A 45,754-nucleotide genomic window follows, 5' to 3' on the forward strand; every position below is an offset into this window, starting at 1 on the left:
GTGATCCGCCCGAAGTCCATCGCGACCGTGGTCGTGGTCTTCTCCGGGGTGGCGGTCAGATCGTCCGTGTCGGCGCTGGCCTGCGTCATCACCGCTTCGGTCTGGAGCGGGGTGATCTCCGAGACCGATCCGACGAACGTCGTCTTGCCGACGCCGAAGCCGCCCGCCACCACGATCTTGGTGGCGATCGGCGCCTGCGAACGGTCCGTCTGCCAGCTCTGTAGCCCCGCGTCGGCCGTGGCCGCCGGGTCGGCCTGACCCACGGAACCGGCGGTCGCCGTCGGCCCGGCCGATATCGTGTCAGAGCCTGTGAAGTCCACTCAGCACCCTTTCGAGCAGCGCGCGGTCGGGCCGGCCGGAGCCGTGCCCGGTGCCGTAGACGCGAATCTTTCCCTGGTCGGCGAGGTCACTGAGCAGTACCCGGACCACGCCCAGCGGCATCTTGAGGAGCGCGGAGATCTCCGCGACCGAGCGCATCCGGCGGCACAGTTCGACGATCGCCCGCATCTCCGGCATCACCCGGTCGCCCCAGCCGCCGGAGGTGAGCTCGCGGCGCTCCTCGGGCGCCTCCAGCGCCGCCACGAACGTCTCGACCAGCAGCACATGGCCGAAACGCGTACGGCCGCCGGTGAGCGAGTACGGCCGCACGCGCGCGGGTTTCCGGTCCCCGCGTACGGGGAGTTTGTGACTGCTCATGCCGAAACCTCGCTTCGTTCGGCCTCGCGTTCGCTCAGCGGTCGCCCCTTGACGGGCCGCTCACTACGTTCGCTCACTGGACGTTCTCCATCGACTTGCGCAATTCGCTGCGGAGTTCGGGGGTGAGGACGTGGCCGGCCCGGCCGACGAACAACGCCATGTGATAGGCGATGACGTTCATGTCGCAGTCCGGGGTGGCGTGCACACCGAGCAGCGAACCGTCGCTGATCGACATGACGAACACGCTGCCCTCGTCCATCGTGATCATCGTCTGCTTGACCGGCCCGCCGTCCATGAGCTTCGCGGCGCCGTTGGTGAGGCTGCCGAGTCCGGACACGATCGTGGCCAGGTCCGCGCTGGACCCCCGGGGACCGTCACCCCCGCCGGGCTCTGCCGCCGCCTCGTCGACCCGGTCCGGGTCGGACGACAACAGCAGCAGACCGTCGGAGGAGACCACCGCGACCGAGCGGATACCCGGTACCTCGTCCACCAGGTTGGTCAGCAGCCAGTGCAGGTTCTGTGCCTGGCTGCTCAGGCCCTGTCCGTAAGCAGTGGGCGCTTGCGCTTTCAATCGCGTGCCTCCTCGACAACATGGCTCTCTCCCGGGGCCCCCGCTCCGTCGGTGTCCGTCTGTGGGATGGTCTGCTCCGCTGTACGTTCCGCGATCTCGGCCTCGACATCACGCCGGCCGACTCGCGCCCCCGCCTGGAATCCGCCGAGCCGGCGCCGCAGCGCCTCGGCGTTGGCCGCTCCGCTCTTGCGCGGGGCGGCGGGCGCCTGTTGCTGCGCCACGACCTTGGGCGTGCGCTTGGGCAGCCCCATGGTCGTCCGCTGCTTCCCCTCGGACGGGGCGGCAGCGGTCTGTGGGTCGGCCGGTGTACCGGCCGGGGACGCGTCGGCGGGTGCCGCCGCGTCCGTGGGTGCCGCGTCCGTGGGGGCCGTGTCCGGCCCGGCATGCGTGTGCTGGTCGGGGCCGATGGCGTACGGGCCGGCCGCGGGCGCGTCGGACGTGGTGGGCCCGGCGGCCGGGGCCGCGTGCCGGCCGGTGCCCGCGGGCGCCTGGTTCGCGTCCGGGCGCGGCTCCTCCTCGGGCCGCACATGCTCGCCGCTGCCGCTGGTGGTGGCGCCGTACGGGCCGGGCGACTCGGGGCCGTACGGGCTCACTTCGGAGACGGCGTGGGTGGTCGGGCCGGACGGCTCCGGCGCGGCGGGCGCCGGGGCCGGTCCGTCCGGGGCGCCGAGCCCGGCGGCGTCGATCGCGCGCTCCGCGGCGGCGACGAACGGGTCGGCGGCGGGCGCCGGGTCCGCGGCCGGGGTGCCCTCCTGGCCGGGGGCCGGTGCGGCGTCCGGCCCGGCGGGCCGCTCGTCGGTGCGGGGGGCGTCCTGGGCCGGGGGCGCGGCGGGTCCGGTCCGCGCGGCCCGGGCCGGCAGCGCGTTGGAGTTCGCCTCGGCGACCGAGCCGGGCAGGCTCGGGGTGTGCGCCACGTCCTGGCGCGCGGTGGGCGAGGCGGCCGACGGGGCGGGGCGGGTGGGCAGGATCGAGCCGGGCAGCACGATGACGGCGGTGACGCCGCCCTGCTTGGCGTCCCGCAGCTGGACCCGGAGGCCGTGCCGGGCGGCCAGCCGCACCACGACGTACAGCCCGAGGCCCAGCGCCTCGTCGATGGTCTCCGAGGACGAGGCGGCGTCGACGTCCGCCAGCCGCTCGTTGAGCTCGGCCATCCGCTCCGAGGTCATCCCTATGCCCTCGTCCTGGACCGAGAGCATGACCTCGCCGCTCTCCAGCAGCCAGCCGGACAGCTCCACATGGGCGTTCGGCGGCGAGAACCCGGTGGCGTTCTCCAGGAGTTCGGCGACCAGGTGGCTGAGGTCGTCCGCGGCGAACCCGGCGACCTGCGAGTGCGGCGGCAGCGACTGGATGCGCACCCGGTCGTAGCGCTCGATCTCGCTGATCGCGGCGCGCAGCACGTCCAGCAGCGGCACCGGGCCCTGGTGGTTGGTGCTGTGCTGTTCCGCGCCCGCGAGGACGAGGAGGTTCTCGCTGTTGCGGCGCATCCGCGCGGCGAAGTGGTCCAGCTTGAAGAGGGTTTCCAGCCGCTCCGGGTCCTGCTCGCTCTCCTCCAGCGACTCGATGACGCCGAGCTGGCGCTCCACGAGCCCGAGGGTGCGCAGCGAGAGGTTGACGAACCGGCCGTGCACCCCGTTGTGCAGGGCCGCCAGCCGCTCGGTGAGATCGGCGATCTCCTCCTTGAGCGTCTCGCCCTGCTCCTGGAGCACCTCGCGCTCGGCGACCAGCCGCTGCCGGCCGCCGATCAGCCGCTTGCGCTCGCCCTCCAGCTCGGTGGTGCGCCGCGCCAGCTCGCCGACCTGGGCGTGCAGCGCGTTGACGGACCGTACGGCGGCGGCGAATTCGTCGTTGCGGCCCTTGTAGGTGATGGGCTCCTCGTGCGCGGGGTCCGCGGCCACCCGCCTGGCGCCGATCCGCAGCGCGGCGAGCGGCTGGGTCAGGGAGCGGGCGGCCCACACCCCGGCACCGACGGCCAGCAGCAGGCACAGCGCTTCGAGACCGATGCGGATCTCCAGCTCCGTCACCTCGTCGTCGCGCAGCGCGCCGAGCCGCTGGATGTCGGCGGTGGCCATGGCGGATTCGACGCCCCGCATCAGGCCGATGCGGGTGGTGAGGGTCTGCTGGACCCGCCGGTGGTTGAGCCGCAGATCGATGGCGTCCAGCCGGGGCTGGTCGGTCAGCCGGGTCAGATAGCGCTCGGCGGTGTTGACGTCCGCGCCGGTGACGGTGCGGTCGTAGCGGTCCCGGGCGGCCTGGCCCGCGGTCTGCCGGAAGTCGCCCAGCGCGCCCTGTTCACGGAGGTGGGCGACCTGGGCCAGGGCGGTCAGCCGGGGCTGGCTGCCGCCCGCGTCGAGCCCGGCGAGCAGCAGGGCGCGGGTGCCCGCGGCCTGTTCGGCGGCGCGGCCGAGGACGGGCAGCGCACGGGTGTCGGCGTCGGCGGAGTCCGCGCGGGCCGGCAGTCCGCGGGCGATGTCGTCGCTGATCGCCCCGAGTGCCTGGAGTGCCTCGGTATAGGCGCCGTAGATCTGTTCGGCCGATGCGGGCCCGGACAGCGCCTTTTGACGGGTTTGCGGCAGGGCGGCCAGCGCCTTGGCGGCGGCCCGGTACACGGCGGTGTCGCCGGTGGCGTCCTGGGCCTCGGAGCGCAGCTCGTCGATCTGCCGGTCCACACGGGCGCGCTGGGCCCGGGAGGCCGCGGCCGCGTCGGCGCCGGTGACGCCCGTCCTCGCGGCGGTCCGGCCGCCCCGCCCGGTGGCGGCGTACGCGGTCATCCCGTCGCGTTCATCGGCGAGGGAGTGCGCGAGCGCGATGGCGCGGGCGTTCAGTTCGGCGAGATCGACCAGTTGCTGGCCGGTGTTGGCCTCGTCGGCGGTCGCCGTCAGACCGGGGGCGCCGGCGCCGATGACAGCGGCTGCCACGACGGCCACCGCCCCGACGAGCCGATTGCGCACCCGCGCGGGACGCCGTCCCGTGGAGCTCTCGTCACGGCCCGTCGCGTCCGGACCGCCCTTCGCGTCGGGGCCCTTACCAGGAGCCGGTCCCTGGCCCGGGACCGAACCGGCCGGTGAACCCGGCTTCCCTGCGCCGCCTCGAAGCCGCATCTTCCGCACCGCTGCTCGCATTCCTGTCTCGCCTGCTCACGCCAAATGGCGTCGCGGACCCGGCTCGCTCTCCGCTCGCGGAGCGGACCTGCGCGAAGACCGCAGCAGCGCACACTTCCGCGAGGGAAACAGCCCGGCTCTGCGCGTCGCGACGAATGTCCTGACCTCACCCCATGATTCGGGCAACGACCATTCCACCGGCGCCGCGCAGTGGCTCGGCAACACATGCCCGGCCACTTGAACGAGTGAACATCACTCGGAGTTTGACCATCAACTTCCGTGCGCCGATGTTTTCTGCCGCAACCCCGCGCAACCCCCGAACGGGTTTGGAGATGCGTCCCGGTCCTGGAAAGATGCCCGCCCGCACGCCGCCGGACCGGCACCCCCTACCGTCGGTAAGCCCCCGCCCCGCCCGGACTCCGACGCCGCCGGCGGCGCCCGCCGGCCGGGCCGGAAGCACTCTCTCCGGCAGACTTCCGGCCATGCACATCGCACTCGCCACCGAGCCGGGCGACCCCCAACACCCAAACGAGGACTACGCATCGGTAGCTCTGCCGGCTTCCGGCCAGGGCGGAGCTCTGGTCCTGCTGGACGGCGTGACGCCACCGGAGGAGGACTACGGCTGCGTCCACGGCGTGCCGTGGTTCACCGCGCGGCTCGGTGGCGCAATGCTCGAACTGTCGGTTTCACACCGGGATATGACGCTGGCTGAGGCTCTCTCCGCGGCCATCTCCCGGACGGCCGACGGCCACCGGGACACCTGTGACCTTTCTCACGTCCGCACTCCGCAGGCAACCGTGATCGCCGCACGGTGGTCCGGGGCCACCGTCGAGCACCTCGTCCTGTCCGATTCCGTGCTGCTCCTGGAGCGGGCGGACGGCTCGGTGGATCCGGTGCTCGACACGCGGCTGGACGAACTGCCGCCCGCGGTCCGGGAGCTGCGGGCCGCCGTACGGGCGCTGCCCCTCGGCTCCGCGGAACGGGCCGCGGCGGGCCGGGAGTACGGCCGGGCGGTCGAGGCGCTGCGCAATGCGGAGGGCGGCTTCTTCACCGCGGCCGCCGATCCGTCGGTGGCCGCCCGCGCGGTGACCGGCCGTACCCCGCGCGCCGAGGTCCGCTCCCTGACCGCGCTCAGCGACGGTGCGAGCCGCTGGGTCGAGGTCTTCCGGGAGGGGTCCTGGGCGGACTGTGTGGCCCTGGTGGCCGGGCAGGGCCCGCAGGCGCTCATCGACCGGGTGCGGGCCGCGGAGGCGGCGGACCCGGCGCGCACGGCGTTTCCGCGCGGCAAGGCACGGGACGATGCGGCGGTGATTTTTGTGGCGCCGTGACAACCACGGACCTGTGGGGCATGTTTTCCCGCCGCGTGGGCACGGCCTCCCGGCGCGCCGTGTCGGACGGCCACCACGGCCGCGGCCAGGGGGGATGCGGCGAGGTGCCGGTGTCCGGGCGGGGTCACCCGGGACCCCGCCATGCCCTAGAGACGCGCCCTACACTTCGTCGCCCTCCTGCTCCGCGTTCAGCCGGTGCAGCAGACGGGCGAGTTCGGCGACCTCGCCGCGGTCCCAGGAGGCCAGGCGGCGGGCGTAGCGGGCGCGGCGGCCGGTGCGGACGCGGGTGAAGCGTTCGCGGCCCTCGTCGGTGAGGCGCACCAGGACCGCGCGGCCGTCCGCCGGGTCCGGTTCGCGGGCGACGAGTCCGAGCTTCTCCAGGGCGTGCAGCTGGCGGCTCATCGTGGCCTTGCCGACCCCGAAGTAGCCGGCGAGGTCGGTGGCGCGCTGGGCGCCGGCGTCCGCCAGCCGTACGAGGAGGCCGTACGCGGCGGGCTCCAGGTCGGGATGCACCTCTCGTGCCAGTTCGCCGGAAGAGGCCCGGGCGCGGCGGAGAAATACCGCCAATTCCCGTTCCAGGGCGAGAAATACGTGGTCCACACCAGTCGGCTCGCCGTCCGCCGTCGTTCCGTCGGCTCCGGTGTTGTGCACGTCAGCGCCCATTCCCGCGTTTCCTCACCTGAAAGTTTCTGCCGGCGGCGGTCGAAGCCGCAGCTCGGCCAGTATTTCGCAGGATTAGACCAACGGCAGCCCACGGACCCTCTTTTGTCACCCAGGTCTACGCGCGTACCGTCATTTCTGGCATGGCCATACCAAGCGGCCCGGGTGTCCCGCCGCGGCGTCATGCACCTCGCACATCCGTGTCAGCACGCCTGCGCCATGCCGTCAGCACCTCCCCCCTCAGGTCATCCACCGAGATCTTCGGAGGCACGTATGTCCGTGCTCAGATCCGGCTCCCCCCACCGCCCCGCACGCTCCCTCGCGACCGTGGCCGGGATCCTGCTCACCCTCCTCTCCCTCCTCCTCGGCCTGCCCGGCACCGCCGGCGCCGCGGCCGCGCGGCGCGCACCGGAACCCAGCCACCCCGGACAGGACTGGGCCGGTTCCCAGATCGCCCGGCACGAGGGCACGGCGGCCGGCGGCGCACCGCCGGCCGCCCCGCTCGCTTCCGTCGAAGGGGTGGACGTCAGCAGCCACAACGGCAATGTCGCCTGGTCGACCCTCTGGAACAGCGGTGTCCGCTTCGCCTATGTGAAGGCGACGGAGTCCACCAGCTACACCAACCCGTACTTCGCGCAGCAGTACAACGGCTCCTACAACACCGGGATGATCCGCGGCGCCTACCACTTCGCCACGCCCAACACCTCCAGCGGCGCCGCCCAGGCCAAGTACTTCGCCGACCACGGCGGCGGCTGGTCCAAGGACGGCAAGACGCTGCCCGGCGCGCTCGACATGGAGTACAACCCCTACGGCGCGACCTGTTACGGGCTGAGCGCGACCGGGCTGGTCAACTGGATGAAGGACTGGTTCGCCACCTACAAGGCGCGCACCGGCCGGGACGCCGTCCTCTACACCTCCACCAACTGGTGGAAACAGTGCACCGGCAACTCCGCCGCCTTCGGCGCCGTCAACCCCCTGTGGATTCCGCGCTACGGCTCCTCGGCCGGGGAACTCCCGGCCGGCTGGGGCTTCCACACCATCTGGCAGTACACCTCCACCGGCCCGACCGTCGGTGACCACAACCGCTTCAACGGCGCGCTGGACCGCCTCCGCGCACTGGCGAACGGCTGAGCGGGTTCTTTCGCGGGGAGCGGCCCGTGCTCGCATACGTGAGCACGGGCCGCTCCACCGCAACCCTCAACTGAGGACCCTCACGGCGCTCAGCCACCTCCGCGAGGACGGCGCCGGTTCAGGCGCTCAGCGGCTCCACCTCCGGTGCGGCCCCGTTCGACGCCGGTGTCAGCGCCAGCTCCAGCACCTGGCGGACATCGGCGACCGGGTGGACGTCCAGGGCGGCGAGGGTCTCGGCAGGTACGTCGTCCAGGTCCGGTTCGTTGCGCTGGGGGATGATGACGGTGCCGATGCCGGCCCGGTGCGCCGCCAGCAGCTTCTGCTTGACGCCGCCGATCGGCAGCACCCGCCCGGTCAGCGAGACCTCACCGGTCATCGCCACATCCGGCCGGACCTGCCGGCCCGACAGCAGCGAGGCCAGCGCCGTCGTCATCGTCACGCCCGCGCTCGGCCCGTCCTTGGGAACGGCGCCCGCCGGTACGTGCAGATGCACCCCGCGCTCCTTCAGGTCGGCGACCGGGAGCTCCAGTTCCGCACCGTGGGAGCGCAGGAAGGACAGCGCGATGTGCGCGGACTCCTTCATCACATCGCCCAGCTGGCCGGTCAGCTGGAGCCCGGACGCCCCGGTCTCCGGATCGGCGAGCGACGCCTCCACGTAGAGCACGTCGCCGCCGGCGCCGGTGACCGCGAGGCCGGTGACCACGCCGGGCACCGCGGTGCGCCGCTCGGCCGGGTCCTGGGCCGACTCGGGGGTGTGGTGCGGCCGCCCGATCAGCGGGCGCAACTGGTCCACGCCGACCGTGAACGGCAGCTCCCGCTCGCCCAGTTCGTGCTGTGCGGCGACCTTGCGCAGCAGCCTGGCGACCGCGCGCTCCAGATTCCGTACGCCCGCCTCGCGGGTGTATTCGCCCGCCAGCTTGCGCAGCGCCTCGTCCTCCAGGGTCACCTCGCCGGGCTCCATACCGGCCCGCTCCAGCTGGCGCGGCAGCAGATGGTCCCGGGCGATGACGACCTTCTCGTCCTCCGTGTAGCCGTCCAGCCGGACCAGCTCCATACGGTCGAGCAGCGGCTCGGGGATGGCTTCGAGGACATTGGCGGTGGCCAGGAAGACCACATCGCTGAGGTCGAGTTCGACCTCCAGGTAGTGATCGCGGAAGGTGTGGTTCTGCGCCGGGTCCAGGACCTCCAGGAGGGCGGCGGCCGGGTCGCCCCGGAAGTCGGAGCCCACCTTGTCGATCTCGTCGAGGAGGACGACCGGGTTCATGGAACCGGCCTCCTTGACGGCCCGGACGATGCGGCCCGGCAGCGCGCCGACATACGTACGGCGATGGCCGCGGATCTCCGCCTCGTCCCGGACGCCGCCGAGCGCGACCCGGACGAACTTCCGGCCCATGGCCCGTGCGACGGATTCCCCGAGCGAGGTCTTGCCGACACCGGGCGGGCCGACCAGCGCCAGCACCGCCCCGCCGGCCCGTCGCCCGCCACCGTCCTTGCCCGCTGCCCCCTTCGAGGGCCCGCCGACCAGGCCGAGACCGCGCTCGGCCCGCCGCTTGCGGACGGCCAGGTATTCGGTGATCCGCTCCTTGACGTCCTCCAGGCCGGAGTGGTCGGCGTCCAGGACCTCCTTGGCGCCGGCGATGTCGTAGGCGTCCTCGGTCCGTTCGTTCCACGGGAGTTCGAGGACGGTGTCCAGCCAGGTGCGGATCCAGGAGCCCTCGGGGCTCTGGTCGCTGGACCGCTCCAGCTTGTCGACCTCCTTGAGGGCGGCCTTGCGGACGTCCTCGGGCAGATCGGCGGCCTCGACGCGGGCGCGGTAGTCGTCGCCCTCGTCCTCCGGATCGCCGTTGAGCTCGGCGAGCTCCTTGCGGACCGCCTCCAGCTGCCGCCGCAGCAGGAACTCCCGCTGCTGCTTGTCGACGCCTTCCTGGACGTCCTTGGCGATGGACTCGGCGACATCCTGCTCGGCGAGGTGTTCCCGCAGCACCTCGGTGGCGTACTTCAGCCGCGCGACCGGGTCGGCGGTCTCCAGCAGCTGGACCTTCTGTTCGATGGTCAGGAACGGTGAGTAGCCGGAGTTGTCGGCGAGCGTCGGCACGTCCTCGATCTGCTGGACGCGGTCGACGACCTGCCAGGCGCCGCGCTTGCGCAGCCAGCTGGTGGCCAGCGCCTTGTATTCCGTGACGAGTTCGGTCACCGCACCGGGCAGGGGATCGGGGACCTGCTCCTCGACGGTGGTGCCCTCCACCCAGAGCGCGGCCCCGGGCCCGGTGGTGCCGGAACCGATCCGCACCCGGCCCAGGCCCCGGATCAGCGCGCCGGGATCGCCGTCGGACAGCCGCCCGACCTGCTCGATCCGCCCGAGCGTGCCGATCGCGGCGTACTTCCCGTCGATGCGGGGCACAAGCAGCACCCGCGGTTTGTTCCCCGAGGAGGCGGCCGCCTGGGCGGCCTCCACCGCTGCCCGTACGTCCGCGTCGGACAGGTCCAGGGGCACCACCATGCCGGGGAGCACGACCTCGTCATCGAGGGGCAGCACGGGCAGAGTGAGCGATGTGGACGTCGAAGCCATGATCTCCCCTTCGGCAAGCAAGTTGAGCTGTACTCACTCAATGCGGCCGGGCCCGGAGATGTTCCCCCGGGGGCGTTCGCTGTGAGCGATCAGGGGAGTTGCCGTTCCGGCGGGCCGGGCCCCCGGCGGTCGGGCGGGCGGGGCCGGGCTCCTGTGGGTCAACGGCGGGTACGGCCGGACGAGGCAGGCCGGGGTGCGGGGCAGTGGGGGCGCGGGGCCGCGCTACCAGTGGGCGGGCCGGCTCAGGTTCTGCGGCAGCTCGGTCGCGGCATCGCCCTCGGCCGCGTTCAGCTGCGCCTGGGTGAGGAAGAGCGCGCCGGTGAGATCGGCGCCGGCGAGGTCGGCGGCGCGCAGATCGGCGCCGATCAGGTCCGCCGTGCGCAGATCGGCGCCCTTGAGGTCGGCGGCGATCAGACAGGCCCCACGGAGGTTGGCGCCCCGGAGGTTGGCGCCCTTGAGGCGGGCCCCCATGAGGTCGGCGCCCCGCCGTTCCTTCTTACGGCCCGGGACCTGGGCCCGGACGAGTTCGCTGGTGCGCAGCAGCAGGGCGTTGACCTCGCCCCGGTGGGCCGCCACATCGAGCTCCAGCAGCTCCTCGGCGCCGCCGCGGGTGAGGCGCTCGGTCTCCTCCAGGGCGGCGCGCAGCTCGGCGTGGACCGGGCGGGCCGCCGGCCGGGTCAGCGCCTCGGACAGGTACCAGAGGAGTTCGTGCAGCTGCCGCATGACGGGGAAGACGTCGAACATCTGCCGGGCGGTCCCCGGGGCCCGTCGCCAGTCCTGTCCGTCGAAGGTGACCTGGGAGACCTTCTGCCCGGCGCCGAAGCAGTCGAAGACGGTGCAGCCGGTGAAGCCGCGCGGGCGCAGCTCGTGGTGGATGCCGCAGCGGAAGTCCTGCTGAAGGTTCGGGCAGGGCCGGCCGGCGTCCTTGTCGATGGCGAAGTCCGCCGAGGCCGCGAACGGCAGCGCGACACAGCACAGCCCGAAGCAGCTGCCGCAGTCGGACGTCAGGCCGAGGTCGCCGGCGACGGGAATCGAGGGCTCGCGCTCTGAGGTCAAGGTGGGTGCACTCCTGCGTCGGCGGGCACCGCACGAGGCCGTGCCGGGAAGGGGCCGCCATTCTCCCAGGCGCCGGCGGGGCGGCGACGACCCGGCCGCGCACCGGCGTTCGCCACGCCCGGCCCGTTCCGCCCGCCGCGGCCGGGCACCGCCCCGCCGCGCACCCGGCGTTGTCAGTGGCCGGCCCTAACGTCGGGTCCATGAGCATGATCGGAGAGTACGCACGTGTCACTCCTGCCGAACTCGACCGCGCCCTGGGCGATCCCGAGTGGGCGCTGAAGCTGGTCCGGGGGCGGATGGAAGCGGAAGCCGTCAGTTGCCCGGAGCCCGCGTCGGCGCGCTGCCTGGACATCGACAAGACCTGGGACGCCCTCGCCTTCCTGCTGCGCCGCGCGGCCTTCCCGGTGGACATCGTCCATGGCGAACAGGCCGTCCCGGACGCCGACGACTGGGGCTACGGCCCGCCCCGCTACCTCACCCCCGCGCAGGTGCGGGCCGCCGCCGAGGCGCTCGCGGAGATACCCCCCGAGCGTCTGACGGCCGGCGCCGGCCCGGCGGACCTGGCCGCGGCGCGGATCTACCCGGCGATCGTCTGGGAGCGGGGCGAGCCGCTGGACTATGTCCGCGAGCACTACGAACAGTTGCGGCCGTTCTTCCGCGCGGCGGCGGACGAGGGGGACGGCATGCTGCACTGGCTCGGATAGCGGCGCCCGGCCCGGCACGACCGTGCGGAAGGGCGCCGGGGCGTGTCCGCGACGTCCCGCCTCACACACCGTCATGACTGCTACCTTCACGGCATGTTGCAGCGGATGTCCGGAGTCTTCATCGGCGCACTCTTCGGGACGATCTTCGTGGTCGCCAACGCGCACGACCCGCTGAATCCGGCGATCGGTATCGCCCTCCGGGTGCTCGCGGTGCTCACCTTCGCCGGGCTGCTCACGCTCGCGCTGCGGGCGGGGCGCCGCGGGCAGCCCGCGGCGGACGACCCCGAGGCCCCTCAGGCGGACTGGTTCCGGGGGAAGTTCGCGTTCGTCGTGGGCGCCGAGGCGGTGCTGCTGATCGGCGGCAATCTCGCGCTGCGGGCGGCGGGCGCCCCCGGGCAGACCGCGGTGGCCTGGATCGCGCTGATCGTCGGCCTGCACTTCATCGCGCTGACGGCGGTCTGGAAGCGGCGCAGTATCGCGGTCCCCGGTGCCGCACTGACCGCGCTCGGCGCGATCGGCCTGGGCATGGCGGCCACTTCCGCCGTGGCATGGGTGCCGTTCGTCAGCGGGGTGCTCTCCGGTGTGGCGCTCCTGGGCGGCTGCGCCTACGCCATCACCCACACCTACCGGTCGACGGCGCGATCGTAGGCCGGTCCCCCCGGGCCGGACGGGCCGCGGGGCACGCTCAGTACATCCGCGCGCCGCGCAGGGCGGGATGGCCCAGGTCGCCGAGGAGCGGTGCGGGTGCGGCGCGCCGGGTGCGCCAGCGGCGCAGCAGCGGCCAGCTCGCCACCCCCAGGGCGAGCGAGAGCAGATGCCCCCAGTCGGACAGCGGGTCGACGTAGGCGAACAGATCCGTCAGCGCCAGATAGCCGACGCCGGCCAGCAGCAGCCGGCCCGGCCAGGCGGGCAGCAGCCCGGCGAGGGCTCCGGTGCAGGTCATCACGCCGAAGCTGATGCCGTAGTCGAGGCGGTGCAGCGAGCTCTCCGGCAGCCCGCCGGCGGCGACCGAGAAGGCGACCGGCAGTTCGGTGGCGAGGGTGGCGAGCACATGGCCGCCGAAGAAGACCGCGACGGCGGCCCGGGAGCCGATCCGCCGCTCCAGCGCCGTCAGCACGAAGACGAAGGCGAGGGCGTACCCGGAGGTCATCCCGCCGGCGATCCACAGGGCGCTGGCGATCAGCACCACCAGCGGGGCCTGGGCGAGATGGACGACATCGGTGCTGGAGCCGTGCAACAGGTCGGAGACCAGCCCCGGGTCGGCGTACTCGGCGAACAGCGAGGTGGCCACGAGGAGCACCGCGTAGCCGAAGGTGAAGGGGGTGCCGACGGGTGTGGGCAGCAGCCGCCAGGGCCGCCAACGCGCGGGCGCACCAAGGGCGTTCGGCTCCGCCTCGACGGCGGTGCGGGCGCCGGTCTCCCCGCCCCCGCGCTGCCGGGGGATGCCGGGCAGCAGACCCGGCGTACCGGCCGGGCCGGTGTCCGGTCCCGCGCCGGCCGCCGGCCCACGACCGGTCCGTATCCTCTCGGCGGATCCCAGCCAGCTCACAGTCCGAGGCCCCTTCCGTCCTGGCGCATCCGGTGAACCACGCCCGTGCCCCCCGGCCGTGAATCCCTGCCCTGTCCTACGTCCCGGACCACCCTGCACGCTCAACCCATGAAGAACCTGTGAGAGTGAGATCCATCACACGGGGCAACCTCCGGCGGGCGCCGCACGTCCGGGCAGACGGCGGGGGGACGTGTCCCCAAAGCGTTGGACCGGCGCACCCCGCATTGGCCACGATGGCGCCATGGCTCCCGTGACACCGCCGCAGGCAACGACCGGCGCCCCCGAGGCCCCGCGCACGCTCGACCGCCGTCAGGGCCCGTACGGCGAGGTGGTGCTGCGGCAGCGGGGTGGGCCCGCCGCGGCGCCCGGGACCGACGGCGCCGGCACCCCCGCGGCACCGGTGATCTACGAGATCATCGCCAACGGCTGCTTCCTGATGGACACCTCCGACGGCCGCTCCGAGCGGCTGCTGATCGATGCCGCGCTGGACGCGCTGCCGGCCGGCCGCGCCCACCCCTCCGTCCTCATCGGCGGCCTCGGCGTCGGCTTCTCCCTGGCCCGCGCCGCCCGGCAGCCGCGCTGGGGCCGGATCGTCGTCGTCGAGCGCGAGGAGGCGGTCATCGACTGGCACCGCACGGGCCCGCTGTCGGCCGTCTCGGCGGCCGCGCTGGCCGATCCGCGCAGCGAGATCCGGCACACCGACCTCGTCGCCCATCTGCGCACGGAAGCAGGTCAGGACACCTACGACGCGCTGTGCCTGGACATCGACAACGGCCCCGACTGGACCGTCACCGAGGACAACGACAGCCTCTACTCCCCCGACGGGCTCGCCGCCTGCCGGGACCGTCTGACCCCCGGCGGAGTGCTCGCCGTCTGGTCCGCGCAACCCTCGCCGCCCTTCGAGGACGCACTGCGAAATGCCGGTTTCAGCGGGGTACATACGGAAGAGATCCCCGTTGTCCGAGGCGTCCCCGACGTGGTCCATCTCGCGCGCAAGGGCGCGTAGCCGACAGTCACACCATGCCCGTACGCTGCTGCCCAGCAAGACGCGACCACGCAGGGACATGCAGGGGCGGGCGATGGACCAGACTCAGACAACGCAGGGCGGCGCCGCCGCGGCCACGCCGGGTGCCCAGCGCCGGGTGCTGGTCGTGGAGGACGACCCCACGATCGTCGAGGCCATCGCGGCCCGGCTGCGCGCCGAGGGCTTCCAGGTGCAGACGGCCACCGACGGCCCGGCCGCCGTGGACACCGCCGAGGCATGGCAGCCCGATCTCCTGGTCCTCGACGTGATGCTGCCGGGCTTCGACGGCCTGGAGGTGTGCCGCCGGGTCCAGGCCCAGCGTCCGGTGCCGGTGATGATGCTCACCGCCCGGGACGACGAGACCGACATGCTGGTGGGCCTCGGCGTCGGCGCCGACGACTACATGACCAAGCCGTTCTCGATGCGGGAGCTGGCCGCCCGGGTGCACGTCCTGCTGCGCCGGGTCGAGCGCGCCGCACTGGCCGCGCACACTCCCCGCAGCGGCATCCTGCGCCTCGGCGAGCTGGAGATCGACCACGCCCAGCGCCGGGTCCGGGTGCGCGGCGCGGACGTCCATCTGACGCCCACCGAGTTCGATCTGCTGGTCTGCCTGGCGAACACCCCGCGCGCGGTGCTCTCCCGTGAGCAGCTGCTGGCCGAGGTGTGGGACTGGGCCGACGCCTCCGGGACCCGTACGGTCGACAGCCACATCAAAGCGCTGCGCCGCAAGATCGGCGCCGAGCGCATCCGCACCGTCCACGGCGTCGGCTACGCCCTGGAGACCCCCGCCGCATGACGCGGTCGCCACGCACGCGCCTGACCGAGCTGTGGCAGCGGGTCTGGGAGGGTCTGCGCCCGCTGGACCCGTACCGCTCCGTCAAGGCCGCCCTCGGGGCGCTGGTCAGCGTCTCGGTGATCATCACCACCCTGCTGGTGTTCGTCGCGATGCACTCGGCGACCGAGCTGCGGGTGATCACGATCTTCTCGATCATCGCCTCGCTGCTGATCACCCAGTTCGTGGCCAACAGCCTGACCGCTCCGCTCGACGAGATGACGGATGTCACCCGGTCGATGGCGCACGGTAACTACAGCCGCCGGGTCCGCTCGGAGCGCCGCGACGAGTTCGGCGACCTGGCGAACGCCTTCAACCGGATGGCGGCCGATCTGGAAGCGGTGGACACCCACCGCAAGGAGCTGGTCGCCAATGTCTCGCACGAGCTGCGCACCCCCATCGCCGCGCTCCGGGCCGTCCTGGAGAACGTCGTCGACGGCGTCTGCGAGCCGGACCCGGAGACGATGCGCACGGCGCTGAAGCAGACCGAGCGGCTGGGCCGGCTGGTCGAGCACCTGCTGGACCTGTCCCGGCTGGACAACGGGGTGGTGCCGCTGCACTCCCGCCGCTTCGAGGTCTGGCCGTATCTGTCCGGGGTGCTCAAGGAGGCCAACATGAGCCGGGGCGCCGCCACCCTCTCGGGTCTCTCGGGGGTCGCCGGCTCCGGCACCCACACCCGTACGGACGTCCATCTGCACCTCGATGTCTCGCCGCCGGAGCTGACCGCGCACGCGGACGCCGAGCGGCTGCACCAGGTCGTGGCCAACCTCATCGACAACGCGATCAAGCACAGTCCCCGGCACGGCCGGGTCACGGTGCACGCACGGCGGGGCGAGGGGCCGCAGAGCCTGGTGCTGGAGGTGCAGGACGAGGGCCCCGGCATCCCCGAGGCGGAGCGCTACCGGGTCTTCGAGCGGTTCAACCGCGGCGGCCCGGCCCCCTCGGGCCCCGGCAGCGACGGCGGTACGGGCCTGGGCCTGGCGATCGCGCGCTGGGCGGTGGATCTGCACGGCGGACGCATCGGCGTCGCGGAATCGTCCCGCGGTTGCCGGATCCGGGTCACTCTTCCGGGGCTGGAGTCAGCTCGAAGCTGACGGCCGCTGACGTAGGGTCGGTGGTGGAAGCACTTCCTCCGGGTGTGGTGGCGATCACTCCTCACCCGCTCAGAGGCAAACTTCGTGTGTTTCCCGCCAAGTCATGCCCTGAAACCCGACCGGGAATGTGACGTACGCGACGAGTGCCCCTCCCGGCCTGCACCAAGGGTCACAACAGGCGTAGCCTTTATTCCCGCTGTCCACCACCTTAGGAAGCGGAAGAGGGCGGTTGCCGCCGTGTCGCTACAGTCCCCCAACAGCTCGAGCATCTCGACCGACCAAGAGGGGCAGGGTAAGAACCCTGCTGCCGCGTTCGGTCCCAATGAGTGGCTCGTCGACGAGATCTACCAGCAGTACCTCCAGGACCCGAACTCGGTAGACCGAGCCTGGTGGGACTTCTTCGCTGACTACAAGCCGGGCGGTGCCACCGCGCCGAGCCAGCCGGCGGAGGATGCTGCCCCCGCTCCGGCCGCCCCGGCGCAGTCGGCCGCGCCCGCGGCCGAGCCGAAGCCTGCTGCCGCCGCGCCGGCCGCCCCGGCGAAGCCCGCCGCGAGCGCTCCGGCACCGGCGAAGGCCGCTCCGGCGAAGGCCGAGCCCGCGAAGGCGGCTCCGGCCAAGCCCGCCGCGAAGCCGGCCGCCGAGGAGGGCTCGGCTCCGGCCGGTCCCGAGCTCGTCACCCTGCGCGGCCCCTCGGCCGCCGTTGCGAAGAACATGAACGCCTCCCTGGAGCTGCCGACGGCCACGTCCGTCCGCGCGGTCCCGGTGAAGCTGCTCTTCGACAACCGCATCGTGATCAACAACCACCTCAAGCGCGCCCGCGGTGGGAAGGTCTCCTTCACCCACCTGATCGGGTACGCGATGGTGCAGGCCCTCAAGGCCATGCCGTCGATGAACCACTCCTTCGCGGAGAAGAACGGCAAGCCGACGCTGGTCAAGCCCGAGCATGTGAACCTCGGTCTCGCCATCGACCTGGTGAAGCCGAACGGTGACCGCCAGCTCGTCGTCGCCGCCATCAAGAAGGCCGAGACGCTGACCTTCTTCGAGTTCTGGCAGGCATACGAGGACATCGTCCGCCGGGCCCGCGACAACAAGCTGACGATGGACGACTTCACCGGAGTCACCGCGTCGCTGACGAACCCGGGCGGCATCGGCACCGTGCACTCCGTGCCCCGCCTGATGCCCGGCCAGTCCATGATCATGGGCGTCGGCGCGATGGACTACCCCGCGGAGTTCCAGGGCACCTCCCAGGACGCCCTGAACAAGCTGGGTGTCTCCAAGGTCATGACGCTGACCAGCACCTATGACCACCGGGTGATCCAGGGCGCCGCCTCCGGCGAGTTCCTGCGGATCATGAGCCAGCTGCTGCTCGGCGAGAACGAGTTCTTCGACGACATCTTCAAGTCGCTGCGGATCCCCTACGAGCCGGTCCGCTGGCTCAAGGACATCGACGCCTCGCACGACGACGATGTCACCAAGGCCGCGCGGGTCTTCGAGCTGATCCACTCCTACCGGGTCCGCGGCCACGTCATGGCCGACACCGACCCGCTGGAGTACCACCAGCGCAAGCACCCCGACCTCGACATCACCGAGCACGGGCTCACCCTGTGGGACCTGGAGCGCGAGTTCGCGGTCGGCGGCTTCTCCGGCAAGTCCATGATGAAGCTGCGCGACATCCTGGGCGTGCTGCGTGACTCGTACTGCCGCACCACCGGCATCGAGTTCATGCACATCCAGGACCCCAAGCAGCGCAAGTGGATCCAGGACCGGGTCGAGCGCTCGCACAAGTCGCCCGAGCGCGAGGAGCAGCTGCGCATCCTGCGCCGGCTGAACTCCGCCGAGGCGTTCGAGACGTTCCTCCAGACGAAGTACGTCGGCCAGAAGCGCTTCTCGCTGGAGGGCGGCGAGTCCGTCATCCCGCTGCTGGACGCGGTCATCGACTCCGCGGCCGAGTCGCGCCTGGACGAGGTCGTCATCGGCATGGCCCACCGCGGCCGCCTCAACGTGCTGGCGAACATCGTCGGCAAGTCGTACGCGCAGATCTTCCGCGAGTTCGAGGGCAACCTCGACCCGAAGTCGATGCACGGCTCCGGCGATGTGAAGTACCACCTGGGCGCCGAGGGCACCTTCACCGGTCTGGACGGCGAGCAGATCAAGGTCTCGCTGACCGCCAACCCCTCCCACCTGGAGGCCGTGGACCCGGTCGTCGAGGGTGTCGCCCGCGCCAAGCAGGACATCATCAACAAGGGCGGCACGGACTTCACGGTCCTGCCGATCCAGCTGCACGGTGACGCGGCGTTCGCCGGCCAGGGCGTGGTCGCCGAGACGCTGAACATGTCCCAGCTGCGCGGCTACCGCACCGGCGGCACGGTGCACGTGGTCATCAACAACCAGGTCGGCTTCACCGCCGCCCCGGAGTCGTCGCGCTCGTCCATGTACGCCACCGACGTGGCCCGCATGATCGAGGCGCCGATCTTCCACGTGAACGGCGACGACCCCGAGGCCGTCGTCCGCGTTGCCCGTCTGGCCTTCGAGTTCCGCCAGGCGTTCAACAAGGACGTCGTCATCGACCTGATCTGCTACCGCCGCCGCGGCCACAACGAGTCGGACAACCCGGCCTTCACCCAGCCGCTGATGTACGACCTGATCGACAAGAAGCGCTCGGTGCGCAAGCTCTACACCGAGTCCCTCATCGGTCGTGGCGACATCACGCTGGAAGAGGCCGAGCAGGCGCTCCAGGACTTCCAGGGCCAGCTGGAGAAGGTCTTCACCGAGGTCCGCGACGCCACGACGGCCCCGGTGGCCCCCGAGGTGCCGCAGCCCAAGGCCGAGTTCCCGGTCTACGTGGACACCGCGATCTCCCAGGAGGTCGTCAAGCGGATCGCCGAGTCCCAGGTCAACATCCCCGAGCGGGTCACCGTCCACCCGCGGCTGATGCCGCAGCTCCAGCGCCGCGCGGCGCAGGTCGAGGACAACGCCATCGACTGGGGCATGGGCGAGACCCTGGCCGTCGGCTCGCTGCTGATGGAGGGCACCCCGGTCCGGCTCGCCGGCCAGGACTCCCGCCGTGGCACCTTCGGCCAGCGGCACGCGGTGCTCATCGACCGGGAGACCGGCGACGACTACACCCCGCTGCTCTACCTGTCCGAGGACCAGGCCCGCTTCAACGTCTACGACTCGCTGCTCAGCGAGTACGCGGCGATGGGCTTCGAGTACGGCTACTCCCTGGCCCGCCCGGAGGCGCTGGTCATGTGGGAGGCGCAGTTCGGTGACTTCGTCAACGGCGCCCAGACGGTCGTCGACGAGTTCATCTCCTCGGCGGAGCAGAAGTGGGGCCAGACGTCCGGTGTCACCCTGCTGCTCCCGCACGGCTACGAGGGCCAGGGCCCGGACCACTCCTCGGCCCGTATCGAGCGGTTCCTCCAGCTGTGCGCGCAGAACAACATGACGGTCGCCATGCCGACCCTGCCGTCGAACTACTTCCACCTGCTGCGCTGGCAGGTCCACAACCCGCACCACAAGCCGCTGGTCGTCTTCACCCCGAAGTCGATGCTGCGTCTGAAGGCCGCGGCGTCGCGGACGGATGAGTTCACGTCGGGCGGCTTCCGCCCCGTCATCGGCGACTCCACGGTCAAGCCCGAGGATGTCCGCAAGGTCATCTTCTGCTCCGGCAAGGTCTACTACGACCTGGAGGCCGAGCGGGAGAAGCGCGGTGCGCACGACACCGCGATCGTCCGTATCGAGCGGCTCTACCCGCTTCCCGGCAAGGAGCTCCAGGCGGAGATCGCCAAGTTCCCGAACGCCGCGAAGTACCTGTGGACCCAGGAAGAACCGGCGAACCAGGGTGCCTGGCCGTTCCTCGGCCTCAACCTGATCGACCACCTCGACCTGGCCGTCGGCGCCGATGTCCCGCACGGTGAGCGACTGCGCCGGATCTCCCGGCCGCACTCCTCGTCGCCGGCCGTCGGCTCCGCCAAGCGCCACCAGGCGGAGCAGGCACAGCTGGTCGCGGAAGCCTTCGACGCGTAGGCGTCCGGGCCGCCGGAGAACCGGCAGGCAGCAGCGGCAAGGGCCCGTCCCCGGTGGGGGCGGGCCCTTGCCGCTGGCGTGGAGCGCCTGCGCGGCTCGCTACACGGGCTGCGGTTCGAAGTCCCAGTACGGGCGGCGGCGACGCCGGGCGGACAGGGTGTGCGGATGCTCGGCGCCCAGGGTCTCGGAGAGCTGCTGAATCGCCTCCTGTTCGAGCTTCGCCGCCTCCTGGCCCCGGCGGAGCGCCCGCAGGTCCTCGGACAGCGCCGTCTTCGCGGAGAGGGTCAGCGGATGGGTGTCGCCCAGCCTCGCCTTGGCCCGCTCCAGGGTGTCGCGGCCCAGCTCCACCGCACCCTCCTCGTCGTCCACCCGGTTGCGGGCCGCGGCGGCGTTCAGCGCACAGCCCAGCGTCCAGGGGTGGCCGGGGCCCATGGCCTCGGCCATCCCGCTCAGCGCGCGTTCGGCGAGGTCCAGCGCGTCCGCCGGGTCGCCGAACTCGCCGCGGACCAGCCCGACGTTCCCCAGGGTGCCGACCGTGTACGGATGGCGCTCGCCGGCCAGTGCGCGATAGCGCTCGGCGACCTCCTCGGCAAGGTCGCGGGCGTGCCCCAGATCGCCGTGCTCCCGCAGGAAGGTGGCATGGTCCGCGCGCACCATCAGCGTCTCGGGGTGGCGGGGCCCCAGCACCCGGCGGGAGCGCTCGACGAGGTCGGCCAGCAGGCCGGCGGCCCGGGTGACCTCGCCGGAGCGGCGCAGACACAGCGCGAGATTGTGTTCGGCGCGCAGGGTCTGCGGGGTGTGCGCGCCCATCACCTGGAGATGCAGCCGGGCGTTGAGCTCCTGGCTGGAGGTGGCGTCGCGGTAGCGGCCGAGCAGGCGCAGGGTGCGGGCGTAGGCGGTGCCCGCGTTGAGCGTGAGGTGGTGGCGGGCGCGCAGCTCGCGCTCCCGGAAGGACAGCACCTCGCGATGGGTGACCAGCGCTTCCTCGTACCGGCCGAGCAGCGCCAGGACGCTGCCGAGGTTGTGCCGCGAGGAGAGGGTGCGGGGCGCCTCCGGGCCGAGCAGCTCGGTGTAGGCCCGCCAGACGGCGTCGAAGAGGTCGTAAGCCTGCTCGTAGGAGCCCAGCGCGATCAGGGTGCCGGCCAGCCCGTCCTGGGCCCGCAGCAGATCGGCGTCGGAGGGGTCCCGCTCGGCGGCGAGCTGGTCGACGACGGCGCTGCCGACCGCCTCGGCCTCGCGGTAGCGGCCGAGCCGGCGCAGCATGTTGGCGTGCTGGTGGGTGAGGACGAGCATGGTGCGCTGGGTGGCCGCGAGGCGGGTGCGCCAGCGGGACATGAACTGTTCGCACAGCCGCAGGCCCATGCGGTACTCGCCGCGGACCCGCAGATACTCCACGCAGTTCAGCAGCAGCTGCTGGACCGTGGGCTCGGGGCTGTCGAGGACGCCGGCCGGCTCCAGATGCGGGATGAGTTCGGCGTAGCGCTCCCAGTAGCGGGTGTCGGCGGGGTTCTGCGGGTCGGCGGTGACCAGCACCCGGCAGGCGCACGCCGACATCAGATCGCGCTCGTCCTCGGTCATGTCGCTGCGCAGGAACCGGTGGTAGAGCCGGTGCATCAGCGCGGTCTCCACGGCCGGTTCGGCGTCCTGGGAGACCTGGTAGTCGAGGCGTACGGCGGTGGACTCGGTCAGCCGGCGCAGCGCGGTGTTCCAGCTGATCGGCTCGGCGGCCAGGTCGGCGAGGTGCTCGGGCAGGTCACCGCGGCGGGCCCGGGCGAGCATCGGCACGGGGATGGTGTCCGGGGCGAAGAACGCGAACAGCTTGAGGAGTTCGACCGCGGCCGGGCTGCGTTCGCGCAGCGTGTTGAGAGTTATGGCCCAGCTCGTCTGGAAGGCCATGGGGTAGTCGGAGGAGATCCGGATGCCGACGAGGCTGGGCTCGCCGCGGCGGATCAGCTCGATGTACTCCTTGGGGGACATCGGGTTGGCGTCGAGCCAGGCGGCGGTCTGGGCGAGCAGCAGCGGCAGGTCCTGGACCGCCTCGGAGAGCAGATCGGCCTCCATCGGCGTCAGCCGTGGGGCGCGCCGCCGTGCGTAGGCGACGCTCTCGACGCGGTCGAAGGGCGGCACCTCGATCTCCTGGGCGCTGCCGGAGCCCGACCAGTCGCGGGTGAGGGTGGTGATCAGGACATGGCCGCGGCCGTCCGGGACCAGGTCCTCGATCTGCTCCATGTCGTCGGCGCTGTCGAAGATCAGCAGCCAGCGGCGGTAGGGGCGGCCGACCCGGAGCGCTTCGTGGACGGCGCGGATGCGGTCGCCCAGCTCACGGCCCACGGGCAGGCCGAGCCGGGTGGCGAGCTCGGCGAGCTGCTCGCGGGCGGCGCCGCGGTTGGTGGCGCTGATCCACCACACCACGTCGTAGTCGTTGCCGAAGCGGTGGGCGTATTCGGCGGCGATCTGGCTCTTGCCGACGCCGGAGGTGCCGTACAGCGCGATCCGGGTCTCCAGCGGCGGGCCGGCGCCCGCGCCGGAGCCGGCCAGCTTGCCGTGCAGCGCTTCGAGGACGTGGTCGCGGCCGGTGAAGCGGTTGTTGCGGCGCGGGATGTTCCACACCTCGGGCGGGTTGTTCGGGAAGCGGGGCGCGCCGGGCGCGTCCTCGTCCACGGCCCGGCCCGGCGCCGCGATGCCGAGCCGTTGGAGTACCCGGCGGTTGGCCTCGTGGGCGTCCAGGTCGCGCAGGTCGGCGGGGCGCAGCAGGGAGGCCGTGGCGGGCAGGCTCTGGGTGGCCACACTCACCGCGGCGAACCGGTCGGCGTGCGCGGGGACCACCTCGCGCAGTGCGGCCGTCCACTCCTCCTGCGTCTTGGGGCCCAGCCGGAAGTACCAGTCGTCCAGCACCATCAGCAGCCGGCCCTCGGCCGCCAGCAGTCCCGACAGCTCCTCCGCCAGGGCGGTGTCCACCTGGGGGTCCCAGCGCAGCATGGTCGTGCCGTGGCCCTGCTGCTCCAGCTGATGGGAGATCCAGGCGGCCCAGGGCCGGGTGAAGCCCGCGTAGCTGATGGTGATGTGTTCGTTGGAGCCGGTGGGACCGGGAAAACCGGAAAAGTGGGCCTGATCGACCATGCGACCGTCTCCCTGGGATGCGATGGTGCGCGCGCGGAGAGGCTGTCTCATCAGGCACGCCCTGGCTCTTTGGCACGATAGCCCAAGTGTCCCTCCATATGACGACAGAGCGTCAGGTCATCTCGGACGCAGGTCAGTTGAGGGCGACCGTGGCGTCCAGGCGGGCCGCGAGGTGCCGGATCAGGCGCTCCAGGTCGGCGCAGTAGACGGACGGGTTGGTGAAGCCGCCGGCGTCCGCGCGGTAGCGGTGGGCGTAGTTGCCGCCGCCGCACACCTCCACCAGGGCGCAGCCGCGGCACTGTGCGCCGAGGCCGTCCCGGCCGCTGCGGCGGGCGGCCATCCCGGGGTGTGCCAGGGCCTCGTCGAAGGTGTGGTGGAAGACGTCGAGGCCGGTGGCGGCGGCGCCCTCGTAGGTGGATTTGAGCGAGTCGACCTGTTCGATGGCGCCGTCGGTGTCGACGACCAGGGCGACGACCGGGGAGAGCCCGACCGCCTCGCTGGAGCTGGGGCGGCCCAGGAGGAGGCCGAGGATTTCGGTGAAGACCCGTATCCGCGGTCCGGGGCCGCCGTCCCACCACAGGTCGAAGACGGTGCACAGCCAGTCGCCGTACGGGGTGCGGCCGGCCGGGCCGAGGGGGGCGGGCGGTGGGCTGGACCAGTTGGCGTGCGGGAGGAGGAAGTCGACCATCGGGGGGTCCAGGGCGCGCAGCGAGTCGTAGACCTCGGCGGGGGCGGCGGTGATGTCGATGGTGCACAGGATGCCGGCGAAGACCTCGGGCCGGTCGTGGAGCAGGCGTACGGCGCGGGAGACCGCGGGCCAGGAGGGCCGCCCGGCGTGGTCGATACGGCGGCGGTTGAGGCCGGCGGTGCCGCCGTCGAGGCTGAGGCCGAGCCGGAACCCGGCGGCGCCGAGGGTGTCGATCATGTCCCGGGTGAGCAGCGTCCCGTTGGTCTGCACCCCGAATTCGGCGGTGCAGCCGGCGGGCAGCGCGGCGCGGACGGCGGCGGCCTGGGCCAGCAGTGGTCCGGGGCCGGTGAGCAGCGGCTCGCCGCCGTGCAGATCGATCCGGACCTCGCGCAGCCGGTGGGTGCGGGCGTGTTCGGCGATCCGCAGGGCGGTCTGCCGCATGGTGGCGGCCGGGACGGTCGGCGGGCGGGCGCGCCAGCTGCGGTCCGGCCCGGCGTAGATGTAGCAGTAGGTGCAGGCGAGGTTGCAGCGGCTGTGGACCTTGAGCACGAACTGCCGGAAGGGCACGACAGCGGTCGGGCCGGTCTTCTCCCCCGCCACGGGTCGCCCCCTGCTCTCGTCTGCCTGCGTCGAGGTACGGGCCCGGCGATTCCGGCCCGCTGCCTGGTACATGGCTCCGCCCTCGGGCGAAGAACCAATTCCCCCCAGCAACTGGCCGGTTTCCTTGCACGTTTGCCCAAAAACAACCGTTCTCGACCCTCAGTGCAAGACCTTCTCCGGACCGTCCTCGTAATAGGCGACGGCGTCCTCCGCCGACGGCCAGTTGCGCAGCAGCAGCGCCGCCACCTCGCCCAGCACCGCATGGTCGGTCCGTGCCGCCAGAACGCCCACGTCGACCCCGGCGAAGTCCGGCAGCCGCTCGGCCGACGGCCCCGGCGGGGCGGCCACAGCCGGTTCGGTGCGGGGGGTAGTCGCCACGCTGCTCTCCTCTGGCCGGCTGGACGGGTGTGTTCCCGAACTGCCGTCCACGGAAACACGTTCCGGTGCGGACGGCCAGGCAGCCGGACGGGGGGGCTAGGGGGTGTCAGGCGGTGGATTCGAGGGCGCGCATACGGGCGCGGGTGCGCTGGGCCTCGGGGCCGGTGTCCTCGCCGGCCCGCTGCCACTGCTCCCAGCTCTCGCGGTAGGCGTGCAGCGCGGGCCGGGGTCCCGCGGTGACCTCCAGGACCTCGCCGCGGCGGTGGTGGGCGCGGGCGGCGGGCAGGGCGCTGTCGGCCCGCCGGGCGGCCGCGGCGGCCCGGCGGTAGCAGGCGGCGGCCCGGTCATGGCGCTCACGGGAGTCGAAACGGCGGTCCAGCAGCAGCTGCACATCGCCCACTTCGAGCCATGCCTCGGCCGCCACCGCGTCCGGTACGTCCGCGCCGCGGGCGGCCAGCTCCAGGATCCAGTCGGCCTCGTGCAGATCGGCGAGCGAGGGCTGGCGTTCGTAGCGCAGCCGCAGGGCCCGGCCGAACAGCAGCCGGTGACTGCCCAGGTCGGGGTCCTGCGGCGCGACCCGGCCCAGCGCCTCGCGCAGCACGTGCACCGCTTCGTTGGCCAGCCGCTTGCCCGCTTCCCCGGGCGGCTCCAGCCGGGCGCGCAGCAGCAGCGCCGCACCGCGCTCGGCGAGCAGCGCGCTGTGCTCGGGCGAATCGGGGGTGGTCAGCCGGAGGGCGGCGGCCAGCGCGGCGATGGCGGCGTCCAGCGCGGTCAGCTCGCCGGTACGGGTGTGCACCGCGCGCTGGGCGGCGGCCGTACGGCGCAGGCTGTCCGCCTCCAGGGCCCGGTCGTCCAGTTCATGGGCCAGCGCACGGGCATGTTCGAGGGTGGGCAGCACGGACGGCAGGCCCGCGCCGCCGTTGAGCTGGCGGGCCGCCGCGAGATCGAGCAGGGTCTCGCAAACCAGCCGGTCGGCCGCGCCACCGCGGCGGCGCAGCAGGACCGCGGCGGTGTCGAGGTCGTCGGCGGCGCGGACGGCGAGCGCCTCGGCGGGACGCGGCCCTTCGGCGCCGCCACGGGCGGCCCGCCGGGCCTGGTCGAGCAGCACGCCGCCGCGGGCGGCATAGACCTCGCCGGGCACCTGCTCCCCGCTGGGCCACTGGTCGAGGAGCGTGGTCAGCGAGCGTTCCGCCTCGTCGAGAGGGTCCGGGTCGGTCGCGCCGTCGGTGCTCGGCACGGGCGGCAGGGCGGCCAGGCGGCGCAGGACCTCGGTGCGTAACACCATGCTCTCCAGGACGCGGGGGTCCAGCAGGCTCATCAGCCCGCAGGCGGCGTGCAGATGGCGGGCGGCGTCGGCGAGCGCGGTGCGCTCCTCGGCGGGGGTGCCGGCCGTGCGGCGCTCCCGGGCGCGGGCGTGGCCGACCCGGCCGAGCACGATCAGCGCCCGGGTGCGCTCGGCCTCCCGGCCGGCCGTGGCACCCTCCGGGTCGTCGGCGGCCGGCTCGCCCGCGGTGGCCCGTTCGGCGGCGCGGGCCGCGCGCTCGGCCTCCTCCAGGGCGTCCGGCTGGCGCCAGGTCGCCCAGGCGTGCAGCAGCGCGCGGGCGAGGTCGGTGCCGGCCACCGGCAGGCGCTCGGTGGCGGCGCGCAGCAACCGGACCGCCTCGATCAGATCCCGCCCTGCACGGTCCTGTTCGTAGCGCTCCAGGAGGGCCGCGCCTTCCGCGGCGGGTCCGTCGGTCGCGTACGGCCGCCGGGCGGGCGGGCGCAGCGCGGGTTCGAAGCGGCGCAGTACGCGTTCCGAGACCCGGGCGAAGGGTTCGGGGACGGCCCGCCGGCCGGTCTCGGGCTCCCGGCCGCTGCCGGAGAGCATGGCGACCGCGACGGCCGGGAAGTTGCGGGCGCCGCGGCCGAAGGTGCGCTCGACGTAGAGCGAGCAGTGCTTGAGCACCAGGGCCGCCTCCCCCGCGCTGAGCCGGGCGAGGAGTTCATCGCGTACCCCGGGCACGAAGTCGTACCAGGGGCCGCTCACCCCGGCCTGCTCCCCCGACGGCCGCTCGTCCGGCGGGAGTTGCGTGACCAGTCCGCTGAGCAGCACCTCGGCCAGCTCGGCCGGGCCGGTCTGCGGCAGCATCGCGCGCTGGACGAGCTGGATGACGGGCAGCGCGAGCGGCACGGCCGACAGATGCACGGCGAGCAGCCGGGCGGCCGGGGACGCCTGCTGGTCGAACTCGCGGACCATACGGGCCGGCGCGGCGGTCCCGGACGCGGGCGGTGGTCCGGCCGGGTGCTCGGTGCCGTGGTCGGCCCGGACGACGGAGGCCGCGCCGCGCAGCGAGAGACCGGCGTCGGCGGCGGCCAGCCGGGCCCAGGAGCCGAGGGCGGACGGCGTGGCGGACAGCACCGGAATGGCGCGCTCGCGGGGCGCTTCGGCGGCGCCCGGAGGCCCGGCGGGACGGCGGCGGCGCCGGGCCGGGCGGAAGCCGAGGGCCTGGTAGGGGCCCTGGCGGCGGACGAGGGTGCCGGCGACGGCGGGGAGCAGGGTGCGCGCCCACATCCGCTGCGGCAGCGGCTGGACGACGGCGAGCGGGGCATCGGCCGCCCAGCGGTAGAGCAGCCGCTGCATCCGGCCGTCCCGCCAGAGGGGGCCCGCGCAGTCGCTGATGACGAGGGTGAGGTGATGGCCCGTCGGGTCGTGCAGCTGGTCGGCGGGGCGCAGCGGGCGGCCGGGGCCGGGGGCCGCCGCGACGCCCACGTCCGGGCCGTGCGGATGGAGGTAGTGCACCGTGACATCGCGGAAGGCGCCGACCCGCTCGCAGACCTGGCGCAGGTCGTGCAGCATCTGTTCCCAGACGGCCATCGAGGACGAGCCGTCCATCAGGAGCCGCAGGCCGGCCGCCCGGCGGTGCACCCCGCGCAGCACCGGGATGATCATTTCGGCGTGGGCGGAGAGCTCGGCGGTGGCGGGCTCGTCCAGCCTCCGGGGGACCGGGGCGACCGGCGGGCGGTAGCGCTGAATGGGCCGCAGCGCGCGCTGGAGCGGCAGCAGGCCGGGGAACGCGGAGGCGATCGGGACCGCGACCTCGCCGAGGCGCTGCCGGTCCGGGTCGGGGAAGCGTGCGGGCGTCTCCCCCGGGTCACGGGTGGGCAGCAGCTCCGCGACCCGGCGCCGGGCGCCCTCTTGGAGCGCGGACGGAGCGGGGTCCCCGTCCGCCGGCTCCTCCCCGCTGCCGGCCAATGCCGTCCCACCCGTCCCCGCGGTCTCGGCGGATGCGGAGGGTCCCACCCGGAATGTGGCTGAATCCGTACGGTCCGGAGGGTCCCCGTCGGTGGGCCCGGCGTCCGCGGCGCCCTCGGCCCGCGCGGGGCCCGGGGTGATCCACTGGGCGAGCCAGAGGGCATCGGCCATCCCGCGGGCGTCGGCCGGCAGCCCCGCCGCGGTCAGCCGGGCGACGAGTTCGTCGAGGGGGCCCGGGCCGGGCTCCCCGGGGGGCACCGGACTCACCTCGTCCGGTCAAGAGGCCGCATCAGCTCCGCCGTCAGACGCCGCCGCGTCTCCTCCTCGTCCTCGTCCGTCCAGCCCGCTCTCTGGGTCAGGTGGATGGCGTTGAAGAGCTGGTCGACGGCGCGGACATCGCCGGGCTCACGGTCCAGGAAGCGGTCGATCACCGCTTCGTAGCGCTCCGCCGCCCCCTCGCCGAAGTGCGCCCGCACCATGGCGGCGAGCCGCTCCTTGTCGGGCACCGGGATGTGGAGGTGGATGCAGCGGCGCAACAGCGGCGCCGGGAAGTCCCGTTCGCCGTTGCTGGTGAGGACGATGAAGGGGAAGGCATGGCAGCGCACCCGGCCGTCGCGCACCGTGACCCGGGTGCCGTCGTCGCTGAGCACCTCCACCTCGGGGGCGGATCCGGCCAGCCGCTCCAGCTCCGGAATCCGGAACTCCCCTTCCTCCAGCACGTTGAGGAGGTCATTGGGCAGATCGATATCGCTCTTGTCGAGCTCGTCGACGAGCAGCACCCGGGGCCGGGCGGCCGGCAACAGGGCCGTGCCCAGCGGGCCGAGGCGGATGTAGCGGCCGATACCGCCGCCGGGTTCGTCGGCGGGGTCCGGGTCGGCCGTCGCCGCGCTCTCCTCGGTGGCCGGGGCGGCGCGGGCGATCTGGAGATCCTGGAGGCGGCCGATGGCGTCGTAGTCGTACAGACCGTCACGGAGCGTGCTGCGGCTGACGACCGGCCAGCCGAGCACCCGGCCGAGCCCGAGCTCGTAGGCCACCGAATGGGCCAGGGTGCTCTTGCCGCTGCCCGGTGCGCCGGTCACCAGCAGCGGCCGGCGCAGATAGAGGGCGGCGTTGACCAGCTCGCGCTCGGTCTCGCCGGGGCGGTGGTGGCTGGCCTCCCGGTGCTGCACGCCGAGCCTGCGCTCGGAGGAGGGGTCGAGGGCGGTCGGCGGCGCCACGAGGGGGCCGCCGTCGAAATCGCGCCAGGGGGGTGGCGGCGGAAGATGCTCAATTCCGTCGTGCGGTGCCCCCGCGCCACGGTAGATGAGCCAGTCGCTCACGTCGGAACTCCTCGTCGCCGGCCAGGACCTCGGTCAGGAGCGATGGCCATGGCGGACCGCCGGAAAGCCCGGCATCCGCTCGGCCTCCCCCCGCGTCCGCCACCCACAGTCACGCAGTCGCGTCCTCACGAACAAGTCTTCCACGACGCTATGACAGTACCCACCCGGACGGAAGCGCACGGGGCGGTTTCCGGTCTCCCGCGCGGGCATCGCGGGCGCCCAAGTGCCAGGTACGGGGCGTGACTTGCCGTGGGAGGGGCGGATGCCGCCCGGCCGGGCACCGGGCGCGTGCGAGGTGTACGGGGCGTACGCGGCGCCCGGCACGCCAGGGGGCGGCGCCCCGGACCACTCAGTGCGGCGACATCTGGGGGCGGTCCGTGAAGAGCGGCGGAATCGGGTCCTCCGGGTCGTCGTAGAGGAGCACCAGATCACGCGCCCAGTGCGTGCCCTCCTCCGCGGCCTCCGCGGCCTTGGCCCGCAACTGCCGGACCAGCTCGGGCAGCCGGGCCACCCCGCCCGACCCCTGGAGCAGTTCCCGCACCCCGCGGTGGAACTCCTCGCAGCCGGCGTCGCAGTCCCGTTCCTCGCCGTGCCCGTGGGCCGGCCACAGCCCGGCCGGGAAACCGGTGTCCAGGGCGACGCCGACCGCGTCCCGGCCGAACCCGTCGGCGACGGTGTGGCACAGCGCCGGCAGCGCGCCCTCGCCGGCCGTCTCCAGCAGCCGCCAGATCGCCTCCGCGGAACCGGACCGGGCATCGGCGCCCGGCCGCGGCGGGATGCGCAGGGCCTGGAGCTCACGGGCCGCGGCCAGGCCCTGCCAGCGGCGCAGCCAGGCGGGGTCGACCTGTTCGCGCCGCCCCTGGTCCCGCAGGATCACCGCGCGCCCGGGGCCCACCGGCCGCAGCCGGGCGGTGCGCCGGGTCGAGGCCGCCACCTCCCACTGGCCGGCGGCGGTGTCCCAGTGGCCTTCGGGGACGGCGACCTCCAGGCGTACCCGGGCATTCGGCCCGGCGTCCCCGTCGGCCCGCAGCAGCCGCCCGCCGAGCCGCCGCAGCACCTGCTCCCGCGCCTGCTCGAACGGCACCCCGCCGGCCGATTCCTGGACGTCCACCCGCAGCCACTGCCCCTGGCCGTAGCCCTCGCTGACCGACCAGTTGAACAGCTCCTGCCCGCCCTCGTCGTAGAAGAGCGGCTCGAACTCGACGAGCACGGAGCGCGGCCGGCGGCGTACCGGCCCTATCCTCCGGCGGTCCTGCGGCTGGAGCACCACCGCTTTGGCCTGCACGAACTCCGCGAGCCTGGCGGCCTGTTCGCGGACCGCGGCGGCCTCGTCGCCCGGGGCGTCGCGCACCTCGTCGGCGGTCAGCTGCGCCACGATCCGCAGATAGTGCACAAAGGCGCGCAGCTCCGTGTACGGGTCGCTGCCCTGGTAGAGGGCGCCGTGCCCGTCCCGCCACGTACGCAGCACCCAGGCTCCGGGCCGCTCGCCGCGCTCCAGCACCTCGCCGACCGCGGCCTCCACGACCAGCGGGTCGCGCGGTGCGGGCAGCCGGGCCAGCAGGTCCAGCGCCTGGAGCCGCTCCTGGACGCCCCACAGGCGGCCGCGGCCCGCCATGATCGTGTGCTGGGCGTCGAACCAGGTGGGCCCGGCGGCCCGGCCGAGGTCCTGACCGGCCCAGTGCCAGCGGTCGTGCAGGCTCATCAGCGCGTGGTACGGGTCGGGCCCCAGGCCCTCGGCACCCGCGACCAGGTGTTCCGGCCCCAGCCCGCGCAGCGCCGTGACCGGTACCGCCAGCCCGACGTGGTCCTGTTGGTGGCGGCCCTTGACGATGCCGACCACCTCGCCGCGGTCGCAGTCCAGCAGCGGTCCGCCGGAGGCCCCCGGTGTGACCCGGACATCGCTGCCGAACTGGAGGCCCCGGGCGTCGCGGGCGCCGAAACGGACCGCGATGAAGGGGTCGACGGGGGGTGCGGGGGCGCGCGGACCGGCGGGCGCCCCGTGCGAGGCGCGCCCCCGGGTGCCGGGTCCGTCGCCCGGCTCGGGCCCGGGGCGCCCGTCCCGCGGGCCACCCACGCCACCGGCGTCACCGACGGCGCGTTCCCCCCGGTGGCCGGTGCCCGCGTCGCCGTCCCCCTCGGTCACCGCGGGCGACGCGTCGTGCCCGCGGAAGATGTACGCGTCCTCCAGGAGCGTCGCCGGCTGATCGCTGAGCCAGGCGCAGGGGTGCTCGGTCTCCGGGTCGAGCAGCTGGACCAGGGCGAGGTCGGCGCGGGCGGCGGCGGGCCCGGCGGCCGGGTCGGGCCGGCTCAGGTCGTAGGCGAGCCGGGCGGGCACCACCCGGCCGTCTAAGGTGACGCCGAAGATCCCGTCCGGGCCCGTGTCGCGGCGCCGCCCGTCGCTCGCCGCGAGCACATGGGCGCAGGTCAGCACCCATCCCGGGGCGATCAGTACCCCGCTGCCCCACGGCCGGGCCGCGGCCCCGCCCGGTGCGGCGCGCAGGGCGACGGTGGTGCGTCCGGCGTGGTCGAGAAGCTGGGTGTAGTGGGCGCGGTCACCATGGCCGGCGGCGCGGCCCTCGGAGGTCGACATCAGCGGCTCGAATCGTCCGGCTCCCGGGGGTCGGCGGTATGCGGCCCGTGTGGCGTGTCCCCGGCCGGCGCCCGTTCCTCGCGCCGCCAGGTGAGGGTGACGGAGAGGTTGCTCTTCGCCTCGCCGTCCGCGAGCAGGGCGACGGCCTTGCCCGGCTTGGCCGACAGCTCCACGCCGAAGGTCACACTGGTCTCGTGCGGCGCGACCCGTTCGGTGGCCTGCCGGACACTGGCGGCGACCCCGCCGATCACCTCGCGGAGCCCCTCGACCCGGGCCCCGAGCGCGTCCCAGGCGCCGACGTCCTCGAATTCCCCGTCCGCGTCGTCCGTCCCGTCGGGCGCCGGGGTGTCCAGCCGGGAGACCCGGGCCCAGACTTCCGTACCGTCGGGAAGTTCGATGCGCTGTGCGCGATCTTGCATCACGGCCTCCTGCGCCCCGTGGGCGGCAATTTCCCAATTGCCGCAGGACCGTTGACAGGTGATCAGGCTAGCCGTCGGGCGTCTGTGGCGCGAGAGGTCCGTGAGCCTGCCTATCCTGGCCGGGAATGACCCATGACCCCTGGTGGAGAGCGCGTGTATTTCACTGACCGTGGCATCGAGGAGCTGGAGAACCGGCGCGGCGAGGAGGAGGTCACCCTGGCGTGGGTGGCCGACCAGCTGCGTACGTTCGTCGATCTCAATCCGGACTTCGAGGTACCGGTGGAGCGGCTGGCCACCTGGCTGGCCCGCCTGGACGACGAGGACGAGGACGAATAGGCCACCGGGGAGCGGGCCGGGGCCGGGGGCCCGGCGCTCCCGCTGCCCGGCGGCCGGGTCATCGGTGGACGGGCCGCTCCCGGAAGGGGAGACGGACCGCCCCGGCGGAATCCTGGATCAGGAGTAGTGGGCCGCGTCGCGCAGCCGGCGCTGCGCGTCGTACTCGTCGTTGAGGGCCGCCCGCCCGTACCGCCGGTCGTGCTCGATGTATGCCTTCTTGTTCTGGTGCTCGGCGCCCTGGATGTCGTTCCGGGCGGCGTCGAGGGCGTGCCGGATCTCCGCCCGGTGGCGCGCGTGCCGGCACGCCGCCAGGGCATTGACGATCTTCCCCTCGGTCGCGTGGTTGCGCTTCGCGGCCTTCTGGTAGCTGCCTGCCCGGCTCGCCGAAATGGCCTTGTTGTTCAGCGAGTAGGCATGCGTGATCAGCCCGTGGCAGGACGCCGCGGCGGCGGAGGCCGGAGCCTCGGCGGGAGCCGCATGGGCGGCGGTGGCCGGCAGGCCCAGAGCGGTGCCGAGCACCAGCGTCGAGATCAGCCCCGTGGAGGTACGCACAGTTCAACTCCTTTATGGCGGACGCCATGACATCGGTGGTCACTGGCCAGGACTCCCCTTCCACGGCTCGCGGTTGCACCCGGCGGCGACGCTCACCCCTGCGTGGTACCGGCACTTGACTTCCGCAATCCGCGATATATCGTGTTGCTACGAGACGCGATATGTTGCGTCGCCCGGCTATCAGGGGAGGCCCGGAATGTCAGCCCGGAGCGAGTGGTCGCAGCGACCGATGCAGGTGGCCGAGCCACGCACGCTGGAGATCTCCGACCCCCTCGACGCCCTGAACGTGCGCGTGGTCGGCGGCACCGTCAACGTCGTCGGCACCTTGGACGGCAGCCCGGCCCGCGTGGAGATCAGCGAGCTGCACGGCCCGCCGCTGACCGTCTCGTGCGAGCAGGGCACCCTCTCGGTCGCCTACGACGACCTCCCCTGGAAGGGCTTCCTGAAGTTCCTGGAACGCAAGGGATGGAACCGCAGCGCGGTCATCTCGGTGACGGTGCCGGCCGGCACCCGTGTCGAGGTCGGCGTGGTCGGGGCCGGTGCGGTGATCTCCGGCATCTCGGGGCGTACGGACGTCCGCGGGGTCTCGGGTGACGCCACGCTCGTCGGGCTGACCGGCAGGGTGCGGGCCGACACCGTCTCCGGCAATGTCGAGGTGCAGTCGGTCACCGGCGATCTGCGGTTCCACTCCGTCTCGGGGGATCTGACGGTCATCGACGGGGCGGGCGGCGCGGTGCGCGCGGACTCCGTCAGCGGCGACATGGTCCTGGACCTGGACCCCGCCCAGGGCGCGGACATCGCCCTGAACACGGTCTCCGGGGAGGTCGCCATCCGACTGCCCGACCCGGCCGACGCCACGGTGGAGGCCAACACCGCGAGCGGCACGGTCTCCAACGCCTTCGACGATCTGCGGGTCACCGGCCAGTGGGGCGCCAAGAAGATCACCGGCGCGCTCGGCGCGGGCACCGGCACCCTCAAGGTCACCACCGTCTCCGGCGGTCTGGCCCTGCTGCGCCGCCCCGCGTTCGAGGACGAGGACCGGCCGGGCGGCCCCGGCGGCCCGGCCCCCGGCCCGCAGGGGGACTCCCCCACCGACCCGCCCGCCGAGAAGAAGGTGCTCTGAGCATGCCCCCCGTCTTCGCCCACGGCCGCCTCCGCCTCTACCTCCTCAAGCTGCTGGACGAGGCCCCGCGGCACGGCTACGAGATCATCCGTCTCCTGGAGGAACGCTTCCAGGGCCTCTACGCCCCCTCCGCCGGCACGGTCTACCCCCGGCTGGCCAAGATGGCGGCCGAGGGCCTGGTGACCCACACGACCGAGGGCGGCCGCAAGGTCTACTCGCTCACCGACGCAGGACGGGCCGAACTCGCCGACCGCGGCGGCGAGTTGGCCGACCTCGAACTGGAGATCCGGGAGTCGGTCGCCGCGCTCGCCTCCGACATCCGGGAGGACGTGAGCGGTTCGGCGCGGGATCTGCGCCGCGAGATCCGGGAGGCCGCCCAGCAGGCCCGCCGGGACGCCCGGGGCTCCGGAAAGGCCGGGCGGAGCGGCGAGCGGACCGCGGACGCCGGGGACGACGCCGGCGGGCGGCCGTTCCCGGACGCCGCCGACTACTTCGACGGCGCGCTCGGCGACAAGGAGTCCTGGCAGCAGGCGAAGGAGGAGTTCCGGCGCGCCAAGGAGGAGTGGAAGGAGCAGGCCCGGCGGGCCAAGGAGGAGAGCCGGCGGGCCAAGCAGGACGCCCAGCGGGCCCGTAAGCAGGCCAGGGACGCCCAGGTGTTCGCGCGCGAGGAGGTCCAGCGGGTCCTCAAGCGCGTCCAGGAGCAGACCCAGGGCGCGATGCGGTCGGGCGACTGGTCGGGCGCGGTGCGCGAGGCGCTGTCCGAGGTGTCCCGCGAGGTCGGCCGCTTCACCGGCGGTCCGTCCGACGCCGGGCGGAGCGACGGCGGGCCGGGCACGGCCGGACGGGCCGGCCGGGACCACGGGACGAAGGTGACGGTCGAGCGCGTCGGTCGGGCCGGGGAAGAGCCCGGCCGGGACGCGGCGGCCGAGGCCCCGCCGGCCCCGGAGTGGGCGCGGGAACCGGCCGGCGACGACCCCGCCCGGGACTTCGACCGGCTGCTGGACCGCTTCCGCGACGATCTGCGGGACGCGGCGCGCGATCACGGGGTCACGGCCGCACAGCTCAGCGAGTCCCGCCGCCGGCTGTCGACGGCCGCCGCCCATATCGGCGCGCTGCTGCGCCACCCGGAGCGGTCCGCGTCCCACACCGACCCGGACGACTGAGCCGCCGGGCCCGCCGGGGCGGGACGACGGCTCGTGACACCCCGCCGCGAGGGTCCGGTCAGCTTCCGGCCGCGGCCTCCGCGGGCTCCGGTGCCCCGACGCAGGTCCGCACCGCGCCGATGAGCCGGTCGACCCGCGGGTCACCACCGGCGCCCATCAGGTTGGCGGTATAGGCGAAGCCGACGCCGAACTCGTCGTCACCGAAGGCGAATTGACCGCCCGCCCCGCTGTTGCCGAAGGAGCGCGCACCGAGCAGCCGGCGGAACGGCGAGTCGACGAGGAAGCCGCTGCCCCAGCGGGCGCCGAGGTCCGGGAACCCCGACCAGGACGCACCGCCCGACAGCTGCCGGACCGCATCGGCCACGGTGCCGGCGCCGAGCAGCCGCGGCGCGCCGTCCACTCCGGTCGCGACCGCCGCGTACAGCGCCGCCAGCCCGCGCGCCGTCGAGACCGCGCCCGCACCGGGGAATTCGGCGGTCAGCAGGGCGGGCGAGTTGTAGCCGTGCGGATCGTCGAGACCGGGAAAGGGCAGCACGCCGTTCATGGTCAGGGCCCGCATGGGCAGCAGGTCGGCGCTCGGCAGCGGGGAGCGCCCCGCGGCCTCGGCGAGCCGGGCCAGCCGCGGCAGCTCCGCCTGCGGCATCCCGATCCAGGTCCGCAGCCCCAGTGCGTCGCCGATGGCCTCGCGGAAGTATCTGCCGGGCGTACGGCCGGTCAGCCGCCGGATCAGCTCGCCGACGATGAAGCCGAAGGCGTGCGCGTGGTACTCGTACGCGGTGCCGGGCTCATACAGCGCCGGCTGCTCCTCCAGGGCACGGATCACCGGGGTCCATCGGGTCAGCTCCTCGAAGGTCAACTGCCGCTCGGCTAGCGGGATTCCGGCGGTATTGGCGAGCACCGTCCGGGTGGTGATCGCCTCTTTGCCCCGCTGGGCGAACTCCGGCCAGTAGTGGGCCACCGGGGCGTCGAGGTCCAACGTCCCCTGCTGGGCGAGCAGATGGGCGCAGATGGCGATCACGCCCTTGGCGACGGACATGACGGGAAGAATGGTGTCCTCGTCCCAGGCCCGCCCGGTCCGGTCGTCGGCGATCCCGCCCCACAGGTCGACGACCTTGCGTCCGTCGGCGAACACGGCCACGGCGGAGCCCAGTTCGCGGCCCTCGGCGAAGTTCCGGGCGAAGGCGTCCGCCACCGCCCCGAAGCCCTCGTCGGCCCATCCGTGCTGTGGCATCTGCCGCTCACTTCCTCGCGTCGTACGGCCCGGCCCCCCGTGGACCGCGGCCGGGTCACCGTACGTGCGCGGCCGTCCGGGTTCGACCGAATTTCCGGTGCGCAAGGGGAGGAGGGGCCAGGCACCCCACGGCGGCCGGAACCGGATCCCCCCAACCGGGCTTCTGTTACCCACAGTTGCCATCTGCGGTCTGGATTCACGCGGCGTAATCGGGGAAGTCACTACTTCGCACGGCTTTTCGTCCGGCACCGGGTTCCAGGGAGCCCCAGCTGCCCGATTCCGCGGGGCCGACGACCCTGTTCCGGACCACGGTCCACGTCTCCCGTCTGCGCACGCATCGTGAAGGCCATGAGGGAAAGCGATGTCGGAATACCTTGCGGTCGCCCGCCGGATGTGGCACCTGCTGGAGCCACTGCACGCCACCCTGTATTTCGCCCCCGAGGCACGCCAGGTCGCGGCCGGACTCGGCCATGAGGTCGCCTCCCGCTGGCCCAGCTATTTCGCCTGGCGTACGGCCCCGCTGGGCGCCGCCGGGCCCGAGCTGGTCGCCGCGACGTACTACACCTTCAGCCCGCGGATGATCACCCGGTACCTCCCGCGGATCTGGACCGTCGCGGAACCGGCCAAGGTGCTGGACGCCCGGCTGGTGGCGATGGACCGTGCGCTGACCGCCCTCGTCGACGGCCGGCTGACCACCGCCCAGCTCACCGAGGCGGCCGGACTCGCCCGCCAGGCCGCCGAGAACGCCGGTACCGCCGCCCGCCCGCTGGCCGCCGCCAACCGCGATCTGCCCTGGCCGGACGCGCCCCATCTGGTGCTCTGGCAGGCCGCGACCGTGCTGCGCGAGCACCGCGGCGACGGCCATCTGGCGGCCCTGCTGACCTGCGAACTCGATCCGTGTGAGGCCCTGGTGTCGTTCGCCGCGATCGGTGCCGCGCCGGCCGCCGAGTTCGTGGGGCGCGGCTGGAGCGCACAGGAGTGGAGCGATGCCCGGCACCGCCTCGCCGCCCGCGGCTGGATCGCCCCGGACGGCACCGCGACCGACCGCGCCCGCACGGAGCGCGAGGCGATCGAGCGGACGACCGACCGGCTGGCGGCCGGACCGTGGCGGGCGCTGGGCCACTCCCGCGCCGAACGGCTGGCGCAGCTGCTCACCCCGCTCCTCTGCGCGGTCTTCGAGGCGGGCTATCTGCCCCGGCACGGCACCCTGGGCATCGGGAGGGTGCGGGTCGGCCACCCGTAGGGGCGGGGCCGCAGGGGTGTCGCAGAGGCGTGCCGGACCGTGACGAGCCGGCCCCTTCGCCCACGGGCCCGCCCGCTCAACTCGCGCGCCGGCCCCGGGACTCGTCCAGCAGCCGCACCACCGCGTCATGCGTCGCCCCGTGGTCGGCGAGCACCGCCCCGGCCGGTCCGGGCCCGGCGGTCAGCGCGAGCAGCAGATGTTCATCGCCGAGCGACCGTTCCCCCCGGCCGACCGCGATCCGCAGTGCCCGCTCCAATACGGCCCTGGCCTCCGCGGTGAACGGCCGGCGCACCCGCTTCCGGCGCCCGGCCGTCCCGCCGTCGGCCAGCGCGCCGGCCCCGTGGGCCTCCTCCACCCGTGCCACGATCGCATCGATGTCGATCCCCATCCCGGCCAGCGCCGCCGCGTCGGCCGTCGACACCCCGCCGCGCCGGCGCACCTGCGCGAGGGCGTCCGCGACCGACTCCCGCCGCTCATGGACACCGAGGGCGGTGAGCACCCCGGCAGCCGGGGAATCCGTGCGCTCCAGCAGCGCGAGCAGCAGCTCCGGTTCCCCGATCGCCCCGCTTCCCGTACGGTCCGCCTGCTCCACCGCACCCCGCACCACCGCACGCGCCCCGGCCGTGAACTTCTCGAACATCAGCGCCTCCCGTGCTTCTTGTGCACCGCTTGTCGGCTGACACCCAGCTCTGCCGCGATCTCCTGCCACGACCAGCCCTGCGCACGGGCGCTGCGCACCTGCACGGCTTCGAGCTGCTCCAGCAGCCGGCGGAGCGCGGCCACGGCGCGGAGCCCGACCCTGGGGTCCCGGTCGCCGGCCCGCTCGGCGAGATCCGTTGCTTTGGTCATGGGTGTCAATGTACGTTGACACGCCAGGGGCGTCAACCATCATTGACACGTCGGGTACAACTCAGCCTGGGCGAAGCACACTTGAGAATTTTCCGGGCGGAGGATCAGCCCACGGGGCCGGGGCGCTCAGCCCACGAGGCCGGGAGGATCAGCCCTCGGGACGGGCCGGGTCAGCGGCGGACAGGGCGATCAGCGCCGCGCTGCCGTCCGTCCGCATCTCGACGGGCGCCGCGTCCGGCCCCGCGAGCAGCGCCGCGTCGAACCGCGCCAGCCGCGCCTCGGGCTCGCCGGCCGTCCGGAGCCGGGTCTCCCCCTCGACGGCCACGATCAGCACGGCCTCCGGGCCCTCCGCGCCGTCCTCGGCAGGCCGGCGGACCGGCCGCACCACCCGGCGCCCCCGCACCCTCTCCACCGTCGCGGCCGCCCGCCCCTCCCGCAGCATCACATTGAGATTGACGACGGGGCCGTCACTCAGCCGGGAGCCGGTCTCCGCGCCGCCGGGGAAGGCGAACGGGCGGCAGCGGTCCGTCAGGAGCCGGGTGGTGCCGTCCACCGTCAGCTCCAGCCCGGCCCCGTCGACCACGGTGAGGATCCGCCGGACGCCGGGCAGCGGCGAGTACGGCCCGTCCCGGGTGACGTCGGCCAGGCTGACCCGCCAGCCGAAGGTGTCCCAGCCGGCGCCCGGCGGATGGACGGCGACCTCCCGGGTCACCCCGCCGCCGTTGCTCCACGGCATGGCGGGGCGCCCGGCCGCCCGCAGGATCCGCACGTTGCGCAGCCTTCCGCTGAAGTGGTGACAGCCCGTCAGGCCGTCAGACGGTCAGCACGATCTTGCCGAACAGCTCGCCCTCGGCCATCTTGGTGAACCCCTCGCGCGCCCGGTCCAGCGGCAGCGTCGAGTCGATGACCGGCCGGATGCCCTTGGCCGCGCAGAAGCTGAGCAGCGAGGCCAGCTCCTCCTTGCTGCCCATCGTGGAGCCGACGACCTTCAGCTCCAGGAAGAAGATCCGGTTGAGCTCCCCGCTCTTCGGGGTGAAGCCGCTGGTGGCGCCCGAGATGACCAGGGTGCCGCCGGGGCGCAGCGACTTGACGGAGTGCGACCAGGTGGCGGCGCCGACCGTCTCGATCACCGCGTCCACCCGCTGCGGCAGCCGCTCACCGCTGGCGAACACCGCCTCGGCGCCCAGCTCCAGGGCGCGCTTGCGCTTGGCCTCGTCCCGGCTGGTGGCGAAGACCCGCAGGCCCGCGGCGGCACCGAGCACGATGGCCGCGGTCGCCACCCCACCGCCGGCGCCCTGCACCAGGACGCTGTCCCCGGGCCGTACGCCCCCGTTGGTGAACAGCATCCGGTACGCGGTCAGCCAGGCGGTCGGCAGGCAGGCGGCCTCCTCGAAGGACAACTCCTTCGGCTTGGGCAGCACGTTCCAGGAAGGAACGGTGACCTGCTCCGCGAACGTGCCCTGGTAGCGCTCGGTGAGGATGGAGGGCTTCTCCTTGGGGCCGACGCCGTGGCCGGTCTGCCCGATGACGGAGTGCAGGACGACCTCGTTGCCGTCCTCGTCGATACCGGCGGCGTCACAGCCGAGGATCATCGGCAGCGCCTCGTCCGTGATCCCCACCCCGCGCAGCGACCACAGGTCGTGGTGGTTCAGGGAGGCGGCCTTGACGTTGACGGTCGTCCAGCCGGGGCGTACGTCGGGGGCCGGGCGCTCCCCCAATTCGAGGCCGTTCAGCGGCTGGTCACGGTCGATGCGGGCGGCATAGGCAGCAAACATGATCCCAACGTAGGCCGCGGCCGGGCGCTGCGGTACCGCGTACGGGTGTGACACGCACCGCGTCGGCCCGGCCGCCCACCGCCCGCACGACGAAGCCGGGCCCGCACCCCTGAGAGGTGCGGGCCCGGCCCGTCGTCGTGCGCCCCGCGCGGGGGGCGCGGTCAGCGGCGTGCCACGCCCTCGGCGCGGGCGGCGGCCGCGACGGCGGCGGTGACGGCCGGGGCGACCCGCTCGTCGAACGGCGAGGGGATGACCCGCTCGGCGCTGAGCTCATCGGCGACCACGGCGGCCAGCGCCTCGGCGGCGGCGAGCTTCATGCCCTCGGTGATCTGCGAGGCCCGCACCTGCATGGCGCCGGCGAAGATGCCCGGGAAGGCCAGCACGTTGTTGATCTGGTTCGGGTAGTCGCTGCGCCCGGTGGCGACCACGGCCGCGTACTTGTGCGCGATGTCCGGGTGGATCTCCGGGGTCGGGTTGGCCATCGCGAAGATCAGCGAGTCCTTCGCCATCTTCGCCACGGCCTCCTCCGGCACCGTGCCGCCGGAGACCCCGATGAAGACATCGGCACCGTCCAGCGCGTCCTCCAGCGAACCGGTCAGCCGGCCCTTGTTCGTGAAGCCGGCCACCTCGCGCTTGACGTCCGTGAGGTCGGCGCGGTCGGCGGAGACGATGCCCTTGCGGTCGCACACCGCGACGTCTCCGATGCCCGCCTCGATGAGGATCTTGGCGATGGCGACACCGGCCGCACCGGCGCCCGAGATGACCGCCCGCAACTGACCGAGCGAACGGTCCGTGAGCTTGGCGGCGTTGCGCAGCGCGGCCAGGGTGACCACGGCGGTGCCGTGCTGGTCGTCGTGGAAGACCGGGATGTCCAGCGCCTCCTGGAGCCGGCGCTCGATCTCGAAGCACCGCGGCGCCGAGATGTCCTCCAGGTTGACACCGCCGAAGGACGGCGCCATCCGGACGACGGTCTCGATGATCTCGTCGGTGTCGGTGGTGCCGAGCGCGATCGGCACCGCGTCGACGCCGCCGAACTGCTTGAAGAGGATGGCCTTGCCCTCCATCACGGGGAGGGATGCCTCCGGGCCGATGTCGCCCAGGCCCAGCACCGCGGTGCCGTCCGTGACCACGGCCACGACCTGGGACTTCCAGGTGTAGTCGTGCACCAGCTCGGGCTGCTCGGCGATGGCGCTGCACACCTTGGCGACGCCCGGTGTGTAGGCGAGGGACAGGTCGTCCTTGTCCCGGACCGGCACGGTCGCCTGAATGGCCATCTTGCCGCCGCGATGCAGCGCGAACGCCGGATCGAAGGCGCCGTCGGACGCGCCGTCCGCGTCCGTACCGCTCTTGCTGTCGCTGCGAGGATTGACGATCTCCGCTGCCACTTGTCTTACCCCTTTTATTCGTAAATCTGCTGAGGGTGGCCACTCCCTGGTTGAGGGGTGGGCGGGCACCGCGTCCGCGCCCTGCTCGGCAGATACCTGCCGCGCGGGGGGAGGTACGGACGCCGGGCGCGCCGCACACGCGCCCTGAGCCCCGGATGAGGGGTGTAACGCACCTTTCTACCTGACGGGCGCGAGCCCCGACGAGTCAGATTCATTACTCTCGGGTTCAGAGCTCCGACAATAACCGTGAAATGCGCAAAAAACTCAGAAGAGCCCGCTCTGCACCGTCCGGATTCCGAGATGCCCGGAGCGGACCCGCCCGTCCCGGGCCGTTCACCGGAGGGAAAGCTCCCGTGCGGCATCTGGCCGCCGCCTCGGCCGCCCCGTCCGTTATCCGATTTTGACCTGAACGACAGTCCGAATACCGGAGTCCGGATGGCAGGATTCCGTCACCAACCGAGGTCGCGACGCCCGAAGGTGTGCGCCGGCCCTTTTGTCACGTCGGCTTCTCCATACGCAGGAGGCTCAGCATGACCGCAAGCACCACCCGTCGCACGGCCGCCGGCAGGTCTCGTACAGCCGTGGCCGCAGCGACCGCGGTCGCCGCCTCGCTGCTGTTGCTCAGCGCCTGCGGCGACCAGACGAATGAGGCCATCGCCAAGCGCGAGGCGAAGAAGAGCCGCAACGTCCATGCCCCGCTGTTCAAGACGCTGCCCAAGGACGTCCAGGAAAAGGGCTTCCTCCAGGTCGGCTCGGACATCACCTACAAGCCGGTGGAGTTCCGCTCCAACGGCAAGATCGAGGGCATCGACCCGGATCTCGCGGCGGCGATGAGCAAGGAGCTGGGCATCAAGCTCAACTTCAACAACGCCACCTTCGACACCCTCATGGGCGGTCTGAAGTCCAAGCGCTACGACATCGCGATGTCGGCGATGACGGACACCAAGGAGCGCCAGGAGGGCATCGACAGCAACACCGGCAAGAAGATCGGCAAGGGCGTCGACTTCATCGACTACCTCAACGTCGGTGTCTCGCTCTACACCCGCAAGGGCAAGACCAACGGCGTCGACGGCTGGGACACGCTGTGCGGCAAAAAGATCGCGGTGCAGCGCGGCACGGTCTCGCACGACCTGGCCAAGGACAAGTCGAAAGCCTGTGAGTCCAACGACTCGGAGCCGATCTCGATCGAGGCGTTCGACAACGACTCCGAGGCCCAGACCCGGCTGCGTACCGGCGGCGTGGACGCCGTCTCCAGCGACTACCCGGTCGCGGCGTACGCGGTGAAGGTCTCCGGGGGCGGCAAGGACTTCCAGATGGTCGGCGGCGCGCCGCTGAAGGCGGCCCCGTACGGCATCGCGGTCCCCAAGGGCCAGGAAAAGCTGCGTGACGCGCTGAAGGCCGCCGTGGAACACGCGATCAAGAACGGCTCGTACGCCAAGGTCCTGGACAAGTGGGACGTCAAGGACGCCGCGGTCAAGAAGGTGCAGCTCAATGGCGGCTGATCCGCCGCACGCCGCCCCGTCCGCTCCGCGCACCTCCCGCCGAACGCTGAAAGGCAACACCCGTGTCAGTTGACGTCGACAAGTCGGCCCAGCCGCCGGCCGATGCTCCGCCGCCCCAGTCCCTCAAAGCCATCCCGGTACGCCATTACGGACGCTGGGTGGCGGCGATCGTCGTCATCGGGCTGATCGCTCTGCTCGGCAGGGCCTTCGCCACCGCGGACGTCAACTGGGACGCCATTCCCCAGTACATGTTCAACGCGGACATCCTCAAGGGCCTGCGCAACACCCTGCTGATCACCGTGCTCTCGATGATCATCGGCATCGTGGGCGGCGTCATCCTGGCCGTGATGCGCCAGTCCAAGAACCCGGTCACCTCGACCGTCGCCTGGTTCTACGTCTGGTTCTTCCGCGGCACGCCGGTCTACGTCCAGCTGTTCCTCTGGTTCAACCTGGGCCTCGTCTTCCAGTACATCGACATCATGCCGATCTACAAGGACGAGTGGTCGGACTTCATGACCCCGTTCCTGTGCGCGCTGCTGGGCCTGGGCCTCAACGAGGCGGCGTACATGGCGGAGATCTGCCGGGCCGGCCTCAACGCCGTCGACGAGGGCCAGACCGAGGCGGCGCACGCGCTGGGCATGAGCCACGCCAAGACGCTGCGCCGGATCATCGTGCCGCAGGCGATGCGGGTGATCGTGCCGCCGACCGGCAACGAGGTCATCAACATGCTGAAGACCTCCTCGCTGGTCATCGCCGTCCAGTACTACGATTTGCTCCAGGCGGCACAGAACGTCGGGCGGGACTCCGGCGTCGTGGTCGAGATGCTGATCCTCGCGGCCGCCTGGTACCTCATCGCCACCACGGTGCTCAGCATCGGGCAGTACTACCTGGAGCGCTACTACGCCCGTGGCTCCAGCCGCCAGCTCCCGCTCACTCCGCTCCAGCGCGCCAAGGCAAAGCTGTCCGGCGGCTTCAACCGTGGAGGGGTCCAATGACCGCCAGCAAGCTCACGACGACCAAGGCCGCGGGCAGCAGCGGCGGCCCGATGGTCAAGGCCGAGGGCGTCCACAAGTCCTTCGGCGCGGCCCACATCCTCAAGGGCATCGACCTGGAGGTCGCGCCGCGGGAGGTCTTCTGCCTGATCGGCCCGTCCGGCTCCGGCAAGTCGACCTTCCTGCGCTGCATCAACCACCTGGAGAAGGTGAACGCCGGGCGACTGTCCGTCGACGGTGAACTGGTCGGCTACCGCGAGCACAACGGCAAGCTCTACGAGCTGCGCGACAGGGAGGTCGCCGCCCGCCGCCGGGACATCGGCATGGTCTTCCAGCGCTTCAACCTCTTCCCGCACATGACCGCGATCGAGAACGTCATGGAGGCGCCGATCCAGGTCAAGGGCGAGTCCAAGGCCGCGGCGCGGGAGCGGGCGGTCAAGCTCCTGGACCGGGTCGGCCTGGCCGACAAGGCGGGGAACTACCCCTCGCAGCTCTCCGGCGGCCAGCAGCAGCGCGTCGCCATCGCCCGTGCGCTGGCGATGGAGCCGAAGCTGATGCTCTTCGACGAGCCGACCTCGGCCCTCGACCCGGAGCTGGTCGGTGACGTCCTGGACGTCATGAAGGACCTGGCCGCGGACGGTATGACGATGATCGTCGTGACCCATGAGATGGGCTTCGCCCGGGAGGTCGGCGACTCGCTGGTCTTCATGGACGACGGTGTGGTGGTCGAATCCGGCCACCCGCGCGAGGTCCTCGGCAACCCGCAGCACGAGCGGACGAAGTCGTTCCTGTCGAAGGTGCTGTAGGGCGGCCGTTTCCGCGGACGCGGTGCCGTAAGGGTCGTGAGGGGTGGTCCGGCGGGTGTGACACGCACCGCCGGACGCCCCCGGCAACGGAGCGCGCCGTCCCGGTGGAG

General features: G+C 72.9%; 37 protein-coding genes (1 of these 37 only partly in view). 15 read left to right on the forward strand and 22 right to left on the reverse strand.

Going from position 1 to position 45,754, the window contains the following annotated elements; translation table 11 throughout:
* The 4 genes from ACFWJW_RS22635 to ACFWJW_RS22650 all read right to left on the reverse strand — a co-directional run.
* Nucleotides 1–263, reverse strand: partial view of an ATP/GTP-binding protein gene (locus ACFWJW_RS22635; RefSeq protein WP_387244186.1) — the 5' end (the start) only. 352 nt of this gene lie to the left of the window's left edge; 263 of the gene's 615 nt are visible here — the first part of the coding sequence; it begins with the start codon at nucleotides 261–263; its stop codon lies off the left edge, out of view.
* A gap of 37 nt (nucleotides 264–300) precedes the next feature.
* Nucleotides 301–696, reverse strand: coding sequence for a DUF742 domain-containing protein (locus ACFWJW_RS22640; protein ID WP_387244189.1), 396 nt, complete (start codon nucleotides 694–696; stop codon nucleotides 301–303).
* 73 nt (nucleotides 697–769) lie between these two features.
* Nucleotides 770–1,267 (reverse strand): roadblock/LC7 domain-containing protein, encoded by a 498-nt coding sequence (locus ACFWJW_RS22645; RefSeq protein WP_387244192.1) that lies wholly within the window; start codon nucleotides 1,265–1,267, stop codon nucleotides 770–772.
* A complete protein-coding gene (locus ACFWJW_RS22650; protein ID WP_387244194.1) occupies nucleotides 1,264–4,215 on the reverse strand; it encodes a nitrate- and nitrite sensing domain-containing protein in 2,952 nt (983 codons plus the stop codon). The genes ACFWJW_RS22645 and ACFWJW_RS22650 overlap by 4 nt, the downstream gene beginning before the upstream one ends.
* A gap of 632 nt (nucleotides 4,216–4,847) precedes the next feature.
* Between ACFWJW_RS22650 and ACFWJW_RS22655 the strand changes: the two genes are divergently transcribed.
* The gene (locus ACFWJW_RS22655) at nucleotides 4,848–5,693 is read left to right on the forward strand and encodes a hypothetical protein (protein WP_387244197.1); all 846 of its coding nucleotides are present in this window, start codon (nucleotides 4,848–4,850) and stop codon (nucleotides 5,691–5,693) included.
* A 159-nt stretch (nucleotides 5,694–5,852) separates the two neighbouring features.
* Here ACFWJW_RS22655 and ACFWJW_RS22660 read toward each other — a convergent pair whose 3' ends face one another.
* Nucleotides 5,853–6,356, reverse strand: coding sequence for a MarR family winged helix-turn-helix transcriptional regulator (locus ACFWJW_RS22660; protein WP_387244200.1), 504 nt, complete (start codon nucleotides 6,354–6,356; stop codon nucleotides 5,853–5,855).
* A 270-nt stretch (nucleotides 6,357–6,626) separates the two neighbouring features.
* Between ACFWJW_RS22660 and ACFWJW_RS22665 the strand changes: the two genes are divergently transcribed.
* A complete protein-coding gene (locus tag ACFWJW_RS22665; protein WP_387244203.1) occupies nucleotides 6,627–7,484 on the forward strand; it encodes a lysozyme in 858 nt (285 codons plus the stop codon).
* Nucleotides 7,485–7,602: 118 nt separating this feature from the next.
* On the opposite strand, the gene lon is transcribed toward ACFWJW_RS22665, so the two are convergent.
* Together lon and ACFWJW_RS22675 are read right to left on the reverse strand one after the other, a co-directional pair.
* Nucleotides 7,603–10,053 (reverse strand): endopeptidase La, encoded by a 2,451-nt coding sequence (gene lon, locus ACFWJW_RS22670; RefSeq protein ID WP_387244205.1) that lies wholly within the window; start codon nucleotides 10,051–10,053, stop codon nucleotides 7,603–7,605.
* 222 nt (nucleotides 10,054–10,275) lie between these two features.
* Nucleotides 10,276–11,109 carry a pentapeptide repeat-containing protein gene (locus ACFWJW_RS22675; RefSeq protein ID WP_387244208.1) on the reverse strand — a complete coding sequence of 278 codons (834 nt, stop codon included), beginning with the start codon at nucleotides 11,107–11,109 and terminating at the stop codon, nucleotides 10,276–10,278.
* A gap of 200 nt (nucleotides 11,110–11,309) precedes the next feature.
* Here ACFWJW_RS22675 and ACFWJW_RS22680 point away from each other — a divergent pair, with 200 nt between their 5' ends.
* Together ACFWJW_RS22680 and ACFWJW_RS22685 are read left to right on the forward strand one after the other, a co-directional pair.
* Nucleotides 11,310–11,813, forward strand: coding sequence for a YfbM family protein (locus tag ACFWJW_RS22680; protein ID WP_387244211.1), 504 nt, complete (start codon nucleotides 11,310–11,312; stop codon nucleotides 11,811–11,813).
* A gap of 93 nt (nucleotides 11,814–11,906) precedes the next feature.
* Complete coding sequence (locus ACFWJW_RS22685; protein WP_387244214.1) at nucleotides 11,907–12,461, forward strand: hypothetical protein; 555 nt, start codon at nucleotides 11,907–11,909, stop codon at nucleotides 12,459–12,461.
* Between the two features lie 37 nt (nucleotides 12,462–12,498).
* Here the strand turns inward: ACFWJW_RS22685 and ACFWJW_RS22690 are convergent, their stop codons facing one another.
* Nucleotides 12,499–13,362: a rhomboid-like protein gene (locus ACFWJW_RS22690; RefSeq protein WP_387244217.1), complete on the reverse strand. Its 864-nt coding sequence runs from the start codon at nucleotides 13,360–13,362 to the stop codon at nucleotides 12,499–12,501.
* Between the two features lie 241 nt (nucleotides 13,363–13,603).
* Here ACFWJW_RS22690 and ACFWJW_RS22695 point away from each other — a divergent pair, with 241 nt between their 5' ends.
* From ACFWJW_RS22695 to ACFWJW_RS22710, 4 genes are all read left to right on the forward strand, one after another.
* Complete coding sequence (locus ACFWJW_RS22695) at nucleotides 13,604–14,368, forward strand: spermidine synthase (protein WP_387244219.1); 765 nt, start codon at nucleotides 13,604–13,606, stop codon at nucleotides 14,366–14,368.
* 73 nt (nucleotides 14,369–14,441) lie between these two features.
* On the forward strand, nucleotides 14,442–15,182 hold the full coding sequence (locus ACFWJW_RS22700; RefSeq protein WP_042148648.1) for a response regulator transcription factor: 741 nt from the start codon (nucleotides 14,442–14,444) through the stop codon (nucleotides 15,180–15,182).
* Nucleotides 15,179–16,312 carry a sensor histidine kinase gene (locus ACFWJW_RS22705; RefSeq protein ID WP_387244221.1) on the forward strand — a complete coding sequence of 378 codons (1,134 nt, stop codon included), beginning with the start codon at nucleotides 15,179–15,181 and terminating at the stop codon, nucleotides 16,310–16,312. Before ACFWJW_RS22700 ends, ACFWJW_RS22705 begins: the two co-directional genes overlap by 4 nt.
* 237 nt (nucleotides 16,313–16,549) lie before the next feature.
* Nucleotides 16,550–20,338, forward strand: coding sequence for a multifunctional oxoglutarate decarboxylase/oxoglutarate dehydrogenase thiamine pyrophosphate-binding subunit/dihydrolipoyllysine-residue succinyltransferase subunit (locus ACFWJW_RS22710; RefSeq protein ID WP_387244223.1), 3,789 nt, complete (start codon nucleotides 16,550–16,552; stop codon nucleotides 20,336–20,338).
* A gap of 99 nt (nucleotides 20,339–20,437) precedes the next feature.
* Here ACFWJW_RS22710 and fxsT read toward each other — a convergent pair whose 3' ends face one another.
* From fxsT to ACFWJW_RS22745, 7 genes are all read right to left on the reverse strand, one after another.
* Nucleotides 20,438–23,458, reverse strand: coding sequence for an FxSxx-COOH system tetratricopeptide repeat protein (gene fxsT, locus ACFWJW_RS22715; protein ID WP_387244225.1), 3,021 nt, complete (start codon nucleotides 23,456–23,458; stop codon nucleotides 20,438–20,440).
* Nucleotides 23,459–23,591: 133 nt separating this feature from the next.
* Nucleotides 23,592–24,746 carry an FxsB family cyclophane-forming radical SAM/SPASM peptide maturase gene (locus tag ACFWJW_RS22720; RefSeq protein ID WP_387244227.1) on the reverse strand — a complete coding sequence of 385 codons (1,155 nt, stop codon included), beginning with the start codon at nucleotides 24,744–24,746 and terminating at the stop codon, nucleotides 23,592–23,594.
* 159 nt (nucleotides 24,747–24,905) lie between these two features.
* The gene (locus tag ACFWJW_RS22725) at nucleotides 24,906–25,124 is read right to left on the reverse strand and encodes a YxD-tail cyclophane-containing RiPP peptide (RefSeq protein WP_042148635.1); all 219 of its coding nucleotides are present in this window, start codon (nucleotides 25,122–25,124) and stop codon (nucleotides 24,906–24,908) included.
* 106 nt (nucleotides 25,125–25,230) lie between these two features.
* The gene (locus ACFWJW_RS22730) at nucleotides 25,231–28,617 is read right to left on the reverse strand and encodes an SAV_2336 N-terminal domain-related protein (RefSeq protein WP_387244230.1); all 3,387 of its coding nucleotides are present in this window, start codon (nucleotides 28,615–28,617) and stop codon (nucleotides 25,231–25,233) included.
* A gap of 5 nt (nucleotides 28,618–28,622) precedes the next feature.
* Complete coding sequence (locus tag ACFWJW_RS22735; protein ID WP_387244233.1) at nucleotides 28,623–29,678, reverse strand: AAA family ATPase; 1,056 nt, start codon at nucleotides 29,676–29,678, stop codon at nucleotides 28,623–28,625.
* A 349-nt stretch (nucleotides 29,679–30,027) separates the two neighbouring features.
* Nucleotides 30,028–32,268, reverse strand: a complete 2,241-nt coding sequence (locus ACFWJW_RS22740) for a trypsin-like peptidase domain-containing protein (RefSeq protein WP_387244236.1) — start codon at nucleotides 32,266–32,268, stop codon at nucleotides 30,028–30,030.
* Complete coding sequence (locus ACFWJW_RS22745) at nucleotides 32,268–32,687, reverse strand: CU044_2847 family protein (RefSeq protein WP_387244239.1); 420 nt, start codon at nucleotides 32,685–32,687, stop codon at nucleotides 32,268–32,270. The genes ACFWJW_RS22740 and ACFWJW_RS22745 overlap by 1 nt, the downstream gene beginning before the upstream one ends.
* Before the next feature lie 153 nt (nucleotides 32,688–32,840).
* Here ACFWJW_RS22745 and ACFWJW_RS22750 point away from each other — a divergent pair, with 153 nt between their 5' ends.
* Nucleotides 32,841–33,023, forward strand: a complete 183-nt coding sequence (locus ACFWJW_RS22750) for a DUF6104 family protein (RefSeq protein WP_018087464.1) — start codon at nucleotides 32,841–32,843, stop codon at nucleotides 33,021–33,023.
* 117 nt (nucleotides 33,024–33,140) lie between these two features.
* Here ACFWJW_RS22750 and ACFWJW_RS22755 read toward each other — a convergent pair whose 3' ends face one another.
* Nucleotides 33,141–33,575 carry a hypothetical protein gene (locus ACFWJW_RS22755; protein ID WP_387244242.1) on the reverse strand — a complete coding sequence of 145 codons (435 nt, stop codon included), beginning with the start codon at nucleotides 33,573–33,575 and terminating at the stop codon, nucleotides 33,141–33,143.
* 196 nt (nucleotides 33,576–33,771) lie between these two features.
* Here ACFWJW_RS22755 and ACFWJW_RS22760 point away from each other — a divergent pair, with 196 nt between their 5' ends.
* Both ACFWJW_RS22760 and ACFWJW_RS22765 read left to right on the forward strand, forming a co-directional pair.
* Nucleotides 33,772–34,698, forward strand: a complete 927-nt coding sequence (locus ACFWJW_RS22760; protein WP_387244245.1) for a DUF4097 domain-containing protein — start codon at nucleotides 33,772–33,774, stop codon at nucleotides 34,696–34,698.
* A gap of 2 nt (nucleotides 34,699–34,700) precedes the next feature.
* On the forward strand, nucleotides 34,701–35,861 hold the full coding sequence (locus ACFWJW_RS22765; RefSeq protein WP_387244248.1) for a helix-turn-helix transcriptional regulator: 1,161 nt from the start codon (nucleotides 34,701–34,703) through the stop codon (nucleotides 35,859–35,861).
* A gap of 58 nt (nucleotides 35,862–35,919) precedes the next feature.
* Here the strand turns inward: ACFWJW_RS22765 and ACFWJW_RS22770 are convergent, their stop codons facing one another.
* Nucleotides 35,920–37,092, reverse strand: coding sequence for a serine hydrolase domain-containing protein (locus ACFWJW_RS22770; protein ID WP_387244251.1), 1,173 nt, complete (start codon nucleotides 37,090–37,092; stop codon nucleotides 35,920–35,922).
* Between the two features lie 361 nt (nucleotides 37,093–37,453).
* Here ACFWJW_RS22770 and ACFWJW_RS22775 point away from each other — a divergent pair, with 361 nt between their 5' ends.
* Nucleotides 37,454–38,335, forward strand: a complete 882-nt coding sequence (locus ACFWJW_RS22775; protein WP_387244254.1) for a hypothetical protein — start codon at nucleotides 37,454–37,456, stop codon at nucleotides 38,333–38,335.
* A gap of 76 nt (nucleotides 38,336–38,411) precedes the next feature.
* Here ACFWJW_RS22775 and ACFWJW_RS22780 read toward each other — a convergent pair whose 3' ends face one another.
* The 5 genes from ACFWJW_RS22780 to ACFWJW_RS22800 form a co-directional block, all read right to left on the reverse strand.
* Nucleotides 38,412–38,975, reverse strand: coding sequence for a Clp protease N-terminal domain-containing protein (locus ACFWJW_RS22780; protein ID WP_387244257.1), 564 nt, complete (start codon nucleotides 38,973–38,975; stop codon nucleotides 38,412–38,414).
* Nucleotides 38,975–39,184 carry a helix-turn-helix domain-containing protein gene (locus ACFWJW_RS22785; RefSeq protein WP_387244260.1) on the reverse strand — a complete coding sequence of 70 codons (210 nt, stop codon included), beginning with the start codon at nucleotides 39,182–39,184 and terminating at the stop codon, nucleotides 38,975–38,977. Before ACFWJW_RS22785 ends, ACFWJW_RS22780 begins: the two co-directional genes overlap by 1 nt.
* Nucleotides 39,185–39,332: 148 nt before the next feature.
* Nucleotides 39,333–39,953, reverse strand: a complete 621-nt coding sequence (locus ACFWJW_RS22790) for a HutD family protein (protein WP_387244263.1) — start codon at nucleotides 39,951–39,953, stop codon at nucleotides 39,333–39,335.
* A gap of 43 nt (nucleotides 39,954–39,996) precedes the next feature.
* A complete protein-coding gene (locus ACFWJW_RS22795) occupies nucleotides 39,997–40,959 on the reverse strand; it encodes a zinc-binding dehydrogenase (RefSeq protein WP_387244266.1) in 963 nt (320 codons plus the stop codon).
* Between the two features lie 161 nt (nucleotides 40,960–41,120).
* Nucleotides 41,121–42,344 (reverse strand): NADP-dependent malic enzyme, encoded by a 1,224-nt coding sequence (locus ACFWJW_RS22800; RefSeq protein WP_387244269.1) that lies wholly within the window; start codon nucleotides 42,342–42,344, stop codon nucleotides 41,121–41,123.
* 530 nt (nucleotides 42,345–42,874) lie between these two features.
* On the opposite strand from ACFWJW_RS22800, the gene ACFWJW_RS22805 reads away from it, so the two are divergent.
* The 3 genes from ACFWJW_RS22805 to ACFWJW_RS22815 all read left to right on the forward strand — a co-directional run bounded on the left by ACFWJW_RS22805 (nucleotide 42,875) and on the right by ACFWJW_RS22815 (nucleotide 45,644).
* Nucleotides 42,875–43,846 (forward strand): ABC transporter substrate-binding protein, encoded by a 972-nt coding sequence (locus ACFWJW_RS22805; RefSeq protein ID WP_387244272.1) that lies wholly within the window; start codon nucleotides 42,875–42,877, stop codon nucleotides 43,844–43,846.
* 62 nt (nucleotides 43,847–43,908) lie between these two features.
* A complete protein-coding gene (locus ACFWJW_RS22810) occupies nucleotides 43,909–44,841 on the forward strand; it encodes an amino acid ABC transporter permease (RefSeq protein ID WP_387244275.1) in 933 nt (310 codons plus the stop codon).
* Between the two features lie 50 nt (nucleotides 44,842–44,891).
* Complete coding sequence (locus tag ACFWJW_RS22815) at nucleotides 44,892–45,644, forward strand: amino acid ABC transporter ATP-binding protein (protein WP_387244287.1); 753 nt, start codon at nucleotides 44,892–44,894, stop codon at nucleotides 45,642–45,644.
* Nucleotides 45,645–45,754: the final 110 nt, after the last annotated feature.

This window comes from Streptomyces sp. NPDC127097 (assembly GCF_042724075.1).
GTDB lineage: Bacteria > Actinomycetota > Actinomycetes > Streptomycetales > Streptomycetaceae > Streptomyces.

Coding starts and splice junctions, on each gene's coding strand:
- ACFWJW_RS22795 (WP_387244266.1), bottom strand. CDS start 40,959: ATGTTTGCTGCCTATGCCGCCCGCATCGACCGTGACCAGCCGCTGAAC.
- fxsT (WP_387244225.1), bottom strand. CDS start 23,458: ATGGTCGATCAGGCCCACTTTTCCGGTTTTCCCGGTCCCACCGGCTCC.
- ACFWJW_RS22700 (WP_042148648.1), top strand. CDS start 14,442: ATGGACCAGACTCAGACAACGCAGGGCGGCGCCGCCGCGGCCACGCCG.
- ACFWJW_RS22765 (WP_387244248.1), top strand. CDS start 34,701: ATGCCCCCCGTCTTCGCCCACGGCCGCCTCCGCCTCTACCTCCTCAAG.
- ACFWJW_RS22665 (WP_387244203.1), top strand. CDS start 6,627: ATGTCCGTGCTCAGATCCGGCTCCCCCCACCGCCCCGCACGCTCCCTC.
- ACFWJW_RS22740 (WP_387244236.1), bottom strand. CDS start 32,268: ATGTCGACCTCCGAGGGCCGCGCCGCCGGCCATGGTGACCGCGCCCAC.
- ACFWJW_RS22770 (WP_387244251.1), bottom strand. CDS start 37,092: ATGCCACAGCACGGATGGGCCGACGAGGGCTTCGGGGCGGTGGCGGAC.
- lon (WP_387244205.1), bottom strand. CDS start 10,053: ATGGCTTCGACGTCCACATCGCTCACTCTGCCCGTGCTGCCCCTCGAT.
- ACFWJW_RS22680 (WP_387244211.1), top strand. CDS start 11,310: ATGAGCATGATCGGAGAGTACGCACGTGTCACTCCTGCCGAACTCGAC.
- ACFWJW_RS22805 (WP_387244272.1), top strand. CDS start 42,875: ATGACCGCAAGCACCACCCGTCGCACGGCCGCCGGCAGGTCTCGTACA.
- ACFWJW_RS22785 (WP_387244260.1), bottom strand. CDS start 39,184: ATGACCAAAGCAACGGATCTCGCCGAGCGGGCCGGCGACCGGGACCCC.
- ACFWJW_RS22780 (WP_387244257.1), bottom strand. CDS start 38,975: ATGTTCGAGAAGTTCACGGCCGGGGCGCGTGCGGTGGTGCGGGGTGCG.
- ACFWJW_RS22695 (WP_387244219.1), top strand. CDS start 13,604: ATGGCTCCCGTGACACCGCCGCAGGCAACGACCGGCGCCCCCGAGGCC.
- ACFWJW_RS22705 (WP_387244221.1), top strand. CDS start 15,179: ATGACGCGGTCGCCACGCACGCGCCTGACCGAGCTGTGGCAGCGGGTC.
- ACFWJW_RS22685 (WP_387244214.1), top strand. CDS start 11,907: ATGTTGCAGCGGATGTCCGGAGTCTTCATCGGCGCACTCTTCGGGACG.
- ACFWJW_RS22760 (WP_387244245.1), top strand. CDS start 33,772: ATGTCAGCCCGGAGCGAGTGGTCGCAGCGACCGATGCAGGTGGCCGAG.
- ACFWJW_RS22660 (WP_387244200.1), bottom strand. CDS start 6,356: ATGGGCGCTGACGTGCACAACACCGGAGCCGACGGAACGACGGCGGAC.
- ACFWJW_RS22815 (WP_387244287.1), top strand. CDS start 44,892: ATGGTCAAGGCCGAGGGCGTCCACAAGTCCTTCGGCGCGGCCCACATC.
- ACFWJW_RS22775 (WP_387244254.1), top strand. CDS start 37,454: ATGTCGGAATACCTTGCGGTCGCCCGCCGGATGTGGCACCTGCTGGAG.
- ACFWJW_RS22655 (WP_387244197.1), top strand. CDS start 4,848: ATGCACATCGCACTCGCCACCGAGCCGGGCGACCCCCAACACCCAAAC.
- ACFWJW_RS22745 (WP_387244239.1), bottom strand. CDS start 32,687: ATGCAAGATCGCGCACAGCGCATCGAACTTCCCGACGGTACGGAAGTC.
- ACFWJW_RS22640 (WP_387244189.1), bottom strand. CDS start 696: ATGAGCAGTCACAAACTCCCCGTACGCGGGGACCGGAAACCCGCGCGC.